This is a genomic window from Pseudomonas sp. 10-1B (assembly GCF_000935045.1).
Lineage (GTDB): Bacteria > Pseudomonadota > Gammaproteobacteria > Pseudomonadales > Pseudomonadaceae > Aquipseudomonas.
Map to the genome: position 1 here is coordinate 1 of NZ_JYKS01000036.1, position 57671 is coordinate 57671.

The following is a 57671-nucleotide window of genomic DNA, read 5'->3' on the forward strand; positions in this document are numbered from 1 at the left end:
GGCTTGCCTGTTTCCACAGAACCTACACAGAGCTCAAGGCCTGCGCTGCACCTGTGGAAGCTGACTGGCCTGTTTCCACAGAACCTACACAGAGCTCAAGGCCTGCGCTGCACCTGTGGAAGCTGACTGGCCTGTTTCCACAGAACCTACACAGAGCTCAAAGCTTGCGCTGAACTTGTGGAAGCTGGCTTGCCTGTTTCCAAAGAACCTACACAGGGCTCAAGGCCTGCGCTGAACTTGTGGGAGCTGGCTTGCCGGCGATTGGGCCGCAAAGCGGCCCCGGCTTTATCAGTTCTTGCGAATCTTCTCGACAATCGCCGTGGTCGAGCTGTTCTCGACCAGCCCCAGCACCTTCACGGTGCCGCCGTAGGCCTTGACGATATCCGCCCCCACCACCTGGTCGATGCCATAGTCGCCACCCTTGACCAGCACATCCGGCTTGACCTGGCTCAGCAGGTTCTCCGGCGTGCCCTCCGGGAAGCTGATCACCCAGTCCACCGCGCCCAGCCCGGCCAGTACGGCCATGCGCCGGTCTACGCTGTTGATCGGCCGACCCGGCCCTTTCAGGCGGCTGACCGAGGCGTCGTCGTTGACCGCGACAATCAGCCGGTCGCCCTGGGCGCGCGCCTGCTCCAGGTAGGTGACATGCCCGGCATGCAAGATGTCGAAGCAGCCGTTGGTGAAGACGATCTTCTCTTTGTGCGCCCGCGCGTCATCGATGGCCAGCAGCAGTTGCTCCAGGCCCAGCACACCGCGCTCGGAACCTTCCTCACGCTGGATGGCCCGGCGCAGTTCAGGGGCGCTGATTGCAGCGGTACCCAACTTGCCGACCACGATACCCGCCGCCAGGTTGGCCAGGGCCACCGCGTGGGGCATGTCCTCGCCGGCGGCGATGGCCGCGGCCAAGGTGGAAATGACGGTATCGCCGGCACCCGTCACATCGAACACTTCGCGTGCCCGTGCCGGCAGGTGCAGCGCCGGCTGGCCAGTGCGCAGCAGGGTCATGCCGTGCTCGCCACGGGTTACCAGCAAGGCGCCCAGGTCCAGGTCCTGCAGCAGTTGCAGGCCCTTGGCGACCAGCTCGGCCTCATCGGCGCAACGGCCGACGATGGTCTCGAACTCGCTGAGGTTCGGGGTGATCAGGCTGGCGCCGCGATAGATGGAAAAGTCCCTGCCCTTGGGGTCGGCCAGCACCGGAATGCCCTTGGCTCGCGCCGCCTGGATCAGGCTCTGGTGGTTTTTCAGCGCGCCCTTGCCGTAGTCGGACAGGACCAGCACCTTGACGCCCTCGAGCAGGCTGTCGACCTCGGCACCCAGCGACAGCGGATCGGTGGCGAACGGCTCTTCGAAATCGATGCGCAGCAACTGCTGGTGACGGCTCATGACCCGCAGCTTGACGATGGTCGGCTGGTGCGCAATGCGCTGGAACACCGAGCGCACGCCAGCGGCCTGCAAGCTGTTGGTCAGGCTGTCGGCGGCCTCGTCCTGGCCGGTGACGCCGATCAGCGACGCCGGTGCGCCCAGGGCGGCGATGTTCAAGGCAACGTTGGCCGCGCCGCCGGGGCGATCCTCGATCTGATCGACCTTGACCACCGGCACTGGCGCTTCAGGCGAGATACGCGAAGTACCGCCATGCCAGTAGCGGTCGAGCATGACATCGCCGACCACCAGTACCGGGGCTTGATCGAAACGCGGCATGGACAACTTCATGGGCAACCCATATGAAAATAATGAACAGGGGCAGGATATTAGCACAGGGTAGACGACGGCTTTATGGCCAGATCATCCCCGGAAAATTCCCGTGACAATCGGGGCCGTGACGGCCCCGATCAAGGAGGGTTCAGGTGATATCGGCCTTGGCCGGCTCATCCAGGCCCATGGCATGCAGGCGGGCATAATGGCCATTGGCCGCGAGCAGCTCGGCATGGGTGCCACGCTCCACCAGGCGGCCCTGGTCCATGACCAGGATCTGGTCAGCCTTCTCGATGGTCGACAGGCGGTGGGCGATCACCAAGGTGGTGCGCCCCTCCATCACATGGTCGAGGGCAGCCTGGATGTGCCGTTCGGACTCGGTATCCAGCGCCGAGGTGGCTTCGTCGAGGATCAGCAGCGGCGCGTTTTTCAACAGCGCCCGGGCGATTGCCAGGCGCTGGCGCTGGCCACCGGACAGCAGCACGCCGTTTTCACCTACTTCGGTATCGAAGCCTTTTGGCAAGCGGTCGACGAACTCCTTGGCGTAGGCATCGGCCGCCGCAGCCTCGATATCTGCGCGCGGGGCGCCGGCCAGGTCGCCATAGGCGATGTTGTTGGCCACGGTGTCGTTGAACAAAGTGACGTGCTGGGTTACCTGCGACACGTGACGGCGCAGGTTGCGCAGGCGATAGTTCTCGATCTCCACGCCGTCGAGCAGGATCTGCCCCTGATCATGGTGATAGAAGCGCGGGATCAGCGCCGCCAGGGTCGATTTGCCGCTGCCGGAGCGGCCGACCAGGGCGATCATCTGCCCAGGCTCTGCAACGAAGCTGATATCGCTCAGCACTTCGCGCTCGGTGCCCGGGTAAGTGAAGCTCAGGTTGCGCACTTCCAGGCGCCCTTGCACCCGCTCTTTCTCAACGGTGCCGGTGTCCACTTCAGGCTGTTCGTCCAGCTGCTCGAAGATGCTTTCGGCACCTGCCAGGCCCTTCTGGATGGTCGAGCTGACTTCCGACAACTGGCGAATCGGCTTGGGCAGCAGGCCAGCGGCGGTGATGTAGGCCACCAGGTCACCGGCGGTGGACTCACCACGCAGGAACAGCACCAGGAACATCAACGCAGCCATGGCGCTGTAGATCACCAGCTGCAGCATCGGCGTATACAGCGAGCCGGTCTTGGTCATGCGCAGTTGCTTGTCGGTGTTGCTCTGGCTGGCCTTGCCGAAACGCCGCTCCTCGTAGGCCTCGCCACCAAAGCTGCGCACCACGCGGTAACCCTGGATGGTTTCCGAGGCGACGTGGGTGACGTCGCCCATGGCCACCTGGATCTTCTTGCTCTGCTTGCGGAATTTCTTGCTGGCGACGCTGACCATCACCGCGATCACCGGCAGGATGGCGACCATCACCAGGGTCAGGTGCCAGTTCATCCACAGCAGGTAGGCGAACAGGAACACCACGGTCAGGCCTTCACGGATCACCACCTTGATCGCATCGGTGGCAGCACCGGTGACCATGGTCACGTTGAAGGTGATGCGCGAAATCAGGTGCCCGGAGTTGTGGTTGTCGAAGTAGCGGTTAGGCAACACCAGCAACTTGTTGAACAACTCCACACGCAGGTCGTGCACCAGGCACAGGGAAACCTTGGCCAGGAAATAGTTACCGAGGAACGAACCCAGGCCCTGCCATGCGGCAATCAGGATGATCAGCAGCGGCACCGCCTGCAGCAATTGCAGGTCGCGCAGGTATGGGACGGTGGGGAACAACACCGCCTCGGGGTTGCTCAGCCCATCGACGAAATACTTGAGAATGCCGGCCAGCATCGGCTGGGTGGAGGCAAAGATCACGAAACCGACAATGCTCAGCAGGAAAATGCCGACATAGGGTTTCACATAACTCAGCAGCCGGAAGTAGATCTTCAGGCTGGAGGTGTGCTCCGCCGGTCGCGGTGTTTCGGCCATTATCGAGCTCGCTGTTCAGGTTGAACCGGCAATTTTACCACAGGCGTCATTTTCGGCACGCCCCCATGGCAGCATCATCGCCAAGCCCACCGGCAGCCAGCTGATAAACCATTCGGCACGTGGCGTACCGGTGAGGCTGGCGGCATCGAACTGCATGGCCAGCGTCGAGTACACCCAGAAGCCCAGCAGGACCTTACCGAACAGTGTGGCGCGCGCGCGCACGATTTCACCCAGGGTGTAAAGCCACACCATTACCCATAGCAGCATACCGGGCAAGCCCACCTCCACCGCGATGTGGGTGAACATGTTGTGGGTGTGATCGAAGCGTCTGCCCACGGCGCTCACGTCGTAGGCAGCCCCCAGGCCCAGGCCGGTCCAGGGATGCGCGGCAATCATGTCCACCACCGCATGGAAGATTTCCGGCCGGTAGGACGAACCGCGCCTGGCGATCAGGTCGTAAACGAAATAGAAGGCCAGGCCGGTGGCAATGGCTGCCAGAATGGAAAACACCCGGCTGTGGCGGTCGCGGAACCACAGCGGCGCCATGATCACGGTGAGCACCAGGGCCAGAACCGCCCCACGGCTCTGGCTGAGCATGGCAAATGCACCCAGGCACGCCAACGCCGCCAGCCACAATAACTGCATGCCGCGCTGCCGCGGCGGCTCGTAGAGCAGGAAGAGCACGGCAGAGCCGATCACATAGGCGCCCAGGATGGGGTGCGAGATTTCGCCAATGCCAGCCAGGCGGGCCAGCAACGATTGCCCTTGCAAACCATAGAAGTTGATGACCGAAACCAACGCGGCAATGGCCAGCAGACCGCTGCCGAGCAGCAGCAACTGGCGAATGCGGGCCAGGCCAAGCTGGGCCAGCAGGGGGAACGCCAGCAGGAACACCAGAATGTAGACCAGGCGTTTGATCTCACGCCCAGGGTCTTCTGCGGGCGACCAGACCAGGCTCAGCCCGCACCATGCCAACAGCAGCAGCACACTCCCCCACAGCGCCGGCTGACGCCTCCAGGCTTGCGCCAGCACCTGCCGGGCGGACCACGCCAGTACCAGGGTTGGCAGCCACAGGAACAGCACCAGGCCCTGCTGATAAACCTTGTTGCTCGGTGCCAAGGCAATCGCCGCCAGGAACCAGACCAGCCCCAACCCCAACCAGGCCCGAGCCCAGTTTTTTTGATACAACATCCTTTCCCCCGATGAATCAAAGACACCATCCATGGTGCTACAGCATTATTTTCGGCATTATTGCCGGTCATTTTGCTCGCCAGACGACAAGGCTCTATTCATGCAATGCTCCCGGCTCACCCAGATCGACTTCGATCAGCTGACACTCGGCGCACAGGTGCTTGAGGCAGACAGCCATGGCGCCAAAGTCTACCTGCTCGCAGATGGTAATTTCCTCAAGGTTTTTCGTCGCAAGCGGCTGATTTCATCTGCACTGTTGCGCCCTTACTCGCAGCGCTTCGTCGATAACGCCGCGCGCCTGGCACAACTGGGCATCCCCACTCTCGAGGTGATCAGCCAGCACAAGCTCGACCTGCCAGGCCGTACCGCCGTGCTGTATCGCCCGCTGCCAGGGCGCACCTTGCTGCAGATGTCGCGTGATGAAGGCTTCAGCTGGGACACTTACCTGCCGCGCCTGATCGAACTGATCCAGCAACTGCACCGTAGCGGTGTGTACTTCCGTTCGCTGCATCTGGGCAATGTGGTGGTTACCCCCGACCAGCGCCTGGGCCTGATCGACGTGGCCGACATGCGCTTCCTGCGCCCGCCGCTGTCGGCACGCATGATCCGTCGCAACGTGCAGCACATGGTGCGCTACATCGAACGGGAGAAGCTGGGCGACCGGTTCCCCCTCGCTGCTTTCGAGGCAGCCCTGCTGGCGCGCTGAGTATCAGCTGCGCAGCAGGCTCTGCGAGCCGTTGCGAAATGCCTGCCAGGCCTGCTCCGGAGCCAGCGCCTGGCGCTGCCGGGCAGCCACCGCCGGGGCACTGAGCGCCGTACAATGCGCGATCGCCTCGGCCCAGGCGCACTCATCGGCAACGGGCAGGTAGCCGCCGGTATCCTGCAGTTGTTCGCGGAATACTTGCAGGTCGCTGCACACTACCGGCACATCGGCCATCACCGCCTCCTGCACCACCAGCCCCAGGCCTTCGGAGCGCGAAGGTACCAACAGCCAATCGAAGGCCCGGTACAACTGTTGCAGATCTTCGCGGTGACCGCACAGGTGGACGCACCCGGCCAGGCCCAACGCATCGACTCGTGCCTGCAGCATGGCGTGTTGCGGGCCTTCGCCGATGATCGCCAAGTGCAGGTCCGGTTGCTGCGCACGGGCCTTGGCGAATGCCTCGATCAGCATCTCGAAGCCCTTGCTCTCCACCAGGCGCCCCACCGCGCCCAGCATCATCCCGGCTGCCTGTGGCAACTGCAGCGCCTGCCTGGCCTTGTCCCGGCTCAACAACGGTTCGACGAAAGCCAGCGGGTCGAGCGCCATGCGCAGGGTTTGCACTGGCCTGCCCAAGTCACGCTGCAGCGACTCGGCCAAGGTCCCCGACACCGCCGCGATGCCCAGACGCTCGACCGGGAGCATACGCAACAGGCGAATATCGCTGGCGCTCAAGTGCGTCTTGCCATGGAACAGCACCTTGGCGCGCACCTCGGGAATCTGCTGCAACAACGGCAGCACCAGGCGTGCGACACCAATACCATCGAGCAGGACGACTTCAGCCTTGGCTTCGGCCAGCGCCTTGCGCAAACGCATGCGCAACCACGGCCGCAGCAGACGCCACAGGTGCCGCCCTTTCAGCGCGCGTGGCGGCATATGCCACTCCCGGGTCGAACCGAGCCCACAACAGAGCCCGCTACCCAGCAGCAGCCAGTTACTGATCCGGGCATCGGCACCCGCATGCGACAGCACCTGCCGATGCACCTTATGGATGGACATGTACGGCGTTCCACCCGCCCACATCATATTGACGATGTTCATGGGCCCTCTCCCGCTCATGACAGATGGGACAGCGACTTCATTGAACAAAAATGGTGATTCCCATACCGATCAAGGCACCTACCACCAGCGTCAATGCCAGCTTTATCCGATCACGTTGACGACGTTTGGCCTTGCGCTCCACCTCGATGGGCAAGGTCACGTGATTATCGAATCCAGTGTGCAATACTGCGTCACCCTCCAAGGTGACCGCTGTCAGATTTAACTCAGCATAACGCCGGGAAAGCGCCTTTTCTCCAGCATAGGCGGCAAATGGCGCGCAGCGCTGGTAATCGCTCAAGCGACGCAAGCCAGGGTTGAGCGAAAACGCCTGCCACTCGGCCTTGTCGGACAGCAGCGGGTAACAAGGCACACCAGCGATTACCTGGCGATCCCCCAGGTGAATGTAAGGGCTGTGCACGGCCAGGTCGTGGGCATGGCTGCGCAGCCACACCTGCAATAGGTTGGGGCTGACCGCCAGGATGGCCCGGGAGTCTTCGACGAAGCCCTGGCGATAGAAGTGCCAGTCATCCTCGCAGTGGAAGATGTAAGGCGTCTTGACGTGGCTGTAGGCCAGGTCGATAGACGGCAACTGGCCGAGCTTGGGCCGGTTGACGAACACCTTGCAGTGCGGTTTCCAGTGCTCCGGCACGGCGGCATGCACGGCATCGTCACCGGAATCTTCGGTGATGAGTACTTCGCGAATGGGCGCGGTGTTGTAGCGATCGAAACTCTCAAGGGTGCCTTTGAGCAGATCGAACCGCCCACAACTGGTCACGACAAGCGTAACGTCACTCTCATTTGAAAAGCGCACCGGACTCCCTCCGCATTGCGACTATCGACTTTCCGTACCCGCTCCGTAGGCACGAAAGTTCTTGTGTTAGATGCCCAGCTTCAGGCGCAGCCGCTGCCATGCAGACAACGGCGGATGGGGCCTGAGCGCCGGGCGCATGTGGTCGACGATGCTACGTCCAACTGCCCCGAAACTGAAACGGGAAACCGCCAGATTGCGGCCATTTTCTGCGATCTGCAATGCCAGCGCAGGCTCCGCGCGCAAACGCCGGAGTTTTTCCTGAAGGGTCGGGATGCTGTCATACAACACCACGTTATGCATGTCCTGCAGGCCCAGCGCACGGTTCTCTTCCTCGCCCTGGTCGTATGCCAGCAAGACACAGCCACAGGCCATGGCTTCGAAGTTCTTGATCATGTATTCGCCCATGCCGACATCGGCACTGACGAAGAAGCGAATACGGTTGAGCGTGTTGCAGTAGTCCTCACCCGACTTGGTGCGGGTCACCACCAGGTTCTCGACCCGCCCCAGTTCGTCCAGCAGCGCCTTGCGACCGCTGTAGGCAACGCTGTTGGTGCTGCCGACGAAGGCCAGTTCGATATCACGCTCACGCCCTTGGTCGGCCAGCAACTGCTCGTCGTAGCCCTTGGGTACGAACACCGCATCGAAACCTTCCTGGCGCAGGCGCTCGCTGACCATGTAGCCGGAGCTGATCACCCGCGCCCAGGGCAGCTGGCGGTAATGGGCGCTGAACTTGCCGGTGTACTTGCAGGGGATATAGTTCTGGTAGGCGTCGTGTTCGAGGATGACCAGATTCGGCACGGTGCGGATAAAGGCCACCTGGCGGATCTCCTGCTTGAAGCGCAGGAAGAACACGATGCGGTCATAGCGCTCGACCTGTACCTCGCGCTTGAAATAACGGCGCAGGTTGCGTTGGTCTTCGCTGGTCAGCCAGCGCAGGTCGCACTCGCAGTTGGCCGCGACGCCATCGTACAGGCGGTCGAGAATCGCCCGCTGTTCCTTCTGCACCAGAAATAGGACTTTCATTGCGTTCCTTGGGCGCTCTGCGCCATCGCGGTCAACCATGGGGCGTGCCTACAGCTCACGCCGCCAGAACAGTTCATGTCGGCGCACGGCCTTGCGGAAGAATTCGTTTTCGCCATAGGGTGACGGCCGCCGCCCGGCCAGCCAGCGCTGCAGCAAGCGGCGCAGGCGGCGCTTGAACGACGCCGGCGGTTGCAGGTCGTGCATCATGCCCAGGGCCATGGCCTTGTCGCGCTGGGTCGCCAGGTCCAGTACCAGGCTGCAGGGTGCCCAGGTTTGTGCAGCACTCAACTGTGGCGGCAAGGCCACGCCATCGCCGCTGTCACCCATCGGCCAGCGGTCGTTGTCATGCAGGTGGTTGGCGTAGCACAGCAGGGTTTGTGGCTGCCAGGCCAGGCCTTGCAAGGCCTCCAGCACCGCAGCCTGGGCACAGATATGGTCGGGGTGCGGGTCGAGCTGCGGGTGCGGCATCACCAGCACCTCTGGCCTGGCCAACTCCAGCAAGGCACGCAGGTCGGCCAGCAGGTTGTGCCAGGTTGGCGCACCATCACGGTCGGCCGGCAGCGGGAACGGGTTGAACTGGCGGAATACGCGGATATCGGCCAGGTCGGCTTCGCGAGAAGCGGCCGGCTGGCCTGGCGCGGCCTGCATGGCAGGCAGTTGCAGGCAGAAGTAGCCCAGCTGTACACAGCGCGACTCCGGCACACCGGCCCAACGCGGCACGGCGATACTGTCCCAGGCGCGCAGGCGGCCCTTCAAGCGGGCGGCCTCGGCTTTGGCCAGCCCCATCTGCTGATAGTGCTCGGCCTCTATTTCACCGGCGGTCAGGGTCACCACCCAGGTTTCGTCAGCCTGGCTGTAGAGGCCATACGCAGCCAGCTCGGCATCATCGGCATGCGGCGCGATCACCATCACCCGGCGCCGCTGCAGCTCGACCCCCGGGGTTATCCACAGGCGCGGCTGGCCCAGCGGCCGGCAATGGCGGCCGCGCAAGCGCAACGTGCCGGCTTGCAGGGACGCGGCCAGGCCGGTCAGGTTGAGGAAGCGCACACCATCGACACCACGCTCGAAGGTTTGCTGGTCGGCCTGCTCGGCAGCGACCAGCTCGACCCGCGGATCGAGGAATCGCCCCAGCCAACTGCTCTTTAGCCGCAGTTCAAGGGTCAGGGTTTCGTTGCCCTGCAGCGTGCAGTCGGCCTTGAGCAGGCCATCATGCAGGCTGGCGGGAACTTGCCGGGCCTGGTCGCCGAAGTCGTAGACGTAATCTTCGCCTGGCGCATAAAACAGGTGGTCGGCAAACCAGGCTTCATGGGCCGCCCACAGCATTGGCAGCAGCAGCAAAGGCAACCACCACCAGCTGAACACAGCCAGGGCGATCAGCGCGACCAGGCCCGCCAGCAGGCCCAGGCGCTTGTTGCGCCGGTGGCGCTTGAGCAACTGCTGCTTGCGGCTCATGCCTGATACACCGGCACGGGGTTGCACCAGCGGTCCTTGTACTCGCGGTCGGCACGGCCGAACGAGAACCGCAGTGGCTTGTTGCGCCCGCGGGCATCCTCCCAGGCGGCCTGGGTATTGAGGAAGCTCAGTACGCTGCCGGGGCTGAAGGCCTTGGTTTCAGGGTCGACGCCGCCATTGATGTACTCGACGCTGATCCATTCTGGCGCTTCGACGCGGTACACCAACTGAATGGCAATCGCCTTGTCATCCAGCAGCAGCACCGAGCCGATCAGCAGCTCGCGCAGGCGCTCCAGCACGTCGGCCATGCGCTCGGCACCGGTCGCCGGGAAGCCCCAGCGACGCTGGAACAGGTCGCAGTACATGCTGGCGATTTCCTGTGCGCCGAACTCGCTGATCGGGCGTACCACGCCACCCGCCTCTTCCAGCAGGCGCAGCTCGCGGCGCTGGTTGTAGCGAAATTTCTTCGACAGGTCTTCATGGGCCCGGGCCATGGCCAACTGCTCTTTCTGTGCCTTGAGGCCGGTGAAACGGCCCTGGTTCAGTTCGGACAGGTAACGCCCGCTGTGGCGCAAAGGCGCAGCAGCATCAGCCGCCGCCGGCAGGATGATTTCGGCATTGCCCAGGTCGAACAGGGCTTTCTTGCCGGCACGCTTGAGCACGTCCTTGGACAGCGCCAGGTGGCGCCCCCAGGTGGGGATGGCGGCCTTCAGCTCGCCGGCCTGGTGCCAGCCCAGGTAACGCACCGGGATCTGCGCCAGGTCCGCCAGTTGCTCGACCACCAGCGGGTGGGTGGCGACACTGCCACCAAAGCGGGCCCAAGCCTCGGCATAGGCCTTGGCGTCGATGGCTTGCCAACCGCGCTCGCGGAAGGCCTGGATACGGTTGAGCATCAGGCCTGCCCCACCAGCGTACGAACCTGCGGCAGTTGCCAGAAGGCCTCGCGCACCGCCTGGTCGGAAAAGCGTTCATGCAGGCGCTGCAGCATGTGTTCTGCACATGCCTGGCGCTGCTGCCCATCCAGCACAGCCATGTGCTTCAGGCCCTGGGCCAGCTGCGCGGCATCGCCCAATGGGAACAGCATGCCAACCCCTTCGACCACTTCGCGGGCACCGCCACAGGCGGTGGCCAGCACCGGCACCCCGGCGACCATGGCTTCGAGCAGGACCATGCCAAACGGCTCATGGTCAGAGCTCAGGGCAAACACGTCGAACGCCTGGAAGTAACGCCGCGCATCCGGCACCTGGCCAAGGAAATCCACTTGCCCGGCAATGCCCAGCTCCGCGGCCAAGGCCTTGAGCTTGGCTTCCAGGCGGCCTTTGCCCAGGATCGCCAGGCGTGAACCGGCAGGCAACCCCGGCAGCGCTTCGGCAAAGCCACGCAGCAGGGTCGCCTGGTCCTTGTCCGGGTGCAGGCGCCCGACGTTGCCGACCACCCACGCCTGCGCATCCAGGCCCAGGGCCTGGCGTGCTTCGGCGCGCGGCACCAGGGCCGCTTGCAGCGCGTCGATATCGATGCGGTTGTACAGCGTCTGGATACGCTCGGCTGGCCACTGCGGCAGGCAGCGGCGCATGTCGTCACGCACCGCGTCCGACACCCCGAGCAGGCTCAGGCGCTTGCTGAACAGGTTGGCGAACAATCGACGGCCCTTGCGTTCGTAGTCGCCAAAGGCGTGGTGCACACCGATCACCGGCAGGCCGGTCGCCAACAACGCCACGTAGATCGGCTTGAAGCGATGGGCAATGCAGAAGGCGAAATTGCGCTCGGCCGCGATCCGCCGCAAGGCACGGATGGCGCCGAGCTTCAGGCCACGCACGGCCTTGGAGCTGAACTCCAGGAACAGCACCTCGTCCGACGCGCAGCCAGCCGCCACCTGCGGGTCGGCGGCGCCGGTGAGGAATACCGTGGTGACCTGGTAGCCACGCCCCTGGAACAGGCTGGCGTACTGACGGGCACAGTCCAGAAACGGCCCGTCATAGCCATGGCAGAACTGCAGGATACGCGGTTCAGAGCGGCTGGTCATACGCGGCGGCGCCGTCCTTCACGACCAGAATGTCTTCCATGATCAGGTACTGCAGGTCCGAGCCGAAGAACATGTTCAGGGCGTCGGTCGGCGAGCAGATCATCGGTTCGCCACGACGGTTCAGCGAGGTGTTCAGCGACACGCCGTTACCGGTCAGGTCTTCCAGCGCCTTCATCATGTCGTAGTAGCGCGGGTTGTACTCGCGCTTGAGCACCTGGGCACGCGAAGTACCATCTTCGTGGACCACTTCCGGTACACGGGTCTTCCACTCTTCAGCCACTTCGAAGGTGAAGGTCATGAACGGTGCCGGGTGGTCGACCTTGATCATCTGCGGGGCGACGGTGTCGAGCATCGACGGGCAGAAAGGTCTCCAGCGTTCGCGGAACTTGATCTGCTCGTTGATGCGGTCGGCCACGCCCGGCACACTCGGGCAGCCGATGATCGAACGGCCACCCAGGGCGCGCGGGCCGAACTCCATGCGGCCTTGGAACCAGGCCACCGGGTTACCATCGACCATGATCTTGGCGATGCGCTGCGGCATGTCGTCGAGCTTGCGCCATTTCGGTGCATTCGGGTGACGGGCACAGGCGGCGATCACGTCTTCGTTGGAGTACGCAGGGCCGAGGTAGACGTGTTCCATCTTCTCGACCGGCACGCCACGGGCGTGGGAAACGTAGGCAGCGGCACCCACGGCAGTACCGGCGTCACCGGAGGCCGGCTGGACGAACAGTTCCTTCACATCGGAGCGGGCGATGATCTTCTGGTTGAGCTTGACGTTCAGCGCGCAGCCGCCGGCGAAGGCCAGCTTGCCGGTTTCACGCAGGGTATCGCCCAGGTAGTGGTCGATCATCTGCAGGGCGATCTTCTCGAACAGCGCCTGCATGCTGGCCGCGTAATGGATGTACGGCTCGTCGGCGATATCGCCTTCGCGCTTGGGGCCCAGCCATTCGATCAGCTTCGGCGAGAAGTAGAAGCCCTTGCCCTTCTCTTTATAACGACGCAGGCCGATGACGTTGGCGTAGTCGGTATTGATCACCAGCTCGCCATTTTCGAAGCTGGCCAGGCGCGAGAAGTCGTACTTGCTGGCGTCGCCATACGGCGCCATGCCCATGACCTTGAACTCGCCGTCGAGCATCTCGAAGCCGAGAAACTCGGTGATTGCACCGTACAGGCCGCCCAAGGAGTCCGGGTCGAAGAACTCCTTGATCTTGTGGATCTTGCCGTTTTCGCCGTAGCCAAAGAAGGTAGTGGCGTACTCGCCCTTGCCGTCAATGCCAAGGATCGCGGTCTTTTCCTTGAAGCCCGAGCAGTGGTAGGCACTGGAGGCGTGCGCCAGGTGGTGCTCGACCGGCTCGATCTTGACCTTTTTCGGGTCGAAGCCCAGTTGCTCCAGGCACCAGACGATCTTCTTGCGGTAGCGTTTGTAGCGACGATTGCCCATCAGGATGGCGTCGAGGGCGCGGTCCGGTGCATACCAGTAGCGCTTGGCATAATGCCAGCGCGCCTTGCCGAACAGGCTGATCGGGGCGAACGGAATGGCTACCACGTCAACGTCGGATGGCTTGATGCCTGCCTGCTCCAGGCAGAACTTCGCCGACTCGTAGGGCATGCGGTTCTTCGCATGCTTGTCACGCACGAAGCGCTCTTCTTCGGCGGCGGCAATCAGCTTGCCGTCAATGTACAAGGCCGCGGAAGGGTCATGGCTAAGGGCGCCGGACAGGCCAAGAATCGTCAATGCCAAGGGATTAGCCTCTTCATTCGGTAGAAATGCGCCAGCGGCCTGTTGGGCGGGTGGCGGCTAAAGGGCGGGATTATAACGCAAAGCGCAGTATGCGGATGCCTCTGCGAGGGCTGCGCCCTCGATCGCGACACAAGGCCGCTCCCACAGGGGTTACGCTATCCCTGTGGGAGCGGCCTTGTGTCGCGAAAGGGCCGCACAGCGGCCCCAGGGCTTCATACAGATTGCAGGGGCCGCGCCATCTGGTTACTCGGCGATCAGCCAGTCCATACGGAAGCTACCATCGGTCTGCGCCAGCTCTTTGGCCAGCCACGGCAGCAGCTCGCGCAGCTCTTCTTCCAGCCCCCATGGCGGGTTGGCGATAGCCAGACCCGAGCCGTTGAGCCCCTGCGGGCTGTCCTGGTGATGTACATACAGTTCCACCCGCAGCAGTTTCGGCGCGCCGGTGCTGGTCAGGTCCTGGTAGAAGCGGGTCAGCGAGCGCTGGTCCTTGATCGGGTACCAGATGGCAGCGACGGTCTGGCGCATGCGGCCGATCGCCTCTTTCATCGCGGTAGTGCAGCGCTTGAGCTCGTCAGCCTGTTCGAACGGCGGGTCGATCAGCATGATCGCGCGCTTTTCCTGCACTGGCAGCAAAGCTCGTGGCACATGCCAGCCTTCGCCCAGGTGCACGACCACGCGCGGGTCCTTCTTCATGTTTTCCTTGAGCAGCGGCCCGTCTTCGGGGTGCTTCTCGTTGAGCAGGGCACGGTCCTGCTGGCGCATCAGGCGCCGGGCCAGTTCGGGCGAGCCAGGGTAATAGCGCAGCTCGCCGTCGGCGTTCAGGCGCTTGATGATGCGCAGGTAGTCGCCGGCCATGGCTGGCAGATCATCGCGGTTCCACAGGCGGGCGACGCCTTCCAGGTATTCGCCGGTGCGGCTTGCCTGGTCGCCCTGCAGGTCATACAGGCCGAGCCCTGCGTGGGTATCGATGTAGGCGAACGGCTGCTCCTTGCGCGACATCAGGGCGATGAGGCGGGTCAGCACGATATGTTTGAGGACGTCGGCGTGGTTGCCGGCGTGGAAGGCGTGACGATAGTTCATGGCAACTCCTGCGGGGGCGGCAAGTTTACCTTGCCTTGCAGGCGGAGTCAGGCCTGGCTGTCGACTGGCGGTGGCTTCTTCGCGGGCTCGCCCGCTCCCACAGGGATCGCACTGGTTTCAGGTTCAGTGCAAATCCCGTGGGAGCGGGCGAGCCCGCGAAGCAGGCGCCGCCGATTCAACGGATATTACTTGTCAGCGTGATACGCCGCATCGGCAGTCTCGAAACGCTGCACCATCGCCTGCGACGGGCTACCCAGCTTGCTCACCAGGATGATGGCGATGCTGGCGAACAGGAAGCCCGGGATGATTTCGTACAGTCCGAGGGTGTCGAAGTTCTTCCACAGGATCACGGTCAGTGCACCGACCACGATACCGGCCAGCGCGCCGTTGCGGGTCATGCCTTTCCACAGCACCGAAATCAGCACCACCGGACCGAAGGCAGCACCGAAGCCGGCCCAGGCATAGGCGACCAGGCCCAGCACGCGGTTTTCCGGGTTGGCAGCCATGGCGATGGCGATCAGGGCCACGGCCAGCACCATCAGACGGCCGACCCATACCAGCTCGACCTGCGAAGCGTTCTTGCGCAGGAAGGCCTTGTAGAAGTCCTCGGTCAGGGCGCTGGAGCACACCAGCAGCTGGCAGCTCAGGGTACTCATCACCGCCGCCAGGATGGCCGACAGCAGCACACCGGCGATCCATGGGTTGAACAGGATCTTCGCCAGCTCGATGAACACACGCTCATGGTTTTCGGTAACCGGGCCAGCCAGGTCCGGGTTCGCCGAGAAGTAGGCGATACCGAAGAAGCCCACGGCACAGGTACCGGCCAGGCACAGGATCATCCAGGTCATGGAGATGCGGCGGGCGTTGGCGATCGACTTCACCGAATCGGCAGCCATGAAGCGCGCCAGGATGTGCGGCTGGCCGAAATAGCCCAGGCCCCAGCCCATCAGCGAGATGATGCCGATGAAGGTAGCGCCCTTGAGCATGTCGAAGTTGGCTGGGTTCACCGCCTCGATGGCAGCGAAGGTGGTGTCGAAGCCGCCCGTGGAGATCAGCACGATCACTGGCGTGAGGATCAGCGCGAAGATCATCAGCGAAGCCTGCACGGTATCGGTCCAGCTCACCGCCAGGAAACCACCGATGAAGGTGTAGGCGATGGTTGCTGCAGCACCTGCCCACAGGGCGGTCTCGTACGACATGCCGAAGGTGCTCTCGAACAACCGGGCACCGGCAACGATGCCGGAAGCGCAGTAGATGGTGAAGAACACCAGGATGACGATGGCCGAAATGATCCGCAGCAGGCCGCTGTTGTCTTCGAAACGGCTGGAGAAGTAGTCCGGCAGGGTCAGCGCGTCACCGTTGTGCTCGGTCTGCACCCGCAGGCGGCCGGCCACGAACAGCCAGTTAAGGTAGGCACCAACGGTCAGGCCGATGGCGATCCAGGCCTCCGACAGGCCCGAAAAGTAGATGGCGCCCGGCAGGCCCATCAGCAGCCAGCCACTCATGTCGGAAGCGCCGGCAGACAGCGCGGTAACCACGCTACCCAGGCTGCGACCGCCCAGAATGTAATCGGAAAGGTTGTTGGTGGAGCGGTAGGCGGCGAAGCCGATCAGCACCATTGCCGCGATGTAGATCACGAAGGTGATCGTTAGTGGATTGCCCATGTGTGTGCCCTGGCGTTTGTTTTTATCTCATGCACAACCGCAGCCACAGCGGTTGCACCCAGGCGTCGAATGCTATGCAACAACGCCAAGCGGGTGCAACCATTTTTCATTTGCAAGTTGCACCTGCTGGCGGATTTTTCGTTAAACCCGCTTTCTTGCTCCTTTTGGGAGCAAAAAACCTGATTTTCAGAATAAAACGCATCGAAAACGCCCCTTTTCAGGGTGTGGAAATGGCTGTCGGACGAGTTGCACCTTTTACATCAAAAATTCGGGTTGCACCTGGTTGCACCCGAATTGTCCTACAGCTACTCTTGGCAACAGCTTAGGCCACAACCGTGGCAATGTGGCAATAACGAGGATAAGAAATGGCGACGACCACCCTTGGGGTCAAACTCGATGACCCGACCCGTGAGCGACTCAAGGCAGCAGCGCAGTCGATTGACCGCACGCCGCACTGGTTGATCAAGCAAGCGATCTTCAACTACCTGGAGAAGCTCGAGGGTGGTGCCACCCTGACCGAACTCAACGGTCAGGCCAGTAACCTGGCCGACGACGCCGGTGAAGTCCAACCCGACCACAACCACCAGTGCTTCCTCGAATTCGCCGAGAGCATCCTGCCGCAGTCGGTACTGCGCTCGGCGATCACCGCCGCCTACCGCCGCCCCGAGCAGGAAGTGGTACCGATGCTGCTGGAGCAGGCGCGCCTGAGCGCCCCGCTGGCCGAAGCGACCAACAAGATGGCCGCCGGCCTCGCCGAAAAGCTGCGCAATCAGAAAAGCGCCGGTGGCCGTGCCGGCATCGTCCAGGGCCTGCTGCAGGAGTTCTCGCTGTCGTCCCAAGAAGGCGTGGCGCTGATGTGCCTGGCCGAAGCCCTGCTGCGCATCCCCGACAAGGGCACCCGCGACGCGCTGATCCGCGACAAGATCAGCACCGGCAACTGGCAGCCGCACCTGGGCAACAGCCCGTCGCTGTTCGTCAACGCCGCCACCTGGGGCCTGCTGCTGACCGGCAAGCTGGTCAGCACCCACAACGAATCCGGCCTTACCTCCTCGCTCACCCGCATCATCGGCAAGAGCGGCGAGCCGATGATCCGCAAGGGTGTCGACATGGCCATGCGCCTGATGGGCGAGCAGTTCGTCACCGGCGAAACCATCGCCGAAGCCCTGGCCAACGCCAGCCGCTTCGAATCCAAGGGCTTCCGCTACTCCTACGACATGCTCGGCGAAGCCGCACTGACCGAGCATGACGCACAGAAGTACCTGGCGTCCTACGAGCAGGCCATCCACTCGATCGGCAAGGCTTCCCATGGCCGTGGCATCTATGAAGGCCCGGGCATCTCGATCAAGCTGTCGGCGCTGCACCCGCGCTACAGCCGCGCCCAGTACGAGCGCGTGATGGAAGAGCTGTACCCGCGCCTGCTGTCGTTGACCCTACTGGCCAAGCAGTACGATATCGGCCTGAACATCGACGCCGAAGAAGCCGACCGCCTGGAGCTGTCCCTCGACCTGCTCGAGCGCCTGTGCTTCGAACCTTCCCTGGCCGGCTGGAACGGCATCGGCTTCGTTATCCAGGCCTACCAGAAGCGCTGCCCGTACGTGATCGACTACGTCATCGACCTGGCCAAGCGCAGCCGTCACCGCCTGATGATCCGCCTGGTGAAAGGCGCCTATTGGGACAGCGAGATCAAGCGCGCCCAGGTCGAAGGCCTGGAAGGCTATCCGGTCTACACCCGCAAGGTGTACACCGACGTGTCCTACGTGGCCTGCGCCCGCAAGCTGCTGGCCGTGCCAGAAGCCATCTACCCGCAGTTCGCCACCCACAACGCCCACACCCTGTCGGCCATCTACCACATTGCCGGGCAGAACTATTACCCCGGCCAGTACGAATTCCAGTGCCTGCACGGCATGGGCGAGCCGCTGTACGAGCAGGTGGTCGGCAAACTTTCCGAAGGCAAGCTGAACCGCCCGTGCCGCGTCTATGCACCGGTCGGCACCCACGAAACGCTGCTGGCCTACCTGGTGCGTCGCCTGCTGGAGAACGGCGCCAATACCTCGTTCGTCAACCGTATCGCCGACCACTCGATCTCCATCCAGGAACTGGTCGCCGACCCGGTCGCCAGCATCGAGCGCATGGGCACCCAGGAAGGCAGCATTGGCCTGCCGCACCCACGCATCCCGCTGCCGCGTGAGCTGTATGGCACTGAACGCGCCAACTCGGCCGGTATCGACATGGCCAACGAACACCGCCTGGCATCGCTGTCCTGCGCCATGCTGGCGACCGCCCACAACGACTGGAAGGCCGCCCCGCTGCTGGCTTGCGCAGCCAGTGAAAGCGCTGCTGCGCCAGTGCTGAACCCGGCGGACCACCGCGACGTGGTCGGCCATGTGCAGGAAGCTACCGTCGCCGACGTCGACAACGCCATCCAGTGTGCGCTGAATGCCGCGCCGATCTGGCAGGCCACCCCACCGGCCGAGCGCGCCGCCATTCTGGAACGCACCGCCGACCTGATGGAGGCTGAAATCCAGCCGCTGATGGGCCTGCTGATCCGCGAAGCCGGCAAGACTTTCGCCAACGCCATCGCCGAAGTGCGTGAAGCCGTGGACTTCCTGCGCTACTACGCAGTGCAGGCACGCACCGACTTCAGCAACGACGCCCACCGCCCGCTGGGCCCGGTGGTGTGCATCAGCCCGTGGAACTTCCCGCTGGCGATCTTCTCCGGCCAGGTGGCCGCAGCCCTGGCTGCCGGTAACCCGGTATTGGCCAAGCCAGCCGAGCAAACCCCGCTGATCGCTGCCCAGGCCGTGCGCCTGCTGCTGGAGGCAGGTATCCCTGAAGGCGTGCTGCAACTGCTGCCAGGCCGCGGCGAAACCGTCGGTGCCGGCCTGGTCGGTGACGAGCGCGTCAAGGGCGTGATGTTCACCGGTTCCACCGAAGTGGCCCGCCTGCTGCAGCGCAATGTCGCCGGCCGCCTGGACAACCAGGGCCGTCCAATCCCGCTGATCGCCGAAACCGGCGGCCAGAACGCGATGATCGTCGACTCCTCGGCGCTGACCGAGCAGGTGGTGATCGACGTGGTGTCCTCGGCCTTCGACAGTGCTGGCCAGCGTTGCTCGGCCCTGCGCGTGCTGTGCCTGCAGGAAGACTCCGCCGACCGCGTGATCGAAATGCTCAAGGGCGCCATGGCCGAAAGCCGCCTGGGTTGCCCGGACCGCCTGGCCGTGGACATTGGCCCGGTGATCGACGCCGAAGCCAAGGCCGGCATCGAGAAGCACATCCAGGGCATGCGTGAGAAAGGCCGTTCGGTCTATCAAGTCGCCATCGCCGATGCTGCCGAGATCAAGCGCGGCACCTTCGTCATGCCGACCCTGATCGAGCTGGACAGCTTCGACGAACTGAAGCGCGAAATCTTCGGCCCGGTGCTGCACGTGGTGCGTTACAATCGTCGCAACCTCGACCAGTTGATCGAGCAGATCAACAACTCCGGCTACGGCCTGACCCTCGGCGTGCACACCCGCATCGACGAGACCATCGCCAAGGTGGTGGAAACCGCCAACGCCGGCAACATGTACGTCAACCGCAACATCGTCGGTGCGGTGGTCGGCGTGCAACCGTTCGGTGGCGAAGGCCTGTCCGGCACTGGCCCGAAAGCTGGCGGCCCGCTGTACCTGTACCGCCTGCTGTCGACCCGCCCGGCCGACGCGATTGGCCGCCACTTCCAGCAGCAGGACGGCGAAGGCAAGCCTGACCGTACCCTGCACGACCAGCTGGTCAAACCGTTGCACGGCCTGAAGGCCTGGGCCGAGAGCAACCAGCTGGCCGACCTGGCCGCACTGTGCAGCCAGTTCGCCAGCCAGTCGCAGAGCGGCATCGCCCGCCTGCTGCCAGGCCCGACCGGCGAGCGCAACAGCTACACCATCCTGCCGCGCGAGCACGTGCTGTGCCTGGCCGACAACGAGGCCGACCTGCTGGCGCAGTTCGCCGCGGTGCTGGCTGTTGGCAGCTCGGCAGTATGGGCTGACGGCGAGCCGGGCAAGGCCCTGCGCGCCCGCCTGCCGCGTGAGCTGCAGGCCAAGGTCAAGCTGGTGGCGGACTGGAACAAGGACGAAGTGGCGTTCGACGCCGTGATCCACCATGGCGACTCGGACCAGCTGCGCGGCGTGTGCCAGCAGGTGGCCAAGCGCGCCGGGGCGATCGTGGGTGTGCACGGGCTGTCCAGCGGCGACCACCAGATTGCGCTGGAGCGACTGGTGATCGAGCGGGCGGTGAGTGTGAACACTGCGGCTGCGGGGGGTAACGCCAGCTTGATGACCATTGGCTGAGGCTGAGGGTTGTTGAAGAAAAAGGGAGAGCCTCGGCTCTCCTTTTTTATGGGTGTTTGTCTTGAGATTGGGGTTGGGCTGACAGGTGTTCGCCACAGCAGTTTCAGCGCCTGTGAGATCGAGCGCCGCGCGGGCGGCGCTCGATCTCACAGGCGCTGAAACTGCTGCGGCGAACACATGGCGGCCTTCACCCCATCTGAAGCCAACCCCTCACTGCTTCATCCCCAACTCAGCATCATCCATCAGCACCTTGGCCATCGCACTCAAGTAGTGCGCAGCCCACAATCATCATCGGCTTTTCATCCATCAGGCCGGTGATGGTCAATTCACGTACATAGCCCATCAACTCCGAAGACTGCTCGCGTGCGTCCCTGCAAGGGATGCCGGGCTCGATGCGGAACAGCGGGTGGGTGCCGTTTTCACCCTGGTAGAACGTGGTCTTGCCGACGGTGAATTGGGTGTCTTCTGTTGTCATTGTTCAGTCCCCTGGAATTTCTCGACTGCCTGGGCGGGCCTCTTCGCGGGCACGCCCGCTCCCACAAGGTCACCACAAACTTCGCGGCTTGCACCGTACCTGTGGGAGCGGGCATGCCCGCGAAAGGGCCCGTTCAGGCGACAAGTCAACTAAGCCTTACAGCAGGCATCTGCCCCGGCATCGGGCTGTCTTCACGGATAGGGGATCGTGGTGTGGATCGGGGACATTCTTCAGCATCATGGTTCACCTAGTAATGAGGGCCACCACACACCTGCTGTCAAACAAGAGGGTGGCAGCTGTACATGGGTTGACAGACCGGATGCCCCCCACATAAACCATACCCAATAAAATATCTGCCCTACATTTCCTCGCCTCAAGTAGGAAACTTCTCATAGACATTCAGCGACAATATTGAACACTGAGCTCATTGACCTATAACCTCGCGCATATTTTCATATGCCACTCTCAACGGGTGGACTTCATGCGCTGGAAGAATTTAATCATCGACGGCAGGGAACACTGCATGGCTCATCTAAGGCTAGCCACCCACTCGTTCAAAATCAGCTCACGCGTCATCAGAGTAGACTTCACATTTGGATTCCACTGTTTCACAGATAACAAGAACGAAGGCCCGCTTATCACCAACTCTCGTTCAAACGAACAGCGAAACTTCAGCCAGAGCCGCTACGACTGCTCAAAGCAACTTCCAGAATTCATTGCTCACAGGTTCGTCGACGCCAAGGTCCGCGCCCACTTTGCGGGTAGGAACAATCGCAGATACTTTTGCCTGAACACTTTTGATTACGCGATATTTTTCGAGGTGCGCAAATTGGCGAGCAATGAAAACCACCTGAGAGTGAACGTAATATCAGCCTATCAAGTAGATCCTTGGGGGCGGTCGGGCATGCCCAAGGGACAGCTTTTTAATGTCCGCTACATACTGGAAAAGCGCAATGAAGGCTTGATCATCTAAGGACCTGTGAACTATTCGAGAACTATAAACAAAAAGCCCCAAAACATTCGTCCTGGGGCTTTTTGCTAAATCTGAATATCGGCCTGGCCTTTCGAATCCCGCTCACTGGCTGGGAGAAATCAGCATCAGCTGATTCCCGGCATTGCTACCCCCTGGTCCAGGGTTCCGGTCTGTAGCAACACCGCAATGCTATCCAAGCGAAGGAGAGACGTCAAAGGGATCGGCGCTCAAAGATGTTTCCAATCTGTTCCGCAACATCAACTGAATCAATCATGGTATCCACCCTCAACGGGCAAAACCTACACTCGCAGCATCCCGCCTCAGGACCGCCCCCATGCCCGAGACCCTGCTCAGCCCCCGCAACCTCGCCTTCGAGCTCTACGAAGTGCTCGACGCCAAAGCCCTCACCCAGCGCCCACGCTTCGCCGAGCACAGCCGCGAAACCTTCGATGCGGCGCTGACCACCGCGCGCACCATCGCTGAAAAGTTCTTCACCCCGCACAACCGCAAGGCCGACGAAAACGAGCCACGCTACGTCGACGGCCGCGCCGAGCTGATCCCCGAGGTAAAACCCGCCGTCGATGCCTTCCTCGAAGCCGGTTTCCTCAACGCCAACCGCGACTTCGAAGTCGGCGGCATGCAGTTGCCCAGCCTGGTCTCGCAAGCCTGCTTCGCCCACTTCCAGGCTGCCAACGCCGGCACCACGGCCTACCCGTTCCTGACCATGGGCGCAGCCAATTTGATCGAAAGCTTCGGCAGCGACGAACAAAAGCGCCTGTTCCTGCAGCCGATGATCGAAGGCCGCTACTTCGGCACCATGGCCCTGACCGAACCGCACGCTGGCTCGTCGCTGGCCGATATCCGCACCCGCGCCGAACCCGCCGGTGATGGCAGCTACCGGCTCAAGGGCAACAAGATCTTCATCTCCGGCGGCGACCACGAGCTGTCGGAAAACATCGTGCACATGGTGCTGGCCAAGCTGCCGGACGCCCCGCCCGGGGTAAAAGGCATTTCGCTGTTCATCGTGCCCAAGTACCACGTCAACCCGGACGGCAGCCGTGGCCCGCGTAACGACGTGCTGCTGGCCGGGCTGTTCCACAAGATGGGCTGGCGCGGCACCACTTCCACGGCGCTGAATTTCGGTGACAACGGCCAGTGCGTCGGCTACCTGGTCGGCCAGCCGCACCAGGGCCTGGCCTGCATGTTCCAGATGATGAACGAAGCGCGTATCGGCGTCGGCATGGGCGCGGTGATGCTGGGTTATGCCGGCTACCTGTATTCGCTGGAATACGCCCGCCAACGCCCGCAGGGTCGGCTACCGGACAATAAGGACCCGCACAGCCCGGCAGTGCCGATCATCGAACACACCGATGTGAAACGCATGCTGCTGGCCCAGAAAGCCTACGTCGAAGGCGCCTTCGACCTTGGCCTGTATGCCGCGCGCCTGTTCGACGACACGCAGACCGCCAGCGATGAAAGCGCCCGCAAACAGGCGCAGGAACTGCTCGACCTGCTGACCCCGATCGTAAAGTCCTGGCCCTCGGCGTTCTGCCTCAAGGCCAACGAACTGGCGATCCAGATTCTCGGTGGCCATGGCTACACCCGCGAGTACCCCGTCGAGCAGTACTACCGCGACAACCGCCTGAACCCGATTCACGAGGGCACCGAAGGCATCCAGTCGCTCGACCTGCTCGGCCGCAAGCTGGCGCAGAACAACGGCGCCGGCCTCAAGCAACTGATCCGCCTGATCGCAGGCGCCGGCGAGCGTGCCAGCCATCACCCGAATCTGGACCCTCTGCGCCAGCCGCTGGAGCAACTGGTCAACCGCCTGCAAGGTGTCACCCTGGCCCTGCTCGGCGACCTGGCCCAGGGCAAAGTCGCTGGCGCCCTGGCCAACTCGGCCCTGTACCTCAAGGCCTTCGGCCACTGCGTGATCGGCTGGCGCTGGCTGGAACAGGCGATTCACGCCGAGCTTGGCCTGCTCAAGGGCAGCCCCGCCGACCGCGATTTTTATCTCGGCAAGCTACAAGCCGCGCGTTATTTCCTGACCTGGGAAGTACCGGGCTGCCATAATGAGCTGGCATTGCTCGAGGCACGCGACGATACCTGCCGGGCGATGCAAGACGGGTGGTTCTAGGGGGAGCCACCGTGCAAACGGAGGCTTGTGCATGTTCGATTCCAGCGCCCTGCTGCGCCAGCGCTTTGCCGCGCTGCGCAGTACGGCCGAGTTGTTTTCCCTGCGCCATGTGAAACAGTCGCACCAGGCGCTGTCGGTTCGCCGCAATGTCGCCGAGCCGCCCTTCTTCAGCCAGGACGAAGGCGCCATGCTCACCGTGCGGGTCAATGGCGTGGAGGCCTACGCGGCCACCGCCGACCTGTCCCAGGCCGGCTTGCAGCGGGCACTGGAGCAGGCCGAAGCACTGGCCCGACAGATCGCCCGGCACAGCTTGCTCGACCTGCGCGACCAGCCGGTGACCAATGCTCGCCATGACCACATCTCGCCCAACTTCCACCAGCCAGTACCCAGCCTGGCCGACTGCCTTGGCCTGCTCGCCACCGAATCGGCCAGCGTACCCAAGGACAGCCGCCTGGTGGACTGGCAGGCCAGCCTGGGCCTGAGCCTGGTCGAGCAGACCTACCTCAACTCTGCCGGCGCCGAACTGCGCCATGCCCAGCGCTTCCTGTTCCCGGGCCTGGGCGTGACCGCCAGCGATGGCCAGGACAGCCAGAGCCGCAGCCTGGGCCGCGACAACTTCGGCCAACAGGGCGGCTTCGAGATCATCGAGCGCTGTGGCCTGGTCGGCGCTGCCCGCCGGGTAGCCGACGAGGCGCTGCAACTGCTGCTGGCACCGAACACCCCCAGCGGCCCGCGCGACTTGCTGTTGATGCCCGACCAGATGATGCTGCAGATCCACGAGTCCATCGGCCACCCGCTGGAAATGGACCGCATCCTTGGCGACGAGCGCAACTACGCTGGCACCAGCTTCGTCAAGGCCAGTGACTTCGGCCACCTGCAATACGGCTCCAGCCTGCTCAACGTGACCTTCGACCCAACCATCGGCGAAGAGCTGGCCAGCTACAGCTTCGATGATGACGGCACCGCCGCCAGCAAGCAGTTCCTGATCCGCAACGGCCTGCTGCTACGCCCGTTGGGCGGTGCGCTGTCGCAGTTCCGCTCCGGCCTGGCCGGCGTGGCCAACAGCCGCGCCAGCAGTTGGAGCCGCGCACCGATCGACCGCATGGCCAACCTCAACATCGAACCCGGCGAGCAGTCCCTCGATCAACTGCTCCAGGGCATCGAACACGGCATCCTGATGCGCACCAACCGCTCCTGGTCCATCGACGACGCGCGCAACAAGTTCCAGTTCGGCTGCGAATGGGGCCAACTGATCGAGAACGGCGAGCTCAAGGGCATCGTCAAGAACCCCAACTACCGCGGCATCTCCGCGCAATTCTGGCGCAACCTGGCGGCGGTCGGTGACCGCAGCACCTTCCAGGTACTGGGCACACCCAACTGCGGCAAAGGCGAACCCAACCAGGTGGTGCGGGTCGGCCACGCCTCGCCGGCCTGCGTGTTCCGCCAGATCGACGTATTCGGAGGAGACGCCTGATGAAGCACGCTTTCGAAACCTTGGTCGGGGATGTGCGCACCGCCCTGCAAGCGGGCGAGCAGTTCACCCTCGGCTACAGCGCCGAACAATCGCAATTCGTGCGTTTCAACCACGCCAAGGTGCGCCAGGCCGGTGAAGTCAGCCAGGCCAGCGCGCAACTGCGGCTGATGCGCGACGGTCGCCAGGCCGAACAGCAAGTGACCTTGAGTGGCGATGCACAACTGGATCGCCAACGCCTGACCGATGCCCTGGAGCAACTGCGCCAGACTTTGCCGTTGCTGGCAGTCGACCCTTACCTGCGCCTGGATGAAAGCGCCTGGCATAGCCACAGCCAGCAAGAACAAGCGCTGCCCGAGCTGAGCGAGGTACTGGCCTTGCTCGACGGTGAAGCCGGTGATCTGGACCTGGTCGGCATTTACGCCGCCGGGCCGATCTGCCGGGGTTTCGCCAGCTCGTTCGGCGCCTTCGGCTGGCACCAGGCCAACAGCTTCAACTTCGACTGGAGCCTGTTCCACGAAAACGGCCAGGCGGTGAAGGCCAACTACGCCGGCCAGGTGTGGAACGCCGACGACTTCACCGCGCGCCTGCGCCAAGCGCGGGAGCAGTTGGGCTTCCTCGGGCGCCCGGCAGTCACCCTCAAGCCCGGCAGCTACCGTGCCTACCTGGCCCCGGCAGCGATGGACGAAATCGCCGGCATGCTGTGCTGGGGCGGTTTTTCCGCCCAGGCCCTGGCCACCGGCAACAGCGCCTTGCAGCGCCTGTACAACGGCGATGCACGGCTGAGCCCGCTGGTGAGTTTCACCGAGCAGGTCAGCGGCTCGCTGAGCCCGGCGTTTTCCGATGAAGGCTCGCCGCGCCTGGATGTGCCGCTGATCCAGCAAGGCGAGGCGCTGCAGCGCCTGATCAGCGCGCGCAGTGCAGCCGAATTCGAGCTGCTGGCCAATGGCGCCGACAGCTACGAGTCGCCCTGTGCGCTCAGCCTGGCACCGGGCAACCTGGCCAATGAGCAGATCCTCGAGCGGCTGGGCACCGGGCTGTACATCAGCAACCTGTGGTACCTGAACTACTCGGACTTGCCGGCAGCACGCATGACCGGGCTGACCCGCTTCGCCACCTTCTGGGTGGAGAACGGGCAGATCCAGGGGCCAGTGAGCACCATGCGCTTCGATGACAGCCTGTACAGCCTGCTCGGCAGCCAGCTGGAGGACCTGACCCTGGCGCGCGAGATGATCCTGTCGACCAGCACCTATGGACAACGCAGTACCGGGTCGAGTCATTTGCCGGGGGCGCTGGTCAAAGGCCTGACCCTGACATTGTGATAGGCCATTCCGGCCTCATCGCCGGCAAGCCAGCTCCCACAGGGATCGCGCCCAGCCCGAGGCCTGTAGTGATCCTGTGGGAGCTGGCTTGCCGGCGATGAGGCCAGTACAGGCAATGCCGAACATTGAGGTTCCTCATGCCCGAACGCACCCCGCTGGACCCCGTCACCGCCCGCTGGATCCCCTGGGTGGTGGCCATCGCCTTCTTCATGCAGTCCCTGGACGGCACCATCCTCAACACCGCGCTGCCGGCCATGGCCCGCTCGCTGGCCGAAGACCCGCTGCGCATGCAAGGCGTGATCATCGCCTACATGCTCACCGTGGCCCTGCTGATCCCCGCGTCGGGCTGGATCGCCGACCGCTTCGGCACCAAGCGCATCTTCTTCAGCGCCATCCTGCTGTTCAGCTTCGGCTCGCTGCTGTGCGCCGCGGCCAACAGCCTCGGTTTCCTGATCTTCGCCCGCGTAGTGCAGGGCCTGGGCGGGGCACTGATGCTGCCGGTCGGGCGGCTGGTGGTGCTGCGCGCCTACCCACGCAGCGAGCTGGTGCGGATCATGAGCTTCATCACCATCCCCGGCCTGCTCGGGCCATTGCTGGGTCCTACCGTTGGCGGCTGGCTGGTGGAAATCCTCAGCTGGCACTGGATCTTCCTGCTCAACCTGCCGGTCGGCTTGCTCGGCTGCTTTGCCGTGTGGAAGTTCATCCCCGACCTGCGCGGCGCCGAGCGCACCACCTTCGACGGCCCCGGCTTCCTGCTGTTTGGCGCGGCGATGGTACTGATCACCATCGCCATGGAAGGCTTGGGTGAATTGCACCTGCCGCACTTGCGGGTGATGTTGCTGCTGTTCGCCGGCATGGCCTGCCTGGCGGCCTACTGGCTGCGCGCCGGGCGCGACCCGGAGCCGCTGTTCTCGCCCAGCCTGTTCCGGGTACGCACCTTTGCCATCGGTATCCTCGGCAACCTGTTCGCCCGCCTGGGCAGTGGTGCCCTGCCGTTCCTGGTACCGTTGCTGCTGCAAGTGGCGCTGGGTTACTCACCGGCCCAGGCCGGCATGAGCATGATCCCGCTGGCGGCGGCGGCCATGCTCGCCAAGTCCATCGCCAGGCCGCTGATCGAACGCTTCGGCTACCGCATCATCCTCACCGGCAACACCTTGCTGCTGGGCGTGTTGCTGGCCAGCCTCGGCCTGGTCGACGAGCAAACGCCCTATGCCGTGCTGCTGATCCAGCTAGGGCTGCTGGGCGCGGTCAACTCCATGCAGTTCACGGCGATGAACACGGTAACCCTGATCGACCTCGACGACGCCAGCGCCAGCAGCGGCAACAGCCTGCTGTCGGTGGTCGCGCAGTTGGCGCTGAGCCTGGGCGTGGCCTGTGCCGGCGCGCTGCTCGGCGGCTTTACCGCCGCCGGCAGCGCCGAGGGCGTGGAAACCACCCTGGGTGCGTTCCAGCTGACCTTCGTCACCATTGGCGTCATGGCCATGCTGGCGGCGGCGATCTTCCTGCAACTGGCGCCGACGGACGGAAGGCGTGCCCGTCGTCCGGAACAACACATGGAGTCGTAGGGCGAATGGCCATGAGGCTGGTAGACTGTGCGGCATTTTTCGCTTCGCACCGCAGGCCCGCCTCGTGACCACCGAACCCACCGCCTTTGCCACCTTGCCGCTGTCCACCGCCATGCTGGCCAACCTGGACGCCCTCGGCTATGCCTCGATGACACCGATCCAGGCCCAGAGCCTGCCGGTCATCCTCAAGGGCCAGGACCTGATCGCCCAGGCCAAGACCGGCAGCGGCAAGACCGCCGCCTTCGGCATCGGCCTGCTCAACCCGATCAACCCACGCTACTTCGGCTGCCAGGCGCTGGTGCTGTGCCCCACCCGCGAACTCGCCGACCAGGTAGCCAAGGAGTTGCGTCGCCTGGCCCGCGCCGAGGACAACATCAAGATCCTGACCCTGTGCGGCGGTGTTTCGCTGGGCCCGCAGATCGCTTCGCTGGAGCACGGCGCGCACATCATCGTCGGCACCCCAGGGCGCATCCAGCAGCACCTGGACAAAGGCACCCTGGTGCTCGATGGCCTGAACACCCTGGTGCTCGACGAAGCCGACCGCATGCTCGACATGGGCTTCTTCGATGCCATCGCCAGCATCATCGGCAAGACCCCGTCGCGCCGCCAGACCCTGCTGTTCTCGGCCACCTACCCGGCCGGCATCGAGCGACTGGCCGCTGACTTCATGCGCAACCCGCAGCAGGTCAAGGTCGAGAGCCTGCATGCCGACAACCAGATCGAGCAGCGCTTCATCGAGATCGACCCGCAGCAGCGCCTGGAGGCCGTCACCCGCGTGCTCGGCCACTACCGCCCGCAATCCTGCGTGGCGTTCTGCTTCACCAAGCAGCAGTGCGAAGATGTGGTCGCCCATCTGACCGCCAAGGGTATCGTCGCCCAGGCCCTGCACGGCGACCTGGAACAGCGCGACCGTGATCAGGTGCTGACCATGTTCGCCAACCGCAGCAGCTCGGTGCTGGTAGCTACCGACGTGGCCGCGCGCGGCCTGGATATCGATGGACTGGACATGGTCATCAACGTCGAGCTGGCGCGTGATGCGGAAATCCACGTGCACCGCGTGGGCCGTACTGGCCGTGCCGGCGAGAAGGGTATTGCGGTCAGCCTGGTGGCACCGGCCGAAGGCCACCGCGCCCAGGCTATCGAAGAACTGCAGAAGAGGCCGCTGCGCTGGGACCAGCTGGACAGCCTGAAGCACAAGGGTGGCGAACCGCTGCTGCCAGTGATGAGCACGCTGTGCATCGCGGCCGGGCGCAAGGACAAGCTGCGTCCGGGCGATATTCTTGGGGCGCTGACCGGTGATGCCGGCATCCCGGGCAAGCAGGTGGGCAAGATTGCGATCTTCGACTTCCAGGCCTTTGTTGCCGTGGAGCGGGCGCTGGCCAAGCAGGCGATGCAGCGCTTGAACAGCGGCAAGATCAAGGGCCGGTCCCTGAAAGTCCGCATCGTCTGACATTTTTTGGGGCTGCCTTGCAGCCCATCGCAGGCAAGCCAGCTCCCACAGGGTCACCACAAGCCTCAAGCTTGTGCAGTATCTGTGAGCCAGCCAGCACAGGATCACCACAGGCCCCAGGCCGGGTGCAATCCCTGTGGGAGCTGGCTTGCCTGCGATGGGCCGCACAGCGGCCCCGGCTATCCATGAGGTAACACCGTGCACTCCACCGACGTGATCATCCTCGGCGCCGGCGCCGCCGGCCTGATGTGCGCCCAGCTCAGCGCCCGCCGTGGCCGCCGGGTGCTGCTGCTCGACCACGCCAACAAGCCAGGCAAGAAGATCCTCATGTCCGGCGGCGGGCGCTGCAACTTCACCAACATGTACACCGAGCCAAGCAACTTCCTCTCGCACAACGCACACTTCTGCAAGTCGGCGCTGGCCCGCTACACCCAATGGGACTTCATCGAGCTGGTGTGCAAGCACGGTGTGGCTTACCACGAGAAGAAACTCGGCCAGCTGTTCTGCGACAACAAGGCCAGCGACATCCTCGACATGCTCCTGGCCGAATGCGACGAGGCCGGCGCCGAAATCCGCATGCACACCAGCATCGAGCAGATCGAAAAGACCCCAACCGGCTACCTGCTGCAGACCAGCGGCGGCCAGTTCGCCTGCCAGTCGCTGGTGATCGCCACCGGTGGCCTGTCGATCCCGACCCTGGGTGCCACCGGCTTCGGCTACCAGGTGGCGCGCCAGTTTGGCCACAGCCTGCTGCCAACCCGCGCCGGGCTGGTGCCGTTCACCATTACCGAGCCGCAACTCAAGGCACTCTGCACCGAACTGTCCGGCACCTCGCTGGACTGCACCGCCAGCTGCAACGGCACCAGCTTCCGCGAGAACCTGCTGTTCACCCACCGCGGCCTGAGCGGCCCGGCGATCCTGCAGATTTCCTCGTTCTGGGAGGCCGGTGACACGGTCGAGATCAACCTGCTGCCCGACCGCGATGCGTTGACCTGGCTGCAACAAATGCAGGCCGAACGCGCCAATGCCGAACTGAAGACCGTGCTGGGAGAGGTGTTCACCCGCAAGCTGGCCAACCTGCTGGCCGAGCAGTGGTTCGAGTCCAGGCCGATGAAGCAGTACACCCCGGCGGAACTGGCGCAGATCGCCGAGAAGCTGGCGAACTGGCAGGTGGTGCCGGCCGGCACCGAGGGTTATCGCACTGCCGAAGTGACCCTGGGTGGCGTGGACACCCGCGAAGTGTCGTCCAAGACCATGGAATCGCTGAAAAGCCCCGGGCTCTACTTCATCGGGGAAGTCCTGGATGTCACCGGCCACCTGGGTGGTTTCAACTTCCAGTGGGCCTGGGCATCAGCCAACGCCGCGGCGCAGTTCGTGTAGAGTAGAATCCATTCAGCAGCACGGAACGCTTCTTGCTGGCCCGTGCTCAGCGCCGGGATTTGGGCCGCTTTGCGGCCCCAGTACCTGGCCCTGAAAGGTATTCCTCTGATCACTGCCCAGCAGGCCATCATGTCATCGAGCTCGTTCCGTCAGTCACTGCGTCGCCTGTGGGGCCAAGACAAGTTCAGCTACAGCATCCGGGTCACCATCGCCCTCACCGGCAGCCTGGCCCTGTGCTGGTACCAGAACGAGATGGCCCTGCTGATCCCGCTGTTCCTTGGCATCATCGCCAGCGCCCTGGCCGAGACCGACGACAGCTGGCAAGGCCGCCTCAGCGCCCTGGCCGTTACCCTGGTGTGTTTCGCCATCGCTGCGCTGGCCGTCGAGCTGCTGTTCCCCTACCCCTGGATCTTCGTCATCGCCCTGGCCTTGGCTGCCTTCGGCCTGACCATGCTCGGCGCCCTGGGCGAACGCTATGGCGCCATCGCCTCGGCGACACTGATCACATCGGTATACACCATGATCGGGGTGGACCAGCGCGGAGGCCAAGTGACGGATTTCTGGCACGAGCCGATGCTGCTGGTCGCAGGTGCAGCCTGGTACGGGCTGTTGTCGGTGCTGTGGCAGGCGCTGTTTTCCAACCAGCCGGTGCAGCAAAGCCTGGCCAAGCTGTTCTTCGAACTGGGCAGCTACCTCAAGCTCAAGGCCAGCCTGTTCGAGCCCATCCGCACCCTCGACGTCGAGGCCCGGCGCCTGGAGTTGGCCCAGCAGAATGGTAAGGTGGTAGCGGCGCTCAATGCCGCCAAGGAAATCATCCTGCACCGGGTGGGCAACAGCCAGCCGAACTCCAAGGTCAGCCGCTACCTCAAGCTTTACTTCCTGGCCCAGGACATCCACGAGCGGGTCAGTGCCTCGCACTACCCCTACAACGCCCTGACCGAGGCGTTTTTCCACAGTGACGTGATGTTCCGCTGCCAGCGCCTGCTGCGCAAACAGGGCTCGTCCTGCCAGGAGTTGGCCCGCTCGATCCGCCTGCGCCAGCCGTTCGTGCTGGCCAGCGGTTATCCCGAGGCCCTGGAAGACCTCAACGCTTCGCTGGAGCACCTGCGCATACAGAGCAATCCGGCCTGGCGCGGCCTGCTGCGCTCGCTGCGGGCACTGGCCGCCAACCTGGCCACGCTGGACCGCCTGCTCAGTGCCGCCAGCAACCCGGACAGCCTGGCCGATGCCAGCGACAGCAGCCTGCTCGACCGCTCGCCCCGCTCGCTGAAGGACGTATGGACCCGCCTGCGTACCCAGCTCACGCCCACTTCACTATTGTTCCGCCACGCCTTGCGCCTGCCGCTGGCGTTGTCGATCGGCTATGGCATGGTGCACCTGATCCACCCGACCCAGGGCTACTGGATCATCCTCACCACACTGTTCGTGTGCCAGCCCAACTACGGTGCAACCCGGCGCAAGCTGGTGCAACGGGTTTTCGGTACGGCCATCGGCCTGACCGTAGGCTGGGCCTTGTTCGACCTGTTCCCCAACCCGCTCATCCAGTCGCTGTTCGCCGTGGTCGCCGGGGTGGTGTTCTTCGTCAACCGCACCACTCGCTACACCCTGGCGACGGCCGCGATCACCCTGATGGTGCTGTTCTGCTTCAATCAGATCGGCGATGGCTACGGCCTGTTCCTGCCGCGCCTGTTCGATACCCTGGTGGGCAGCCTGATCGCCATCCTCGCGGTGTTCCTGTTCCTCCCCGACTGGCAGGGGCGGCGGCTGAACAAGGCACTGGCCAATACCCTGGCCTGTGCCAGCGTGTACCTGCGGCAGATCATGCAGCAGTATGCTCACGGCAAACGCGACGACCTGGCCTACCGCCTGGCCCGGCGCAACGCCCACAACGCCGACGCGGCGCTGTCCACCACCTTGGCCAACATGTTGATGGAACCTGGGCATTTCCGTAAGGAAGCCGACGTTGGCTTCCGCTTCCTGGTGCTGTCGCACACCTTGCTCAGCTACCTCTCAGGGCTGGGCGCGCACCGCGACACGGCCTTGCCGGCGGAGGTGCAGGAACAGTTGATCGAGGGTGCAGGGCAAAGCCTGGCCAACAGCCTGGACGAAATTGCCAACGGCCTGGCGGCACGGCTGCCGGTGGCGATTCACAGTGATGCCGAAGAGGCGCTGGCCAATGCCCTGGAACAGATGCCGGAAGAGCTGGATGAGCATCTTCGATTGGTGCAGACGCAGTTGGCGTTGATCTGCCGGCAGTTGGGGCCATTGCGGACCTTGGCCGCGCACCTGATCAAGGAAGGCACCCCGGCCTGATTACCGTGCAGCCTGTACCGGCCTCTTCGCGGGCAAGCCCGCTCCTACAGGTGCGGCGCGGGTTCCAGGGCATGCACATTCGTTGTAGGAGCGGGCTTGCCCGCGAAAGGGCCGGCCCAGGCAGTAGAAATCAAAAGCCATGCTGGCGCAGCAGCCGCGCATAGCTGCCATCCGCCTTCATCGCCGCAATCGCCCGCTCGAAGCGTTCGACGATCCTCTTATGCTCCGGGTGCTTCAGGCTGACCAGGATATGCAGGGTGTTCTCCGCCAACGGCGGGTCCACCAGCAGCACCCCATCACGCACCGCCTGCGGCTCGCGCTGCAGGTTGTAACGGGCCACGTACTCGTCTTCCACCGCCAGCTTCACCCGCCCTGCCGCCAGCATGCGTACCGCTGAGGAAAAGTTGCGCACCGGCACCTTGTGCAAGCGGGTGTCGTCGTCGAATGCGGGTGAATAGGCGTAATCACGCACCACGGCGATGCTGTAGGGGTACAAGTCCGACTGGCGCTTGTAGCGGAACGCCTCGCCCTTGCGCTGCAGCAGGCGAATGCGGTTGCTCAGGTAGGCGTTGGAAAACTGCCCGATGCGGGCGCGCGAATCGTTGTACCAGGCATTGATCAGCACGTCATAGCGCCCTTCACTCACCCCCAGCAGCGCCCGCGCCCAGGGCACCTCTTCGACCCCGCTGGTGTAGCCGGCCCGGGCCAGCGCCGTGGTGACGATGCTGGTCGCCAAGCCACCACCCGGCATACTGGCATCGGTGAACGGTGGCCAGTTGTCCGCCACCAAACGCAGCCTGTCATGACCCAGGGCGGGTGCTGCCAGCATCATTGCCAGTAAACCCAATACACAAAGCAGTGGCCGCATGCTCAAGTCCTTTCGCAATGGAGGGCTCACACTGTGAAGGCGGTCTTCTTTGCAACTGGCAATGAGATTACACAAAGCCATTGTTCAGGGCAGCGGCCAATAGTGTCATTTAGCCTCTATTTTGGCCGAAGCCTGGATGACATGCGATGATCGACGCCCCATTCAAGGAGTTCGCCAATGTCCATCGACTGGCTCTGCAAGCACCACACCGACCTCAGCAAGGACCAGCTCTACGCCATTCTGCAATTGCGCACTGAAGTGTTCGTGGTAGAGCAGCGCTGCGCCTATCAGGACGTGGATGGCCAGGACCTGACGGGCGATACCCTGCATCTGATGGGCTGGCAGGATGACAAGCTGGTCGCCTACCTGCGCCTGCTCGACCCACAGTCCCAGGGCGGTGATGTGGTCATCGGGCGGGTGGTGACCTCACCCGAGGCGCGTGGGCTGAAGCTGGGGCACACGTTGCTGCTCAAAGGGCTGGAGGCTGCGGAGCATTGCTGGCCAGGGGTGCCGGTTTACCTGTCGGCGCAGGCGCATTTGCAAAGGTTTTACGCCCGCCATGGCTTCGAGGTGGTGGGTGAGGAATATCTTGAAGATGACACTCCGCATATCGGGATGCGTAAAGGCTGAGAGTGCCTGGGGCATTGTGGGAGCGGGCGCGCCCGCGAACACGGGCGAAGCCCGTGCCATCCACCTCATTGCCTGCTTCGCGGGCACGCCCGCTCCCACAGGGCTCGCGCAGGCTATTCGATTCAGGGATACCCCAGCACTTCGCGGATCTGCCGCAGGTGCTGGATGATCCACTGCTTGTCGATCGCCCCCCAGTCATGAATGCGGTAATGCCCAGCGTGGTTGCGCGCACCCTCCTGCTGTTCGAACTCGCAGACGATATCCAGGTCGGCCAGGGCCGCGATGGTGTCCTGGGCGGTGCGCCGCGGCATGCCGGTGGCCTCCATCAGGGCGGGCACGCTGGTCGCGGTCTGGCTGTCGATCAGCCAGGCCACGTACAGGCGGCGGTAGAAGCTGCTTTTGGTCTTGCTCACTTCCATGCTGCATGGTCCTTAACAGTTGCCCGGCAGCTCCCGATAGGTCAGGTAGACGCGCAGGTCGAATTCCAGTTGGTGGTAGTCCGGCTCCATGTGCTGACAGAGCTGGTAGAACGCCTTGTTGTGATCGCGCTCGCGCAGGTGCGCCAGCTCGTGCACCACGATCATGCGCAAGAACTGCGGTGCAGCTTCCTTGAACAAAGAGGCGATGCGGATTTCCTTCTTCGCCTTGAGCTTGCCGCCTTGCACCCGCGACACAGCGGTGTTCAGCCCCAGGGCCCGATGGGTCAGGTCGAGGCGGTTGTCGAACAGCACCTTGTCCAGGTTCGGTGCGCTACGCAGGTATTGCTGGCGCAGATCCTGGGCATAGCCGTACAACGCCTTGTCGCTTTGCACATCATGTCGGTCGGGGTAGCGGCGCTGCAGGTACTCGCCCAGGCGGTCGCTGTCGATCATCTGCCGCACCTGCTCCTGCAGGTGCGGGGGGTAGGCTTGCAAGTAACGTAATACGGTCATGGCGCTGCATTCGGCGTAACGAATGCCGATTCTAGCCAATCATGGCCTTGGCCAGGAGAAAATCGCCGGGAAGCTGCTGGCATCCGCCGCGGTCATCGGGTGAGCGACCAGAAAACCCTGCACGTACGCGCAACCATTGGCCTTGAGCCAGGCTGCCTGGGCCGGGGTTTCCACGCCCTCGGCGATCACCGTGATGCGGTAGTCGGCGCACAGCCCAATCACGCTGCGCACCAGCGCGGCATCCACCGCCGAGTCGGGCAGGCGCGCCACCAGGTGGCGGTCGAGCTTGAGGGTATCGATCGGCAGGTCGCGCAACATGCGCAACGAGCAGTCGCCCGCGCCAAAGTCATCCAGGGCCACACGCACACCCAGTTCGCGCAAGCGGTGTATTTGTTTGACGGCCGCATCGATGTTGTCCACCAGCGAGGTTTCCGCGACCTCCACCTCCAGTTGCGCCGGGTCCAGCTGGTAAAGCTGGATGACCCGCTGCAGTTCGTCGACCAGGCTGGGCATGGCGAACTGGGCGCGACTGAGGCTGATACCCAGCACCAGGTCCGCAGTAAAGCGTGCACACCAAGCCTGGCGCTGGGCCGCGCCCTGGCGATAGATCCAGCTGGCCAGGCGGTTGATCAAGCGTGCTTCTTCGAGCAAGGGGATGAACAGCCCCGGCGGCACATCGCCGACGCTGGGGTGCTGCCAGCGCAGCAAGGCCTCGAAACCACGCAGGTGGCCGTCGTCGAAGCCCACCTGTGGCTGGTACACCAGGGTGAAATCCTGCTGCTCGATAGCCGCCCGTACGCTGTCTTCGAGCATCAGTCGCGAACGCGCCCGGCCGTTGAGCTCCTGGTCGTAGAAGCGGTACTGCTGGCGCCCGGCCTGCTTGGCCGCATACATCGCCGCATCGGCCGCGCGCAGCAGGCCTTCCACATTGGCCCCGCAGTCCGGGTAGGTGGCAATGCCGATGCTGACCCCCAGGCACATATCGAGCCCTTCCACCTGGTGGCTGATCGCAACACGCTCAAGCAGTTTCTCGGCATGGCGCCCGGCCTGCTCGGGATAAGGCAAGCTGTCGAACAGCGCGATGAATTCATCACCGCCCATCCGCGCCAGCAAGGCCTCGCCGCCCAGGCAATCCTTGAGCTGCTCGGCCACCCAGCGCAGCACACGGTCACCGGTTTCGTGGCCCAGCGAGTCGTTGATGCGCTTGAAGCCGTCCAGGTCCATGTACATCAGCGCCTGCGCCTTGTCCGAGCGCTCGTTGCGCAGCAATGCACCTTCGGCAGCCTGATAGAAACCACGACGATTGAGCAGGCCGGTGAGCGGGTCGGTCACGGCCTGGTATTCAAGCTGCTGGTGCAGGTTGCGCACCACCGACATGTCCAGCACGGTCACCACCATGGCCTGCTGCTCGAGCGGCAGCGGCGCACAGGACAACGCCACCGGCACCAGCTCGCCGCCGAAGGTACGCAGTTGGGCATCATGCACGCGGAAGATCCGCCGCCCCAGATAGGCCTGGTAGAAGTCCGATTCGTGCCACAAGCGGGTACTGTCCAGTTGCACCAGGTCGAGCAGGTGGGCGCCCTGCAACTGCTGCACCGGCGCCGACAGCAAGCGGGAAATGGCCGGGTTGGCAAAACTGATGATGCCTTGGGCATCCACCACCAGGATACCCTCGGCGGCGTTCTCCAGGATCGACGCATTGAACGCCCTGGCCGTTTCCAGCTCGCGCGTCAGGCGCTGCAGCATGCGCCGATTGCGCTGCTGGTCGAGCAGGGCCTGGACCTTGGGCTTGAGGATTTGCGGGTCGAACGGCTTGAACATGTAGTCCACGGCGCCACTGGCGTAGCCTTTGAGCACGGCCGCTGCGGACTGTTCGTTGGCGGTGAGGAAAATGATCGGGGTCAGCCGGGTGCGCTGGCTGCCACGTATCAGCCGGGCGACTTCGAAGCCATCCATTTCCGGCATCTGTACATCCAGCAAGACCAGGTCGACATCGTGTTCGAGCAACGCGCTCAAGGCTTCCCTCCCCGAGCTTGCCGTCAACACTTGCCAATCCGGGCGGGCCAACAACGCCCGCATGCTGATGAGGTTCTCGGGGTAATCGTCTACCACCAGCAGAACCGACTTGCCATCCAGTGCCTGAGGTTGAGGGGGAGCGCCATCCATGCTGCTTCTCTGTTATGTGACCGACTTCAAGATACGGTTGGATCCATTAGTACTCTAGACCTGAGCGGATAACGCGCAATGAAATCAGAACGCTATCAGTGCTTCAACTGTACGTTAGCCGACTAACGGTCGGGCATGGAGAAATTATGTGCAGGTCTCTTCGCGGGTAAACCCCACAGGTACTGCGCAATCTGGAGACTTTGTAAATTGCCTGTGGGAGCGGGCATGCCCGCGAAGAGGCCTGCACAGATGCAAGTGGCTAACACCCATACATAAAAAAACCCGCATTTCTGCGGGTTTTCTGTTGTTGCCAGTGGATCAGTTGACCTTGGCGGCCAGCTCACCTTTCAGGTAGCGCTGGTACATGCCTTCCAGGGAGATCGGCTTGATCTTCGAGGCATTGCCGGCAGTGCCGAAGGCTTCGTAACGGGCGATGCACACATCACGCATGGCCTTGACCGTTTCGCCGAAGAACTTGCGCGGGTCGAACTCGCTCGGCTTCTCCGCCATCAGGCGGCGCATGGCACCAGTGGAGGCCAGACGCAGGTCGGTGTCGATGTTGACCTTGCGCACGCCGTGCTTGATACCTTCGACGATCTCTTCGACCGGTACGCCGTAGGTCTCTTTGATGTCGCCGCCGTACTGGTTGATGATCGCCAGCCACTCTTGCGGTACCGAAGACGAACCGTGCATCACCAGGTGGGTGTTGGGGATGCGCTTGTGGATTTCCTTGATGCGGTCGATGGCCAGCACGTCGCCGGTAGGCGGCTTGGTGAACTTGTAGGCACCGTGGCTGGTACCGATGGCGATCGCCAGGGCGTCGACCTGGGTCTTCTTGACGAAGTCGGCGGCTTCTTCCGGGTCAGTCAGCATCTGGCTGTGGTCCAGCACGCCTTCGGCGCCGATGCCGTCTTCTTCACCGGCCATACCGGTTTCCAGCGAACCCAGGCAGCCCAGTTCGCCTTCTACCGAAACGCCGCAGGCGTGCGCCATGGCAACGGTCTGCTGGGTAACGCGGACGTTGTACTCGTAGTCGGTCGGGGTCTTGCCGTCTTCACCCAGCGAGCCGTCCATCATCACCGAGCTGAAGCCCAGCTGGATCGAGCGCTGGCAGACGTCAGGGCTGGTGCCGTGGTCCTGGTGCATGCACACCGGGATGTGCGGGAACTCTTCGATGGCAGCCAGGATCAGGTGGCGCAGGAACGGCGCGCCAGCGTACTTGCGGGCACCGGCCGAAGCCTGGACGATCACCGGGGAGTCGGTCTTGTCGGCCGCTTCCATGATGGCGCGCATCTGCTCGAGGTTGTTGACGTTGAAAGCTGGTACGCCGTAACCGAACTCGGCGGCGTGGTCCAGCATCTGGCGCATGCTAATGAGTGCCATTGTGTATCTCTCTCCCGACAAGCGTCGTTTGTTTCGTGCAAGCCTGCCGCAGGGGCGGTTGCTGTTCAAGTAGTGTGGGCCACCCTCGCGGCCCGGCCAGTCACGGTGCCTTGCAGCCCCGCCCAATCAGATCGTTGGTCGCCACCCAGTACACCAGGCCTTCTTCGCCCTTGGTATGGAAGGCCAGCATGCCATCGCTGTACAGCACGCCGGACGCACCCGGCTCGGCCTTGAGCCGGTAGACCTGGTCACCGCCGCCAAGGCGCACGTCGACCTGGTCGCGTTGCGCATCGGCGAAGCGCCACAGCACCTCGGCCTGCGTGTCGCAGACCCAACGGGTCCAGTTGTCTGCCGGGGCGGGTTGCGCCGGCTGCAGCAGTGAGCATCCTGCCAATGTCGCCAGGGCCGTCACGGCCAAAAGCGCTTTCATTCAGTTTCCTCGATTTGGGGCTGCTTTGCAGCCCATCGCCGCGGTTCGTCGCCACGACAAGCCGGCTCCCACAGGGACCGCATACATCTCAAAGCTTGCGCTGTACCTGTGGGAGCTGGCTTGTCGTGGCGACGAACCGCGGCGATGGGCCGCACAGCGGCCCCTTTTTCAAGACCACAAATCAACCTTCAGGTTGCCTATTACCCGATCAAGGGCAACCCGGCGCCTTGCGCTGGTGGTCTTCGTCGTACTTTTCCAGGCCCTCCGGGCCCACGCGCTTGCTGATGACCGGCACGGTCTCGGCCTGCCACTCCGACTGATAGCAACCGCCCTTGGGCGGCTGCCCCGGCTCGGCATCCGAGGCCGGGCTGCCGGCGCAAGCGCTCAGCAGGCCAGCCATGATCATCACAGGCAATTGCTTGACCATCAGGCCACTCCCTTTGCCAAGCGCCGACGTCATCAGGCCTTGGCCCGCTCTTCCAGGATTGCCACGGCTGGCAGGACCTTGCCCTCGACGAACTCGAGGAAAGCGCCGCCACCGGTAGAAATGTAGGAGATATCCTTGCTGACGCCATACTTGTCGATGGCCGCCAGGGTGTCACCACCACCGGCAATGGAGAATGCAGCGCTGTCGGCGATGGCCTTGGCCAGCACCTTGGTGCCGTTGCCGAACTGGTCGAACTCGAACACGCCAACCGGACCGTTCCACAGGATGGTCTGCGACGACTTCAGCAGCTCGGCGAAGTTGGCTGCGGTTTGCGGGCCGATGTCCAGGATCATGTCGTCAGCGGCGACGTCGGCGATGGCCTTGACGGTAGCTTCGGCGCTCTCGGCGAATTCCTTGGCAACCACCACGTCGACGGGCAGTGGCACGCTGACCTTGGCGGCGATGGCCTTGGCGGTGTCGACCAGGTCAGGCTCGTACAGCGACTTGCCCACCGGGTGACCGGCGGCGGCCAGGAAGGTGTTGGCAATGCCGCCACCGACGATCAGTTGGTCGCAGACTGCGCTCAGGCTGTTCAGCACGTCCAGCTTGGTGGAAACCTTGGAGCCGGCAACGATGGCGGCCATCGGCTTGGCCGGGGCCTTCAGGGCCTTGCCCAGGGCATCCAGCTCGGCGGCCAGCAGCGGGCCGGCAGCGGCGACCTTGGCGAACTTGGCGACACCATGGGTCGAACCTTCGGCGCGGTGGGCGGTACCGAAAGCGTCCATGACGAACACGTCGCACAGGGCAGCATACTTCTGCGCCAGCTCGTCGGCGTTCTTTTTCTCGCCCTTGTTGAAGCGCACGTTCTCGAACAGCACCAGCTCACCGGCCTTGACCTCGACACCGTCCAGGTAGTCGGCGACCAGCGGCACATCGCGGCCCAGGGCCTTGCTCAGGTAGTCGGCGACCGGCTTGAGGCTGTTCTCGGCAGAGAATTCGCCTTCGGTCGGGCGGCCCAGGTGCGAGCAGACCATTAGCGCCGCGCCCTTCTCCAGGGCCAGCTTGATGGTCGGCAGCGCTGCCAGGATACGCGCGTCGCTGGCTACCACACCGTCCTTCACAGGTACGTTGAGGTCTTCGCGGATCAGTACGCGCTTACCTTGCAGGTCGAGGTCGGTCATCTTCAACACGGTCATGAATGCAGTCCTTCAGGGCTGTTTGTTGCGGGTTGGGTGAACGACGTGCAGATAGTGTTCGGCAACGTCGAGCATACGGTTGGCAAACCCCCATTCGTTGTCGAACCAGGCCAGCAGGTTCACCAGGCGGGGGCCGGAAACACGGGTCTGGCTGGCATCGACGATCGCCGAATGCGGGTCATGGTTGAAATCACAGCTGGCATGCGGCAGCTCGGTGTAGGCCAGCAAGCCTTTCAGCGGGCCTTCCAGCGCCGCCTCGCGCAGCACCTGGTTGACTTCGGCCGCACTGGTGTCGCGGGCGGTCTGCAGGGTGATATCCAGGCACGAGACGTTGACGGTCGGTACGCGTACCGCTTTGGCCTGGATTCGCCCGGCAAGTTCCGGCAACAGGCGTTCGATGCCACGCGCCAGACCAGTGGACACCGGGATCACCGACTGGAAGGCCGAGCGCGTGCGGCGCAGGTCTTCGTGGTGGTAGGCGTCGATCACCGGCTGGTCGTTCATCGCCGAGTGGATGGTGGTGATCTGCACGTACTCGATGCCGAACGCCTGGTCCAGCACACGCAGCAGCGGCACGCCGCAGTTGGTAGTGCACGAGGCGTTGGACACCAGGCGCTCGCTGCCAGTCAGGCAGGCCTGGTTGACGCCATAGACCACCGTGGCATCGACGTCGGCCTCGCTGGCCATCGGCTGCGAGAACAGCACCCGCGGCGCACCGGCGTCGAGGAAGCGCTGGCCATCGGCACGGGTGTGGTAGGCGCCGGAGCACTCCAGCACCAGGTCGATGTCCAGGGCAGCCCAGTCGATGCCTTCGGGGGTGGCACTGCGCATCACCTTCACGCAGTCGCCATTGATATGCAGACAGTCGCCGTCGACCTTCACCTCGCCAGGGAAACGCCCGTGGGTGGAGTCGAAACGTGTCAGGTATTCCAGGCTGGCCTGGTCGGCCAGGTCGTTCAACGCGACGATCTCGAAACCGGCCTTTGCCCCCCGCTCGAACAGCGCGCGCAGGACACAGCGGCCGATACGGCCATAACCGTTGAGTGCAACTTTGTAGGGACGCAGGTGGGGCATTCGTTGGCTCGCTAACGCATGATGGCTGTTGGGGCCGCGTTGCGGCCCATCGCGACGCAAGGCCGCTCCCACAACGACCGCATGCGCAGTACCTTGTGGGAGCGGCCTTGTGTCGCGAAACGAGGGCGAAGCCCTCGCCTTACGCCTATATCAATCTTCCAGCAGCTCTTCGGCAGTACCCAGGATGTTCTCCAGGGTGAAGCCGAACTCTTCGAACAGCGCGGCGGCCGGGGCCGACTCACCATAGGTGGTCATGCCGATGATACGACCTTCCAGGCCGACGTACTTGTACCAGAAGTCGGCATGAGCGGCCTCGATGGCGATGCGCGCACCCACTTCCAGCGGCAGCACGGACTGCTTGTAGGCAGCGTCCTGGGCGTCGAACACGCTGGTGCACGGCATCGACACCACACGCACCTTGCGGCCTTGCTCGGTCAGCTTGGCGTGCGCCTGAACCGCCAGGCCCACTTCCGAACCGGTGGCGATCAGGATCAGCTCAGGCTCGCCGGCGCAGTCCTTGAGCACGTAGCCACCGCGGCTGATGTCGGCGATCTGCTGGGCGTCGCGCTCCTGGTGCTGCAGGTTCTGGCGCGAGAAGATCAGCGCCGAAGGGCCGTCCTTGCGCTCCAGGGCGTTTTTCCAGGACACGGCGGATTCCACCGCGTCGGCCGGGCGCCAAGTGTCCAGGTTCGGCGTGCTGCGCAGGCTGGTCAGCTGCTCGATCGGCTGGTGAGTCGGGCCGTCTTCGCCCAGGCCGATGGAGTCGTGGGTGTAGACGTGGATCACACGCTGCTTCATCAGCGCCGACATGCGCACGGCGTTGCGGGCGTATTCCATGAACATCAGGAAGGTCGCGCCGTAAGGTACCAGGCCACCGTGCAGGGCAACGCCGTTCATGATGGCGGTCATGCCGAACTCGCGCACGCCGTAGAACACATAGTTGCCGCTGGCGTCATTGGCCTCGACACCCTTGCAGCCCTTCCACAGGGTCAGGTTGGAGCCGGCCAGGTCAGCCGAACCGCCGAGGAACTCGGGCAGCAGCGGGCCGAAGGCATTCAGGGCGTTCTGGCTGGCCTTGCGGCTGGCGATGGTTTCGCCCTTGGCGGCCACTTCGTTGATATAGGCCTGGGCTTTTTCGCTGAAGTCGGCCGGCAGCTCGCCGCTGTCACGGCGCTTGAACTCGGCAGCCAGCTCTGGGTAGGCCTTGGCGTAGGCATCGAAGCGCTGGTTCCAGTCGGCTTCGGCCTTGGCACCGGCGGCCTTGGCATCCCACTCGGCGTAGATTTCGGCCGGGACTTCGAACGGGCCGTGGTTCCAGTTCAGTTCCTTGCGGGCCAGGGCGATTTCGTCGTTGCCCAGCGGTGCGCCGTGGCAGTCTTCCTTGCCCTGCTTGTTCGGCGAGCCGAAACCGATGATGGTCTTGCAGCAGATCAGGGTCGGGCGGTCGCTCTTGCGCGCCGTCTCGATGGCCATCTTGATTTCTTCGGCATCGTGGCCGTCGACGTTGCGGATAACCTGCCAGTTGTAGGCTTCGAAGCGCGCTGGGGTATTGTCGGTGAACCAGCCGTGCACTTCGCCATCGATGGAAATGCCGTTGTCGTCGTAGAAGGCGATCAGCTTGTTCAGGCCCAGAGTGCCGGCCAGCGAGGCGACTTCGTGGGAGATACCTTCCATCATGCAGCCGTCGCCGAGGAACACATAGGTGTTGTGGTCGACGATGTTGTGGCCGTCACGGTTGAACTGGGCGGCCAGGACTTTTTCCGCCAGGGCGAAGCCCACGGCGTTGGCCAGGCCCTGGCCGAGCGGGCCGGTGGTGGTTTCCACGCCTGGGGTGTAGCCGTATTCCGGGTGGCCCGGGGTGCGGCTGTGCAGCTGACGGAAGGCCTTGAGGTCGTCGATCGACAGGTCGTAGCCGGTCAGGTGCAGCAGCGAGTAGATCAGCATCGAACCGTGGCCGTTGGACAGCACGAAACGGTCACGGTCGGCAAAATTCGGGTTGCTCGGGTTGTGCTTGAGGTAGTCACGCCACAGTACCTCGGCGATATCCGCCATGCCCATTGGGGCACCTGGGTGGCCGCTGTTGGCCTTTTGCACGGCATCCATGCTGAGGGCGCGAATGGCGTTGGCACGTTCACGACGGCTGGGCATCGCTGGTCTCCTGGGGGGCTTGAATAGGTGGTGTCACGAAAAAGGCGGCCATTTTCGCCCACTGGGGGGGGTTGGGGCAATGACGGATGGTGGCAGTCGGGGGATTTTCCTCTGATTGGCACTCATTTCGGGTAAAAATCCGGAGAACGGTGCTGGCTTCTTCGCGGGCACGCCCGCTCCCACAGGTACTGCATCGTCCTTGAGAGCGGTGTGCTACCTGTGGGAGCGGGCATGCCCGCGAAGAGGCCCTCGAAGGCTCCCTCATGCTCCACCCATCAGCCAATATCAAAACTTTTTGATATTGGCCTTGCTAGGGCAACGATGCCTGTCTAGACTGCCGCCCCATGAACCTCCGTGCGCAATCGATTCCCGAGCAACGCGAAGCATTGGCTGCCCTGTGCAAAGCCAGTGGCGACGAGTTGCGCCTGAACGTGTTGCGCGCCCTGGCCAACGACTCGTTCGGCGTGCTCGAACTGGCGCAGATCTTCGATATCGGCCAGTCGGGCATGAGCCACCACCTGAAGGTCCTGGCCCAGGCCGAGCTGGTGGCGACCCGCCGCGAAGGCAACGCCATCTTCTATCGTCGCGCCCTGCCCGACAGCCTGCGCCTGGGTGGCCGGCTGCACGCAGCGCTGCTCGAAGAGGTCGATGACCTGGCCCTACCGCCTGACGTGCAGGCGCGGATCGCCCAGGTACAGCAGCGCCGCGCAGTCACCAGCCAGGACTTCTTCCTGCGCGTGGAAGAGAAGTTCCGCGCTCAGCAAGACCTGATCGCCGGCCTGCCACAGTACCGCGAAAGCCTGCTGGCGCTGCTCGACAAACTGCATTTCGACCCGGCCGCCAGTGCCCTGGAGGTCGGCCCCGGTGACGGCGGCTTCCTGCCAGACCTGGCCCGGCGCTTCGCCCAGGTAACCGCCCTGGACAACAGCCCGACCATGCTCGAGCTGGCCCGCCAGGTGTGCCAGCGCGAAGGGCTCGACAACGTGAACCTGCAGTTGGCCGATGCACTGGGTGCAACGGATGTGGCCGCCGACTGCGTTGTGCTGAACATGGTATTGCACCATTTCAGCGACCCGGCCCTGGCCTTGCGCCAGCTGGCCAAACGGGTGAAGGCAGGCGGTAGCCTGCTGGTCACCGAACTGTGCAGCCATGACCAGGGGTGGGCGCGGGAAGCCTGCGGCGACCTCTGGCTTGGCTTCGAACAGGACGACCTGGCCCGCTGGGCCAACGCTGCCGGGCTGGTCCATGGGGACAGCCTGTACGTGGGCTTGCGTAACGGTTTCCAGATACAGGTCCGCCATTTCCAGCGGACGGCTGACGACATACACCATCGGTAAATTTCAGGAACCTTCGAGATGAGCGAATACTCCCTTTTCACCTCCGAGTCCGTGTCCGAAGGGCATCCGGACAAGATCGCCGACCAGATTTCGGACGCCGTCCTTGATGCGATCATCGCCCAGGACAAGTACGCCCGCGTAGCGTGCGAAACGCTGGTCAAGACCGGTGTCGCCATCATCGCCGGCGAAGTCACCACGTCGGCCTGGGTCGACCTGGAAGAGCTGGTGCGCAAGGTCATCATCGACATCGGCTACAACAGCTCCGACGTCGGCTTCGACGGCGCCACTTGCGCCGTGATGAACATCATCGGCAAGCAGTCGGTAGACATCGCCCAGGGCGTCGACCGCTCCCGCCCGGAAGACCAGGGCGCCGGTGACCAGGGCCTGATGTTCGGCTACGCCAGCAACGAAACCGACGTGCTGATGCCGGCACCGATCTGCTTCTCGCACCGCCTGGTCGAGCGCCAGGCCGAAGCGCGCAAGTCCAAGCTGCTGCCATGGCTGCGCCCGGATGCCAAGTCGCAGGTCACCTGCCGTTACGAAAACGGCAAGGTGGTCGGCATCGACGCCGTGGTGCTGTCCACCCAGCACAACCCTGAGGTTTCGCAGAAAGACCTGCAAGAAGCCGTGATGGAGCTGATCGTCAAGCACACCCTGCCTGCCGAACTGCTGCACAAGGGCACCCAGTACCACATCAACCCGACCGGCAACTTCATCATCGGTGGCCCGGTGGGTGACTGCGGCCTGACCGGCCGCAAGATCATCGTCGACTCCTACGGCGGCATGGCCCGCCACGGTGGTGGCGCGTTCTCTGGCAAGGACCCGTCCAAGGTCGACCGTTCCGCCGCCTATGCCGGTCGCTACGTGGCCAAGAACATCGTCGCCGCCGGCCTGGCCGAGCGTTGCGAGATCCAGGTGTCGTACGCCATCGGCGTGGCCCAGCCGACCTCCATCTCGATCAACACCTTCGGTACCGGCAAGGTCTCCGACGACAAGATCATCCAGCTGGTGCGCGAGTGCTTCGACCTGCGTCCATACGCCATCACCACCATGCTCGACCTGCTGCACCCGATGTACCAGGAAACCGCTGCCTACGGTCACTTCGGCCGCACCCCGCAGCAGAAGACCGTCGGCGACGACACCTTCACTACCTTCACCTGGGAGCGCACCGACCGCGCCCAGTTGCTGCGTGACGCTGCCGGCCTGTAAGTTTTCCTGCAGCGCTGGTCGAAAGCCCCTGCCGAGCGATCGGCAGGGGCTTTTTTGTGACATATCGGCTGACAAACGCGAGGCAGCAACCGCCGCTGAACCTGCCTAGGCTGGAGGCTCCCACCCGCCAAGCAAGGATGCTGGCCATGCCGCTGATGCTGCTGTTGACCCTGCTGCTGTTGCTGAAAACCTCACTGACCCAGGCCGCCACATGCCCTGCCTGGCCCGCGCAACAAGTCGATAGCGAAGTCGCGCAACTGCGCGCCACGCTTGCCCGCTGGGACGACCACTACCATCGTCAAGGCGTTGCCCTGGTGGCCGACGATTTGTACGACCAGAGCCGCCAGCGCCTGGAACACTTGCAGCAGTGCTTTGACCTCGCAACCAGCCCGTCCCCCCTGGCCAGCGCCGGCGGGCCCATCCCTCACCCGGTGCCACATACCGGCATCGACAAACTGGCCGACCGCCAGGCAGTGGAACGCTGGCTGGCCGGCAAGAGCGATGTGTGGGTACAGCCCAAGGTCGATGGCGTTGCCGTCTCCCTGATCTACCGACAAGGCCAGCTGGTAAAGCTGATCAGTCGGGGGGACGGCTTGCAAGGGCACGACTGGAGCCGCCACATTCCCCAGCTCGGCGCCATCACTCGGCAACTGCCGCAAATGATCGACCTTCAGTTGCAGGGCGAACTCTACCTACGCCAGAACGCACATGTGCAAGCCGAGGCAGGCAGCATCAATGCGCGTGGCACGGTAGCCGGGCTGCTCGCACGCAAGCAGCTCGATAGCGAGCAAGGCGACAGTGTCGGCCTGTTCGTCTGGGACTGGCCGCAAGGCCCCGGGCAACAGCGCGAACGTCTCGCGCAGCTGACGCAACTGGGCTTCCCCGACAGCCAGCACTACAGCGTCGCCATCGATACGCTGGAGGATGCTGCGCATTGGCGCGAGCACTGGTACCGCTCCGCCCTGCCCTTCGCCACCGACGGCGTGGTTTTGCGCCAGGGCCACAGGCCTCCCGCCGAGCGCTGGCAGGCCAAGGCGCCGTACTGGATCGCGGCCTGGAAGTACCCGTACGTGCAGGCCCTGGCCGAAGTACGCGAAGTACGCTTCCGCGTCGGCCGCACCGGCAGGGTCACGCCGGTTCTGCATTTGCTGCCGGTCACCCTCGATGACCGGCGGATCACCCAGGTGAGCCTGGGCTCGCTGGCACGCTGGCACAGCCTCGACATCCGCCCTGGGGACCAGGTGGCCGTCAGCCTTGCCGGGCTGACCATCCCACGCCTGGAGCAGGTGGTGCACCGCACCGTCGAGCGCCAACCGGTGGCCGCGCCAGCGCCCGACCAGCACCACGCCCACAGTTGCTGGCAGGCCAGCGAGGGTTGCGAGGAGCAGTTCATTGCCCGCCTCACCTGGCTTAGCGGCAAACAGGGGCTGGCCCTGCCGCGCACTGGGCCCGGTACATGGCGCCGGCTGGTGGCTGCCGGGCAGGTGACCTCGATGACCGACTGGCTGCAGCTGGATGCCGAGCGCCTGGGCCAAGTAGCAGGCATCAGCGACGCGACCGCAGCGCAGTTGCTGGGCAGCTTCGATGCAGCTCGTTCACGCCCTTTAGCCCAATGGTTGCGTGGGCTGGGTGCCCCGACACCGGCCAGTGTGCAGCTGGTTGGCGAGTGGCCGGCGCTGGCTACGCGCACCAGCCAGGAATGGCAAGCCTTGCCCGGCATCGGCGCAAAGCGCGGACAACAGCTTGCCGCATTCTTTGCAGCCGCCGAGGTTAAAACCATTGCAACGCGGCTGGCCGAAGCAGGGGTCGACGGGTTTCAGATCGAGGAACCCGGCACCAAGCAATGATTTTTTACCAATTCGCTTGTAGGAAAACCCTGAGATTCCGCAAGAATTGCCCGGCAAGGGTTTCTAAATGGACAAAACCAAGGCAGCATTTCCTCCAACTTTTGTTACCCCGCCCCGTTCAGGAGGCTTTACATGAAACGTTTTTCGACCCTTTTCCTGCTCGCGACCCTTGGCCTGGCCACGGGTGCCGCACAGGCTGCTCAGCCGGATGCCGGCCTGACCGGTTGTGCGGCCAAGCGCAGCGCCATCGAGAACCAGTTGAAGATTGCCCGTGACCACGGCAACAACGACCAGGTTGCCGGGCTGGAAGAGGCACTGCGTGGGGTCGACAACTGCACCGACGCCAGCCTGCGCAAGGAGCGTGAGCAAAAAGTGCTCGACGCGCGTCACGAAGTGGCACAACGGGAAAAAGACCTGAAAAAAGCCGAGAAGAAAGGCGACGCCGAGAAGATCAACAAGCGCAAGGACAAGCTGGCCGAGTCTCGTAAAGAGCTGCAGGAAGCGGTGGACGAGCTCGACCGCTGAGTCCGACGCTAAAAGTGCGGAGTCTTTAATGGCCTCATCGCCGGCAAGCCAGCTCCCACAGGTATCGCGCTGCCTTCCAGAGCTGTGCAATACCTGTGGGAGCTGGCTTGCCGGCGATGAGGGCAGCACAGGCAATCAATGATTGCGGAACTCGCTATGACAGGCCTTGCACGCTGCTTCGACCCTGTCCATCGGTGCCTTCAGCTGCGCAGCATCCAACGGCTGGCCGCGGGTAACATCGACCAGCTCACCCGTGACACCTTCCAACTGCCGGGCCAGGTCATGAAAACGCGTCTGGCGTTCCCATACCTCGGCACGCGCGCTGCTGTCACCCGCATCGTCACGCACCTGCGGAAAATGCTGCCAAGGCTGGTGCGACAGGTTGTCCAGCTTCAGCGCACCATCGGCGAACTTGACCCCGTCGAACGGCAAACGGCCGCGCAACATGCCGCCCAGGTCCTCGCTGGTCTTGAGCATGTCCTTGAAGATCACCTTGCGCTTGCCCAGCGGCGAGTTCGGGTCGACCCGATCGCAACCACTCAGGGCACCGCCCAGGGCCAGTGCTGCCAGCAGAACAACGGTCAATCGCTTCAACATCACGGTCACTTCGGCCTACGCAAATGGGCGGCCAGTATCGCCGCCAAAGGGCCAAAGACCAATAGCCACATAAAAAACAGGGGCGAATCTTCATGTTCGCCCATGACAGGAATGCATTCATGAAATCTGCCCTGCGCCATCTGGCCTGGACACTCCCGGTGCTGGCCTTGCTGGCCGGCTGCAACGGCGGCGAGAGCGCCAAGCCCGAACCCCACGCCATCGCCACCTACGCCCCGGCCAACTGGAAAGACCTGCCCGCCGTCAGCGATGAAGACCTGCTGGCCGGCTTCTACGCCTGGCGCAGCGGCTGCGAGAAGCTCAAGCGCGACCCGGTATGGGCTGCCACCTGCGAAGCGGCCGGTAGCGACACGGCAAGCGCCGCCCAGGTGCGTGCGTTCCTTGAGCAGAACCTGCAGGTATACGGCCTGCGTTCCGCCGAGAACAACGCCAACGGCCTGATTACCGGTTACTACGAACCGGTCTATCCCGGCAGCCTGAAACGCACCGAAGCGGCTCATGTAGCTGTGTATGGCGTGCCCGATGACATGATCGTGGTCGACCTGGCCAGCGTCTACCCCGAACTCAAGGGCAAGCGCTTGCGCGGCCGCCTCGATGGCCGGGTACTGAAGCCTTACGACACCGCCGAGGTGATCAACCGTGACGGCGCCAAGGCACCGGTGCTGGCCTGGCTGACCGACCCGATGGACCTGCAGTTCCTGCAGATTCAGGGCTCCGGCCGGGTTCAACTGGAAGATGGCCGCCAGCTGCGCCTGGGCTATGCCGACCAGAACGGCCACCCCTACCGGCCGATCGGCCGCTGGCTGGTGGAACAGGGCCAGCTGAAAAAGGAAGAAGTGAGCATGGGTACCATTCATGCCTGGGCCCAGGCCAACCCGCAGCGGGTGCCGGAACTGCTGGCCAGCAACCCCAGCTACGTGTTTTTCAGCACCCGTCCGGACAGCAACGAAGGCCCGCGTGGTTCGCTGAACGTGCCGCTGACGGCGGGTTACAGCGTGGCCATCGACCGCAAGGTGATTCCGCTGGGCAGCCTGCTGTGGCTATCCACCACACGCCCGGACGGTACCCCGGTGGTGCGCCCGGTGGGGGCACAGGATACCGGTGGGGCAATCACTGGCGAGGTGCGTGCAGACCTGTTCTGGGGCACCGGGCCGGAAGCCGGCGAACTGGCCGGGAACATGAAGCAGCAAGGGCAGATCTGGATGCTGTGGCCCAAGGGCAAGCCACTGCCTGAGGTACCTAAAGTGCCTTGATCGGCGGTGGATTCTTCGCGGGCTTGCCCGCTCCCACAGGTAAACCACAGTATTCAAAGGCTGTGGTGTACCTGTGGGAGCGGGCAAGCCCGCGAAGCAAGCAACCCGGTCTCAGATGGAAACCACGAAAAACGCCACGATAATCGCCATCCCGGCAAACCACACCAGCGACCGCAGCACAGCCCAGTCGGCCAGGTAGCAAATGATGTAGAGCAAGCGGCTGGTGATGTACATCACCCCCAGCACATCCTGGGTCACCTGCTCGGCATTGCCGACGATATCCGCCACCAGCACCGCTGCGGCAAATGCCGGGAAGGCCTCGAAGCTGTTCTGCTGCGCGGCATGCGCGCGCCGTGGCAGCCCGGACAGGGTATCCAGGAAGGCACGGGGGTCGTGGTTGTCGCGCAGGCCGAAACGGCCACTGCTGACTTTGGCGATCAACGCACACAATGGCGCCAGGCACAGCGCGATCAGGATGCACCACAGGGCAACAGTCATGCACAGGACTCCTTGTTCAGTCTTCAGGTCAAAGCTTCATTACCAGCATGCCGGCCAACACCAGCCCGCAAGCTAGGAGTCTTGGCCCGCCAAAAGGTTCTTTGAGGTACCGCATGCCCAGCAGCACCACCAGAATCACGCTCAACTCCCGCAGCGCCGCGGCCTCGGCTACCGAGCCCAGGTGCATGGCCCACAACACCAGTGCGTAGCTGAACAATACGCAGAACCCCACCGCCAGCCCCAGGCGCCATTGGGTTCGCCAGAACAACACGAACGGTGCCCGTCGCGCCACACCGGCCAACAGCGGGAATTGCCAGGCACTGAGCAAGGTCAGCCACACCAGGTAATCCCATGGTTTGCCCCACAGGCGCACGGCCTGGCCGTCGAACCAGGTGTAGCAACCGATACACAGGCCGATCAGCGCCACCACCGGCAGCATCGACCACGGTAGCCGGTCACCGCCACCGCCCTGCCACAGCAGGCAGGCCATGCCGCAAGGGATCAGCAGAATGCCGATGATCTGCTGCTGGCTCAGCGACTCCCCGGCAAAGGCCAGGGTCAAGCCCAGCACCACCAGTGGCGACAGCCCGCGCATCAGAGGATAGACCAGCCCAAGGTCACCCACGCGGTAGGCCTGGATCAGCAGGAAGCGGTACAGCTGCTCGGCCAGGGCCGAAGCCAGCAGCCAGGGCCAGATATTGGCGGGCGGGACTTCCACGAAGGGCACGGCCAACACCGCGAAAGCCAGCGCCACCGTGTCCATGCTGGCGATTACCAGCAAGCGCTCGCCGCTGAACTTGATCAGGGTATTCCAGGTCGCATGCAGCAGGGCGGCGACCAGCACCAGGGATGTTGCCAACACGCCGTGTTGTCCTTATGGCTTTTTATGGCTGTGAATATATAGCGTTCGGGGGGCCGCTGCGCGACCCAATCGCCGGCAAGCCAGCCCACATTGACCGCGCTGCTTTCAAGGTTGAGGCAGTACAGGTGGGAGCTGGCTTGCCGGCGATTGGGCTGCGCAGCGGCCCCTTGTTCGGGAACGATTGGAACGAATTCGGTCAAACCCTGTGTCCCGAACCCCTCGCCAGGTCATCAAAGAACTGCCCGAGCCATTCGGGTTACGACTTGGAAGCCACTGTTACAGGATTCGGGATGCTTGAATTAGTTGCCGCGTTTATCTGCCTCACCACCCTCCTTACCTATGTAAATTACCGCTTCATCGGCCTGCCCCCCGCCATCGGCGTGATGGTCACGGCGTTGCTGTTCTCGCTGATCCTGCAGGGCCTGAGCCTGATCGGCTTCCCTGGCCTGGAAGCACGCGTCGAAGGGCTGATGAACCAGATCGACTTCAACGACCTGCTGATGCACTGGATGCTGGCGTTCCTGCTGTTCGCCGGCGCCCTGCACGTCAACCTCGGCGACCTGCGCAGCTACCGCTGGCCGATCGGCCTGCTGGCGACCGTAGGCGTGCTGATCGCCACGGTGGTCATCGGCTACCTGTCGCACTGGGTCTTCGCCTTGTTCGGCTGGCATGTCCCGCTGATCTACTGCCTGCTGTTCGGCGCATTGATCTCGCCCACCGACCCAATTGCCGTGCTCGGCGCGCTGCGTACCGCCAATGCGTCAAAACCGCTGAAAACCACCATCGTTGGCGAATCGCTGTTCAACGACGGCACCGCGGTGGTGGTGTTCACCGTATTGTTTGGCATCATCCAGCTGGGTGAAACGCCAAGCATCACCGACACGGTGGTCCTGTTCGCTCGCGAGGCCATCGGCGGTGTGGTGTTCGGTGGCCTGATCGGCTACGCCACCTACCGCATGATCAAGAGCGTCGAGCAGTACCAGGTGGAGGTCATGCTGACCCTGGCACTGGTCATCGGTGGCTCGGCCATGTGCTACGAGCTGCACGTCTCAGCGCCGATCGCCATGGTGGTGGCCGGCCTGATCATCGGCAACCTGGGGCGCAACCTGGCGATGAACGACATGACCCGGCGCTACATGGACGGTTTCTGGGAGTTGATCGATGACATGCTCAACGCCCTGCTGTTCGCGCTGATCGGCCTGGAGCTGTTGCTGCTGCCGTTCAACTGGATGCACCTGGCGGCGGGCGGTGTACTGGCCCTGGCGGTGTTGCTGTCACGGCTGCTGACCGTGGCCCCGGCGATCGTGCTGCTGCGGCGCTGGCGCCCGGTGCCCAAAGGCACGGTGCGGGTGCTGACCTGGGGTGGCCTGCGTGGCGGGGTGTCGGTGGCCCTGGCGCTGTCGCTGCCATTGGGCGAGGAGCGCGACCTGCTGCTGTCGATTACCTACATCGTGGTGCTGTCGTCGATCCTGGTGCAGGGGTTGAGCATTGGGCGGGTGGTGCGCAAGGTCAGCGCCCAGCCTTGAGATTTTGGGGCCGCTGTGCGGCCCCAGAAAATCACTCTACAGCAGAATCCGGGAACTGGTCCTGGATGTACTTGATCTCGGTGCGCCCGTGCGCCGCCGGCAAGCCATCTTCACCGAGGTTGACGAAGACCATCTTGTCGACCGTGAGGATGGCCTTGCGAGTGATCTTGTTGCGCACCTCGCACTTGAGGGTGATCGAGGTACGGCCGAACTCGGTGGCGGTGATGCCCAGCTCGATGATGTCGCCCTGGCGCGAAGCACTGACGAAGTTGATTTCCGATATGTACTTGGTCACCACGCGCTGGTTGCCCAGCTGGACGATGGCGTAGATCGCCGCTTCTTCGTCGATCCAGCGCAACAGGCTGCCACCGAACAGGGTGCCATTGGGGTTGAGGTCTTCGGGTTTAACCCACTTGCGGGTGTGAAAGTTCATCTGTACTCCTGACCTGCTTGGCTAACGTGCAGCAATGATGGCAGAGCGGCCGCCATCGCTCCATTGAACATCGACTATCGTCGCGATTAATCGACAGAAAACCTTGGGCAAGCCGGCCGGCGCGGCTATAATCTGCGCCGCTTCACATGGCTGCCCACAGCGCTGCCATGCCCGCCACCTGTCCGAGGGGCGCTGCAGCAGGCTAGGCCTGTCAGGCTCGGATGGGGCGTTGTCCGCTGCCGCGGACGCTCAACGCACAACGGCGCCCATTCGCACACTACGAATGGAGGCTCTCATGAGCGCTGCAAACATGCCTGCTGGTTTTACCGATTACAAAGTCGCCGACATCTCCCTGGCCGCCTGGGGCCGTCGCGAAACCATCATCGCCGAATCGGAAATGCCTGCTCTGATGGGCCTGCGTCGCAAATACCTGGCCGAGCAACCGCTCAAGGGTGCGAAGATCCTGGGCTGCATCCACATGACCATTCAGACCGCCGTGCTGATCGAGACCCTGGTCGCCCTGGGTGCCGAAGTGCGCTGGTCGTCCTGCAACATCTTCTCCACCCAGGACCAGGCCGCCGCGTCGATCGCCGCCGCCGGTATCCCGGTGTTCGCCTGGAAAGGTGAAACCGAGGAAGAGTACGAGTGGTGCCTGGAGCAGACCATCCTCAAGGATGGCCAGCCATGGGACGCCAACATGGTCCTCGACGACGGTGGCGACCTGACCGAACTGCTGCACAAGAAGTACCCGCAAGTGCTGGAGCGCGTGCACGGCGTCACCGAAGAAACCACCACCGGCGTGCACCGCCTGCTGGACATGCTGGCCAAGGGCGAGCTGAAAGTCCCGGCGATCAACGTCAACGACTCGGTCACCAAGAGCAAGAACGACAACAAGTACGGCTGCCGTCACAGCCTGAACGACGCCATCAAGCGCGGTACCGACCACCTGCTGTCGGGCAAGCAGGCCCTGGTGATCGGCTACGGTGACGTGGGCAAGGGCTCGGCCCAGTCCCTGCGCCAGGAAGGCATGATCGTCAAGGTCACCGAAGTCGACCCGATCTGCGCCATGCAGGCCTGCATGGACGGTTTCGAGGTAGTCTCGCCGTTCATCGACGGTATCAACGACGGCAGCGAAGCCAGCATCGACAAGGCCCTGCTGGGCAAGATCGACCTGATCGTGACCACCACCGGTAACGTCAACGTCTGCGACGCCAACATGCTCAAGGCCCTGAAGAAGCGTGCCGTGGTCTGCAACATCGGCCACTTCGACAACGAGATCGACACTGCCTTCATGCGCAAGAACTGGGCCTGGGAAGAGGTCAAGCCGCAGGTGCACAAGATCCACCGCACCGGCGCTGGCAGCTTCGACCCGCAGAATGACGACTACCTGATCCTGCTGGCCGAAGGCCGCCTGGTCAACCTGGGCAACGCCACTGGCCACCCAAGCCGCATCATGGACGGTTCGTTCGCCAACCAGGTACTGGCGCAGATCTTCCTGTTCGAGCAGAAGTTCGCCGACCTGTCGGCCGAAAAGAAAGCCGAGCGTCTGACCGTCGAAGTGCTGCCGAAGAAGCTCGACGAAGAAGTGGCCCTGGAAATGGTCCGCGGCTTCGGCGGCGTGGTCACCCAACTGACCAAGCAGCAAGCCGACTACATCGGCGTGACTGTCGAAGGCCCGTTCAAGCCGGACGCCTACCGCTACTAAGCGGCACGCTTGAAGCTGCAAGCGGCAAGCAAAGGCAGAGCGTGCCATTGCCGTTTGCAGCTCAGGAACCAGAGATCTTGAACGACGCCCAAGCCAGACCGGCCATCACCGATCTGGCTTTTACTTGCAGCTTGCCGCTAGAAGCTTGCTGCTAGAGGAACGCCTGATGTCACAAGAACGCCGCTACAGTTTCGAGTTCTTCCCGACCAAGACCGACGCCGGTCACGAAAAGCTGATGGGCGTCGCCCGCCAGCTGGCCACCTACAACCCGGACTTCTTCTCCTGCACCTACGGTGCCGGTGGCTCGACCCGCGACCGCACGCTGAACACCGTGCTGCAGCTGGAAAGCGAAGTGAAAGTGCCTGCCGCACCGCACCTGTCGTGCGTGGGCGACACCAAGGACGAACTGCGCGCCCTGCTGGCCGAATACAAGGCCGCTGGCATCAAGCGCATCGTCGCCCTGCGTGGCGACCTGCCATCGGGCATGGGCATGGCCAGTGGCGAACTGCGCTACGCCAGCGATCTGGTCGAGTTCATCCGCCAGGAAAGCGCTGACCACTTCCACCTGGAAGTGGCCGCCTACCCGGAAATGCACCCGCAGGCGCGCAACTTCGAAGCCGACCTGGCCAACTTCGTGCACAAGGTCAAGGCCGGTGCCGACAGCGCCATCACCCAGTACTTCTTCAACGCCGACAGCTACTTCTACTTCGTCGAGCGTGCGCAGAAGCTGGGCGTGGACATCCCGGTGGTGCCGGGCATCATGCCGA

At 63.6% G+C, this 57671-nt stretch carries 46 protein-coding genes, 1 pseudogene and 1 riboswitch (1 of these 48 running past the window's edge); of the genes and pseudogenes, 20 read left to right on the forward strand and 27 right to left on the reverse strand.

The genetic code is table 11. The annotated features are described in order from the left end of the window. Positions 1 to 288: 288 nt before the first annotated feature. The 3 genes from hldE to TZ03_RS19690 all read right to left on the reverse strand — a co-directional run bounded on the left by hldE (position 289) and on the right by TZ03_RS19690 (position 4840). Complete coding sequence (gene hldE / locus TZ03_RS19680; protein ID WP_051099852.1) at positions 289 to 1710, reverse strand: bifunctional D-glycero-beta-D-manno-heptose-7-phosphate kinase/D-glycero-beta-D-manno-heptose 1-phosphate adenylyltransferase HldE; 1422 nt, start codon at positions 1708 to 1710, stop codon at positions 289 to 291. A 130-nt stretch (positions 1711 to 1840) separates the two neighbouring features. Further along, positions 1841 to 3649 (reverse strand): lipid A export permease/ATP-binding protein MsbA, encoded by a 1809-nt coding sequence (gene msbA, locus TZ03_RS19685; protein WP_051099853.1) that lies wholly within the window; start codon positions 3647 to 3649, stop codon positions 1841 to 1843. 15 nt (positions 3650 to 3664) lie between these two features. Beyond that, positions 3665 to 4840, reverse strand: a complete 1176-nt coding sequence (locus TZ03_RS19690; protein WP_051099854.1) for an O-antigen ligase family protein — start codon at positions 4838 to 4840, stop codon at positions 3665 to 3667. Positions 4841 to 4940: 100 nt separating this feature from the next. Here TZ03_RS19690 and TZ03_RS19695 point away from each other — a divergent pair, with 100 nt between their 5' ends. Next, positions 4941 to 5546, forward strand: coding sequence for a hypothetical protein (locus tag TZ03_RS19695; protein ID WP_051099855.1), 606 nt, complete (start codon positions 4941 to 4943; stop codon positions 5544 to 5546). 3 nt (positions 5547 to 5549) lie between these two features. Here the strand turns inward: TZ03_RS19695 and TZ03_RS19700 are convergent, their stop codons facing one another. From TZ03_RS19700 to putP, 9 genes are all read right to left on the reverse strand, one after another. Further along, complete coding sequence (locus TZ03_RS19700; protein ID WP_051099856.1) at positions 5550 to 6641, reverse strand: glycosyltransferase; 1092 nt, start codon at positions 6639 to 6641, stop codon at positions 5550 to 5552. A gap of 37 nt (positions 6642 to 6678) precedes the next feature. Continuing rightward, positions 6679 to 7452, reverse strand: coding sequence for a glycosyltransferase family 2 protein (locus TZ03_RS19705; RefSeq protein ID WP_051099857.1), 774 nt, complete (start codon positions 7450 to 7452; stop codon positions 6679 to 6681). 66 nt (positions 7453 to 7518) lie between these two features. Then, positions 7519 to 8475: a glycosyltransferase family protein gene (locus TZ03_RS19710; protein ID WP_051099858.1), complete on the reverse strand. Its 957-nt coding sequence runs from the start codon at positions 8473 to 8475 to the stop codon at positions 7519 to 7521. 48 nt (positions 8476 to 8523) lie between these two features. Continuing rightward, positions 8524 to 9927 (reverse strand): PIG-L deacetylase family protein, encoded by a 1404-nt coding sequence (locus tag TZ03_RS19715; RefSeq protein ID WP_051099859.1) that lies wholly within the window; start codon positions 9925 to 9927, stop codon positions 8524 to 8526. After that, on the reverse strand, positions 9924 to 10820 hold the full coding sequence (locus TZ03_RS19720; protein WP_051099860.1) for an antimicrobial resistance protein Mig-14: 897 nt from the start codon (positions 10818 to 10820) through the stop codon (positions 9924 to 9926). Before TZ03_RS19720 ends, TZ03_RS19715 begins: the two co-directional genes overlap by 4 nt. Beyond that, a complete protein-coding gene (locus tag TZ03_RS19725) occupies positions 10820 to 11950 on the reverse strand; it encodes a glycosyltransferase (RefSeq protein ID WP_051099861.1) in 1131 nt (376 codons plus the stop codon). The genes TZ03_RS19720 and TZ03_RS19725 overlap by 1 nt, the downstream gene beginning before the upstream one ends. Next, positions 11934 to 13691 (reverse strand): carbamoyltransferase, encoded by a 1758-nt coding sequence (locus TZ03_RS19730; RefSeq protein ID WP_051099862.1) that lies wholly within the window; start codon positions 13689 to 13691, stop codon positions 11934 to 11936. The genes TZ03_RS19725 and TZ03_RS19730 overlap by 17 nt, the downstream gene beginning before the upstream one ends. Before the next feature lie 243 nt (positions 13692 to 13934). Beyond that, complete coding sequence (locus tag TZ03_RS19735) at positions 13935 to 14771, reverse strand: 23S rRNA (adenine(2030)-N(6))-methyltransferase RlmJ (RefSeq protein ID WP_051099863.1); 837 nt, start codon at positions 14769 to 14771, stop codon at positions 13935 to 13937. A 185-nt stretch (positions 14772 to 14956) separates the two neighbouring features. Next, positions 14957 to 16435, reverse strand: a complete 1479-nt coding sequence (gene putP, locus TZ03_RS19740; RefSeq protein WP_051099864.1) for a sodium/proline symporter PutP — start codon at positions 16433 to 16435, stop codon at positions 14957 to 14959. Positions 16436 to 16509: 74 nt separating this feature from the next. On the opposite strand from putP, the gene TZ03_RS30530 reads away from it, so the two are divergent. Continuing rightward, positions 16510 to 16761, forward strand: coding sequence for a hypothetical protein (locus TZ03_RS30530; RefSeq protein ID WP_152645495.1), 252 nt, complete (start codon positions 16510 to 16512; stop codon positions 16759 to 16761). A 39-nt stretch (positions 16762 to 16800) separates the two neighbouring features. After that, entirely contained in the window at positions 16801 to 20754 is a 3954-nt protein-coding gene (gene putA, locus TZ03_RS19745; RefSeq protein WP_051099865.1) for a trifunctional transcriptional regulator/proline dehydrogenase/L-glutamate gamma-semialdehyde dehydrogenase, read from the forward strand. Positions 20755 to 20964: 210 nt separating this feature from the next. Here putA and TZ03_RS19750 read toward each other — a convergent pair. Further along, a pseudogene (locus TZ03_RS19750) lies at positions 20965 to 21229 on the reverse strand (DUF3077 domain-containing protein). Between the two features lie 481 nt (positions 21230 to 21710). Here TZ03_RS19750 and TZ03_RS19755 point away from each other — a divergent pair. From TZ03_RS19755 to yccS, 8 genes are all read left to right on the forward strand, one after another. After that, positions 21711 to 22202 (forward strand): hypothetical protein, encoded by a 492-nt coding sequence (locus tag TZ03_RS19755; RefSeq protein ID WP_177328492.1) that lies wholly within the window; start codon positions 21711 to 21713, stop codon positions 22200 to 22202. A gap of 334 nt (positions 22203 to 22536) precedes the next feature. After that, entirely contained in the window at positions 22537 to 24339 is a 1803-nt protein-coding gene (locus tag TZ03_RS19760) for an acyl-CoA dehydrogenase (RefSeq protein ID WP_051099866.1), read from the forward strand. Between the two features lie 31 nt (positions 24340 to 24370). Beyond that, a complete protein-coding gene (locus TZ03_RS19765) occupies positions 24371 to 25813 on the forward strand; it encodes a TldD/PmbA family protein (RefSeq protein WP_051099867.1) in 1443 nt (480 codons plus the stop codon). After that, positions 25813 to 27132, forward strand: a complete 1320-nt coding sequence (locus TZ03_RS19770) for a TldD/PmbA family protein (RefSeq protein ID WP_051099868.1) — start codon at positions 25813 to 25815, stop codon at positions 27130 to 27132. Before TZ03_RS19765 ends, TZ03_RS19770 begins: the two co-directional genes overlap by 1 nt. A 137-nt stretch (positions 27133 to 27269) precedes the next feature. After that, positions 27270 to 28697 (forward strand): multidrug transporter subunit MdtD, encoded by a 1428-nt coding sequence (mdtD, locus tag TZ03_RS19775; protein ID WP_051099869.1) that lies wholly within the window; start codon positions 27270 to 27272, stop codon positions 28695 to 28697. Positions 28698 to 28809: 112 nt separating this feature from the next. After that, entirely contained in the window at positions 28810 to 30147 is a 1338-nt protein-coding gene (dbpA, locus tag TZ03_RS19780; RefSeq protein ID WP_236692858.1) for an ATP-dependent RNA helicase DbpA, read from the forward strand. 198 nt (positions 30148 to 30345) lie between these two features. Beyond that, the gene (locus tag TZ03_RS19785) at positions 30346 to 31527 is read left to right on the forward strand and encodes an NAD(P)/FAD-dependent oxidoreductase (RefSeq protein ID WP_051099871.1); all 1182 of its coding nucleotides are present in this window, start codon (positions 30346 to 30348) and stop codon (positions 31525 to 31527) included. A gap of 129 nt (positions 31528 to 31656) precedes the next feature. Continuing rightward, positions 31657 to 33840 carry a YccS family putative transporter gene (gene yccS, locus TZ03_RS19790; protein WP_051099937.1) on the forward strand — a complete coding sequence of 728 codons (2184 nt, stop codon included), beginning with the start codon at positions 31657 to 31659 and terminating at the stop codon, positions 33838 to 33840. A gap of 130 nt (positions 33841 to 33970) precedes the next feature. Here yccS and TZ03_RS19795 read toward each other — a convergent pair whose 3' ends face one another. Then, entirely contained in the window at positions 33971 to 34708 is a 738-nt protein-coding gene (locus TZ03_RS19795; RefSeq protein WP_051099872.1) for a substrate-binding periplasmic protein, read from the reverse strand. 177 nt (positions 34709 to 34885) lie between these two features. On the opposite strand from TZ03_RS19795, the gene TZ03_RS19800 reads away from it, so the two are divergent. Further along, positions 34886 to 35338, forward strand: coding sequence for a GNAT family N-acetyltransferase (locus TZ03_RS19800; RefSeq protein ID WP_051099873.1), 453 nt, complete (start codon positions 34886 to 34888; stop codon positions 35336 to 35338). A gap of 122 nt (positions 35339 to 35460) precedes the next feature. Here the strand turns inward: TZ03_RS19800 and TZ03_RS19805 are convergent, their stop codons facing one another. The 9 genes from TZ03_RS19805 to tkt form a co-directional block, all read right to left on the reverse strand. Beyond that, positions 35461 to 35757, reverse strand: a complete 297-nt coding sequence (locus tag TZ03_RS19805) for a winged helix-turn-helix domain-containing protein (protein WP_016395304.1) — start codon at positions 35755 to 35757, stop codon at positions 35461 to 35463. Positions 35758 to 35769: 12 nt separating this feature from the next. Then, positions 35770 to 36270 (reverse strand): M48 family metallopeptidase, encoded by a 501-nt coding sequence (locus tag TZ03_RS19810; RefSeq protein WP_051099874.1) that lies wholly within the window; start codon positions 36268 to 36270, stop codon positions 35770 to 35772. Positions 36271 to 36309: 39 nt separating this feature from the next. Then, the gene (locus TZ03_RS19815; RefSeq protein ID WP_051099875.1) at positions 36310 to 38436 is read right to left on the reverse strand and encodes a putative bifunctional diguanylate cyclase/phosphodiesterase; all 2127 of its coding nucleotides are present in this window, start codon (positions 38434 to 38436) and stop codon (positions 36310 to 36312) included. Positions 38437 to 38754: 318 nt separating this feature from the next. Further along, a complete protein-coding gene (fba, locus tag TZ03_RS19820) occupies positions 38755 to 39819 on the reverse strand; it encodes a class II fructose-bisphosphate aldolase (protein ID WP_051099876.1) in 1065 nt (354 codons plus the stop codon). Positions 39820 to 39919: 100 nt separating this feature from the next. Next, on the reverse strand, positions 39920 to 40249 hold the full coding sequence (locus TZ03_RS19825; protein ID WP_051099877.1) for an MliC family protein: 330 nt from the start codon (positions 40247 to 40249) through the stop codon (positions 39920 to 39922). Positions 40250 to 40457: 208 nt separating this feature from the next. Further along, positions 40458 to 40709 carry a hypothetical protein gene (locus tag TZ03_RS19830; protein WP_051099878.1) on the reverse strand — a complete coding sequence of 84 codons (252 nt, stop codon included), beginning with the start codon at positions 40707 to 40709 and terminating at the stop codon, positions 40458 to 40460. Then, entirely contained in the window at positions 40709 to 41872 is a 1164-nt protein-coding gene (locus TZ03_RS19835; protein WP_051099879.1) for a phosphoglycerate kinase, read from the reverse strand. Before TZ03_RS19835 ends, TZ03_RS19830 begins: the two co-directional genes overlap by 1 nt. Before the next feature lie 12 nt (positions 41873 to 41884). Then, positions 41885 to 42946 (reverse strand): erythrose-4-phosphate dehydrogenase, encoded by a 1062-nt coding sequence (epd, locus tag TZ03_RS19840; protein WP_051099880.1) that lies wholly within the window; start codon positions 42944 to 42946, stop codon positions 41885 to 41887. A 150-nt stretch (positions 42947 to 43096) separates the two neighbouring features. Further along, positions 43097 to 45094, reverse strand: a complete 1998-nt coding sequence (gene tkt, locus TZ03_RS19845; protein WP_051099881.1) for a transketolase — start codon at positions 45092 to 45094, stop codon at positions 43097 to 43099. A gap of 344 nt (positions 45095 to 45438) precedes the next feature. On the opposite strand from tkt, the gene TZ03_RS19850 reads away from it, so the two are divergent. The 4 genes from TZ03_RS19850 to TZ03_RS19865 all read left to right on the forward strand — a co-directional run bounded on the left by TZ03_RS19850 (position 45439) and on the right by TZ03_RS19865 (position 50012). Further along, positions 45439 to 46431: an ArsR/SmtB family transcription factor gene (locus TZ03_RS19850; protein ID WP_051099882.1), complete on the forward strand. Its 993-nt coding sequence runs from the start codon at positions 45439 to 45441 to the stop codon at positions 46429 to 46431. Between the two features lie 18 nt (positions 46432 to 46449). After that, positions 46450 to 47640, forward strand: coding sequence for a methionine adenosyltransferase (gene metK / locus TZ03_RS19855; RefSeq protein ID WP_051099883.1), 1191 nt, complete (start codon positions 46450 to 46452; stop codon positions 47638 to 47640). Between the two features lie 146 nt (positions 47641 to 47786). Next, on the forward strand, positions 47787 to 49487 hold the full coding sequence (gene ligB, locus TZ03_RS19860) for an NAD-dependent DNA ligase LigB (RefSeq protein ID WP_051099938.1): 1701 nt from the start codon (positions 47787 to 47789) through the stop codon (positions 49485 to 49487). A gap of 132 nt (positions 49488 to 49619) precedes the next feature. Then, entirely contained in the window at positions 49620 to 50012 is a 393-nt protein-coding gene (locus tag TZ03_RS19865) for a DUF1090 domain-containing protein (RefSeq protein WP_051099884.1), read from the forward strand. A gap of 135 nt (positions 50013 to 50147) precedes the next feature. Here the strand turns inward: TZ03_RS19865 and TZ03_RS19870 are convergent, their stop codons facing one another. Next, positions 50148 to 50609 (reverse strand): c-type cytochrome, encoded by a 462-nt coding sequence (locus tag TZ03_RS19870; protein ID WP_051099885.1) that lies wholly within the window; start codon positions 50607 to 50609, stop codon positions 50148 to 50150. A gap of 119 nt (positions 50610 to 50728) precedes the next feature. On the opposite strand from TZ03_RS19870, the gene TZ03_RS19875 reads away from it, so the two are divergent. Further along, positions 50729 to 51880, forward strand: a complete 1152-nt coding sequence (locus TZ03_RS19875) for a murein transglycosylase A (protein WP_051099886.1) — start codon at positions 50729 to 50731, stop codon at positions 51878 to 51880. 111 nt (positions 51881 to 51991) lie between these two features. On the opposite strand, the gene TZ03_RS19880 is transcribed toward TZ03_RS19875, so the two are convergent. Further along, positions 51992 to 52378, reverse strand: a complete 387-nt coding sequence (locus TZ03_RS19880; RefSeq protein WP_051099887.1) for an MAPEG family protein — start codon at positions 52376 to 52378, stop codon at positions 51992 to 51994. 28 nt (positions 52379 to 52406) lie between these two features. Further along, the gene (locus TZ03_RS19885; protein WP_051099888.1) at positions 52407 to 53240 is read right to left on the reverse strand and encodes an EamA family transporter; all 834 of its coding nucleotides are present in this window, start codon (positions 53238 to 53240) and stop codon (positions 52407 to 52409) included. Positions 53241 to 53530: 290 nt separating this feature from the next. Here TZ03_RS19885 and TZ03_RS19890 point away from each other — a divergent pair, with 290 nt between their 5' ends. Beyond that, positions 53531 to 54766 carry a cation:proton antiporter gene (locus tag TZ03_RS19890; protein ID WP_051099889.1) on the forward strand — a complete coding sequence of 412 codons (1236 nt, stop codon included), beginning with the start codon at positions 53531 to 53533 and terminating at the stop codon, positions 54764 to 54766. Positions 54767 to 54797: 31 nt separating this feature from the next. Here TZ03_RS19890 and TZ03_RS19895 read toward each other — a convergent pair whose 3' ends face one another. Next, on the reverse strand, positions 54798 to 55199 hold the full coding sequence (locus tag TZ03_RS19895; protein WP_003257757.1) for an acyl-CoA thioesterase: 402 nt from the start codon (positions 55197 to 55199) through the stop codon (positions 54798 to 54800). A 178-nt stretch (positions 55200 to 55377) separates the two neighbouring features. Beyond that, a riboswitch (S-adenosyl-L-homocysteine riboswitch) is annotated at positions 55378 to 55474 on the forward strand. A 20-nt stretch (positions 55475 to 55494) separates the two neighbouring features. Here TZ03_RS19895 and ahcY point away from each other — a divergent pair. Further along, the gene (gene ahcY / locus TZ03_RS19900; RefSeq protein ID WP_051099890.1) at positions 55495 to 56904 is read left to right on the forward strand and encodes an adenosylhomocysteinase; all 1410 of its coding nucleotides are present in this window, start codon (positions 55495 to 55497) and stop codon (positions 56902 to 56904) included. Positions 56905 to 57070: 166 nt separating this feature from the next. Then, positions 57071 to 57671: the 5' portion of a methylenetetrahydrofolate reductase [NAD(P)H] gene (gene metF, locus TZ03_RS19905; protein WP_051099891.1), read on the forward strand. It continues 245 nt past the right edge of the window; the window shows 601 of its 846 coding nt (coding positions 1-601); the start codon lies at positions 57071 to 57073; its stop codon lies beyond the right edge, outside the window.

Excerpts from the sequence above, each read along its gene's own strand:
- hldE (WP_051099852.1), bottom strand. The coding sequence starts at position 1,710 with ATGAAGTTGTCCATGCCGCGTTTCGATCAAGCCCCGGTACTGGTGGTC.
- msbA (WP_051099853.1), bottom strand. The coding sequence starts at position 3,649 with ATGGCCGAAACACCGCGACCGGCGGAGCACACCTCCAGCCTGAAGATC.
- TZ03_RS19690 (WP_051099854.1), bottom strand. The coding sequence starts at position 4,840 with ATGTTGTATCAAAAAAACTGGGCTCGGGCCTGGTTGGGGTTGGGGCTG.
- TZ03_RS19695 (WP_051099855.1), top strand. The coding sequence starts at position 4,941 with ATGCAATGCTCCCGGCTCACCCAGATCGACTTCGATCAGCTGACACTC.
- TZ03_RS19700 (WP_051099856.1), bottom strand. The coding sequence starts at position 6,641 with ATGAACATCGTCAATATGATGTGGGCGGGTGGAACGCCGTACATGTCC.
- TZ03_RS19710 (WP_051099858.1), bottom strand. The coding sequence starts at position 8,475 with ATGAAAGTCCTATTTCTGGTGCAGAAGGAACAGCGGGCGATTCTCGAC.
- TZ03_RS19715 (WP_051099859.1), bottom strand. The coding sequence starts at position 9,927 with ATGAGCCGCAAGCAGCAGTTGCTCAAGCGCCACCGGCGCAACAAGCGC.
- TZ03_RS19720 (WP_051099860.1), bottom strand. The coding sequence starts at position 10,820 with ATGCTCAACCGTATCCAGGCCTTCCGCGAGCGCGGTTGGCAAGCCATC.
- TZ03_RS19725 (WP_051099861.1), bottom strand. The coding sequence starts at position 11,950 with ATGACCAGCCGCTCTGAACCGCGTATCCTGCAGTTCTGCCATGGCTAT.
- TZ03_RS19735 (WP_051099863.1), bottom strand. The coding sequence starts at position 14,771 with ATGAACTATCGTCACGCCTTCCACGCCGGCAACCACGCCGACGTCCTC.
- putP (WP_051099864.1), bottom strand. The coding sequence starts at position 16,435 with ATGGGCAATCCACTAACGATCACCTTCGTGATCTACATCGCGGCAATG.
- TZ03_RS30530 (WP_152645495.1), top strand. The coding sequence starts at position 16,510 with ATGCAACAACGCCAAGCGGGTGCAACCATTTTTCATTTGCAAGTTGCA.
- putA (WP_051099865.1), top strand. The coding sequence starts at position 16,801 with ATGGCGACGACCACCCTTGGGGTCAAACTCGATGACCCGACCCGTGAG.
- TZ03_RS19755 (WP_177328492.1), top strand. The coding sequence starts at position 21,711 with ATGCGCTGGAAGAATTTAATCATCGACGGCAGGGAACACTGCATGGCT.
- TZ03_RS19760 (WP_051099866.1), top strand. The coding sequence starts at position 22,537 with ATGCCCGAGACCCTGCTCAGCCCCCGCAACCTCGCCTTCGAGCTCTAC.
- TZ03_RS19765 (WP_051099867.1), top strand. The coding sequence starts at position 24,371 with ATGTTCGATTCCAGCGCCCTGCTGCGCCAGCGCTTTGCCGCGCTGCGC.
- TZ03_RS19770 (WP_051099868.1), top strand. The coding sequence starts at position 25,813 with ATGAAGCACGCTTTCGAAACCTTGGTCGGGGATGTGCGCACCGCCCTG.
- mdtD (WP_051099869.1), top strand. The coding sequence starts at position 27,270 with ATGCCCGAACGCACCCCGCTGGACCCCGTCACCGCCCGCTGGATCCCC.
- dbpA (WP_236692858.1), top strand. The coding sequence starts at position 28,810 with ATGCTGGCCAACCTGGACGCCCTCGGCTATGCCTCGATGACACCGATC.
- yccS (WP_051099937.1), top strand. The coding sequence starts at position 31,657 with ATGTCATCGAGCTCGTTCCGTCAGTCACTGCGTCGCCTGTGGGGCCAA.
- TZ03_RS19795 (WP_051099872.1), bottom strand. The coding sequence starts at position 34,708 with ATGCGGCCACTGCTTTGTGTATTGGGTTTACTGGCAATGATGCTGGCA.
- TZ03_RS19800 (WP_051099873.1), top strand. The coding sequence starts at position 34,886 with ATGTCCATCGACTGGCTCTGCAAGCACCACACCGACCTCAGCAAGGAC.
- TZ03_RS19805 (WP_016395304.1), bottom strand. The coding sequence starts at position 35,757 with ATGGAAGTGAGCAAGACCAAAAGCAGCTTCTACCGCCGCCTGTACGTG.
- TZ03_RS19810 (WP_051099874.1), bottom strand. The coding sequence starts at position 36,270 with ATGACCGTATTACGTTACTTGCAAGCCTACCCCCCGCACCTGCAGGAG.
- TZ03_RS19815 (WP_051099875.1), bottom strand. The coding sequence starts at position 38,436 with ATGGATGGCGCTCCCCCTCAACCTCAGGCACTGGATGGCAAGTCGGTT.
- fba (WP_051099876.1), bottom strand. The coding sequence starts at position 39,819 with ATGGCACTCATTAGCATGCGCCAGATGCTGGACCACGCCGCCGAGTTC.
- TZ03_RS19825 (WP_051099877.1), bottom strand. The coding sequence starts at position 40,249 with ATGAAAGCGCTTTTGGCCGTGACGGCCCTGGCGACATTGGCAGGATGC.
- TZ03_RS19830 (WP_051099878.1), bottom strand. The coding sequence starts at position 40,709 with ATGACGTCGGCGCTTGGCAAAGGGAGTGGCCTGATGGTCAAGCAATTG.
- TZ03_RS19835 (WP_051099879.1), bottom strand. The coding sequence starts at position 41,872 with ATGACCGTGTTGAAGATGACCGACCTCGACCTGCAAGGTAAGCGCGTA.
- epd (WP_051099880.1), bottom strand. The coding sequence starts at position 42,946 with ATGCCCCACCTGCGTCCCTACAAAGTTGCACTCAACGGTTATGGCCGT.
- tkt (WP_051099881.1), bottom strand. The coding sequence starts at position 45,094 with ATGCCCAGCCGTCGTGAACGTGCCAACGCCATTCGCGCCCTCAGCATG.
- TZ03_RS19850 (WP_051099882.1), top strand. The coding sequence starts at position 45,439 with ATGAACCTCCGTGCGCAATCGATTCCCGAGCAACGCGAAGCATTGGCT.
- metK (WP_051099883.1), top strand. The coding sequence starts at position 46,450 with ATGAGCGAATACTCCCTTTTCACCTCCGAGTCCGTGTCCGAAGGGCAT.
- ligB (WP_051099938.1), top strand. The coding sequence starts at position 47,787 with ATGCCGCTGATGCTGCTGTTGACCCTGCTGCTGTTGCTGAAAACCTCA.
- TZ03_RS19865 (WP_051099884.1), top strand. The coding sequence starts at position 49,620 with ATGAAACGTTTTTCGACCCTTTTCCTGCTCGCGACCCTTGGCCTGGCC.
- TZ03_RS19870 (WP_051099885.1), bottom strand. The coding sequence starts at position 50,609 with ATGTTGAAGCGATTGACCGTTGTTCTGCTGGCAGCACTGGCCCTGGGC.
- TZ03_RS19875 (WP_051099886.1), top strand. The coding sequence starts at position 50,729 with ATGAAATCTGCCCTGCGCCATCTGGCCTGGACACTCCCGGTGCTGGCC.
- TZ03_RS19880 (WP_051099887.1), bottom strand. The coding sequence starts at position 52,378 with ATGACTGTTGCCCTGTGGTGCATCCTGATCGCGCTGTGCCTGGCGCCA.
- TZ03_RS19890 (WP_051099889.1), top strand. The coding sequence starts at position 53,531 with ATGCTTGAATTAGTTGCCGCGTTTATCTGCCTCACCACCCTCCTTACC.
- TZ03_RS19895 (WP_003257757.1), bottom strand. The coding sequence starts at position 55,199 with ATGAACTTTCACACCCGCAAGTGGGTTAAACCCGAAGACCTCAACCCC.
- ahcY (WP_051099890.1), top strand. The coding sequence starts at position 55,495 with ATGAGCGCTGCAAACATGCCTGCTGGTTTTACCGATTACAAAGTCGCC.